The sequence below is a fragment of the Pedobacter sp. UYP1 genome (assembly GCF_040547305.1).
Classification (GTDB): Bacteria; Bacteroidota; Bacteroidia; order Sphingobacteriales; family Sphingobacteriaceae; genus Pedobacter.
Genome location: NZ_JBEPPL010000001.1, coordinates 691,553 through 749,223, shown reverse-complemented (window position 1 = coordinate 749,223; position 57,671 = coordinate 691,553). Strand labels below are relative to the sequence as shown.

45 protein-coding genes, 1 tRNA gene, 1 pseudogene and 1 riboswitch (1 of these 48 cut by a window edge) are annotated in these 57,671 nt (G+C 39.1%); of the genes and pseudogenes, 26 read left to right on the top strand and 21 right to left on the bottom strand.

Annotated features, from left to right (window positions below; all coding sequences use genetic code 11):
* The 5 genes from ABIB30_RS03295 to ABIB30_RS03275 form a co-directional block, all read left to right on the top strand.
* Positions 1-1,222: the 3' portion of a SusD/RagB family nutrient-binding outer membrane lipoprotein gene (locus ABIB30_RS03295; RefSeq protein WP_354299325.1), read on the top strand. Its footprint begins 374 nt before the window's first position; the window shows 1,222 of its 1,596 coding nt (coding positions 375-1,596); the start codon falls outside the window, past its left edge; the stop codon is at positions 1,220-1,222.
* A gap of 98 nt (positions 1,223-1,320) precedes the next feature.
* Positions 1,321-2,754 carry an alpha-L-fucosidase gene (locus ABIB30_RS03290; RefSeq protein WP_354299324.1) on the top strand — a complete coding sequence of 478 codons (1,434 nt, stop codon included), beginning with the start codon at positions 1,321-1,323 and terminating at the stop codon, positions 2,752-2,754.
* A 72-nt stretch (positions 2,755-2,826) separates the two neighbouring features.
* On the top strand, positions 2,827-5,556 hold the full coding sequence (locus ABIB30_RS03285) for a glycoside hydrolase family 3 N-terminal domain-containing protein (RefSeq protein WP_354299323.1): 2,730 nt from the start codon (positions 2,827-2,829) through the stop codon (positions 5,554-5,556).
* Positions 5,557-5,655: 99 nt separating this feature from the next.
* Positions 5,656-6,978: a chromate efflux transporter gene (gene chrA / locus ABIB30_RS03280; RefSeq protein WP_354299322.1), complete on the top strand. Its 1,323-nt coding sequence runs from the start codon at positions 5,656-5,658 to the stop codon at positions 6,976-6,978.
* 25 nt (positions 6,979-7,003) lie between these two features.
* A complete protein-coding gene (locus ABIB30_RS03275) occupies positions 7,004-7,201 on the top strand; it encodes a hypothetical protein (RefSeq protein WP_354299321.1) in 198 nt (65 codons plus the stop codon).
* Positions 7,202-7,207: 6 nt separating this feature from the next.
* On the opposite strand, the gene ABIB30_RS03270 is transcribed toward ABIB30_RS03275, so the two are convergent.
* The 3 genes from ABIB30_RS03270 to ABIB30_RS03260 all read right to left on the bottom strand — a co-directional run bounded on the left by ABIB30_RS03270 (position 7,208) and on the right by ABIB30_RS03260 (position 12,524).
* The gene (locus tag ABIB30_RS03270; RefSeq protein ID WP_354299320.1) at positions 7,208-8,134 is read right to left on the bottom strand and encodes an alpha/beta fold hydrolase; all 927 of its coding nucleotides are present in this window, start codon (positions 8,132-8,134) and stop codon (positions 7,208-7,210) included.
* A 78-nt stretch (positions 8,135-8,212) separates the two neighbouring features.
* The gene (locus tag ABIB30_RS03265) at positions 8,213-9,511 is read right to left on the bottom strand and encodes an amidohydrolase family protein (protein ID WP_354299319.1); all 1,299 of its coding nucleotides are present in this window, start codon (positions 9,509-9,511) and stop codon (positions 8,213-8,215) included.
* Between the two features lies 1 nt (position 9,512).
* Positions 9,513-12,524: an amidohydrolase family protein gene (locus ABIB30_RS03260; RefSeq protein WP_354299318.1), complete on the bottom strand. Its 3,012-nt coding sequence runs from the start codon at positions 12,522-12,524 to the stop codon at positions 9,513-9,515.
* A gap of 257 nt (positions 12,525-12,781) precedes the next feature.
* Between ABIB30_RS03260 and ABIB30_RS03255 the strand changes: the two genes are divergently transcribed.
* From ABIB30_RS03255 to ABIB30_RS03235, 5 genes and pseudogenes are all read left to right on the top strand, one after another.
* Entirely contained in the window at positions 12,782-14,050 is a 1,269-nt protein-coding gene (locus ABIB30_RS03255; protein ID WP_354299317.1) for an epoxide hydrolase family protein, read from the top strand.
* 103 nt (positions 14,051-14,153) lie between these two features.
* Positions 14,154-14,576, top strand: coding sequence for an organic hydroperoxide resistance protein (locus tag ABIB30_RS03250; RefSeq protein WP_354299316.1), 423 nt, complete (start codon positions 14,154-14,156; stop codon positions 14,574-14,576).
* Positions 14,577-14,668: 92 nt separating this feature from the next.
* Positions 14,669-15,349 carry a metal-dependent hydrolase gene (locus ABIB30_RS03245; RefSeq protein ID WP_354299315.1) on the top strand — a complete coding sequence of 227 codons (681 nt, stop codon included), beginning with the start codon at positions 14,669-14,671 and terminating at the stop codon, positions 15,347-15,349.
* Positions 15,350-15,397: 48 nt separating this feature from the next.
* Entirely contained in the window at positions 15,398-16,018 is a 621-nt protein-coding gene (locus tag ABIB30_RS03240) for a hypothetical protein (protein ID WP_354299314.1), read from the top strand.
* A gap of 97 nt (positions 16,019-16,115) precedes the next feature.
* Positions 16,116-17,537: pseudogene (locus tag ABIB30_RS03235) on the top strand (serine hydrolase).
* A 43-nt stretch (positions 17,538-17,580) separates the two neighbouring features.
* On the opposite strand, the gene ABIB30_RS03230 reads toward ABIB30_RS03235, so the two are convergent.
* The 3 genes from ABIB30_RS03230 to ABIB30_RS03220 form a co-directional block, all read right to left on the bottom strand.
* Entirely contained in the window at positions 17,581-18,858 is a 1,278-nt protein-coding gene (locus tag ABIB30_RS03230) for an adenylosuccinate synthase (RefSeq protein WP_354299313.1), read from the bottom strand.
* A gap of 79 nt (positions 18,859-18,937) precedes the next feature.
* Positions 18,938-19,501, bottom strand: coding sequence for a Crp/Fnr family transcriptional regulator (locus tag ABIB30_RS03225; RefSeq protein WP_354299312.1), 564 nt, complete (start codon positions 19,499-19,501; stop codon positions 18,938-18,940).
* Between the two features lie 177 nt (positions 19,502-19,678).
* Positions 19,679-20,767: a right-handed parallel beta-helix repeat-containing protein gene (locus tag ABIB30_RS03220; protein WP_354299311.1), complete on the bottom strand. Its 1,089-nt coding sequence runs from the start codon at positions 20,765-20,767 to the stop codon at positions 19,679-19,681.
* A gap of 193 nt (positions 20,768-20,960) precedes the next feature.
* On the opposite strand from ABIB30_RS03220, the gene ABIB30_RS03215 reads away from it, so the two are divergent.
* A complete protein-coding gene (locus tag ABIB30_RS03215) occupies positions 20,961-22,205 on the top strand; it encodes a hypothetical protein (protein WP_354299310.1) in 1,245 nt (414 codons plus the stop codon).
* A 37-nt stretch (positions 22,206-22,242) separates the two neighbouring features.
* On the opposite strand, the gene ABIB30_RS03210 is transcribed toward ABIB30_RS03215, so the two are convergent.
* Together ABIB30_RS03210 and ABIB30_RS03205 are read right to left on the bottom strand one after the other, a co-directional pair.
* The gene (locus tag ABIB30_RS03210; RefSeq protein ID WP_354299309.1) at positions 22,243-22,962 is read right to left on the bottom strand and encodes a DUF3667 domain-containing protein; all 720 of its coding nucleotides are present in this window, start codon (positions 22,960-22,962) and stop codon (positions 22,243-22,245) included.
* A 67-nt stretch (positions 22,963-23,029) separates the two neighbouring features.
* On the bottom strand, positions 23,030-23,980 hold the full coding sequence (locus tag ABIB30_RS03205; RefSeq protein WP_354299308.1) for a helix-turn-helix transcriptional regulator: 951 nt from the start codon (positions 23,978-23,980) through the stop codon (positions 23,030-23,032).
* Between the two features lie 71 nt (positions 23,981-24,051).
* Between ABIB30_RS03205 and ABIB30_RS03200 the strand changes: the two genes are divergently transcribed.
* Positions 24,052-24,699 carry a CatA-like O-acetyltransferase gene (locus ABIB30_RS03200; protein ID WP_354299307.1) on the top strand — a complete coding sequence of 216 codons (648 nt, stop codon included), beginning with the start codon at positions 24,052-24,054 and terminating at the stop codon, positions 24,697-24,699.
* 115 nt (positions 24,700-24,814) lie between these two features.
* Positions 24,815-25,681 (top strand): Rpn family recombination-promoting nuclease/putative transposase, encoded by an 867-nt coding sequence (locus ABIB30_RS03195; protein ID WP_354299306.1) that lies wholly within the window; start codon positions 24,815-24,817, stop codon positions 25,679-25,681.
* Positions 25,682-25,773: 92 nt separating this feature from the next.
* Here the strand turns inward: ABIB30_RS03195 and ABIB30_RS03190 are convergent, their stop codons facing one another.
* Positions 25,774-26,742, bottom strand: coding sequence for a quinone oxidoreductase family protein (locus tag ABIB30_RS03190; RefSeq protein WP_354299305.1), 969 nt, complete (start codon positions 26,740-26,742; stop codon positions 25,774-25,776).
* A gap of 72 nt (positions 26,743-26,814) precedes the next feature.
* Complete coding sequence (locus ABIB30_RS03185; RefSeq protein ID WP_354299304.1) at positions 26,815-27,393, bottom strand: Crp/Fnr family transcriptional regulator; 579 nt, start codon at positions 27,391-27,393, stop codon at positions 26,815-26,817.
* A gap of 104 nt (positions 27,394-27,497) precedes the next feature.
* On the opposite strand from ABIB30_RS03185, the gene ABIB30_RS03180 reads away from it, so the two are divergent.
* Positions 27,498-28,754, top strand: coding sequence for an aminotransferase class V-fold PLP-dependent enzyme (locus tag ABIB30_RS03180; protein ID WP_354299303.1), 1,257 nt, complete (start codon positions 27,498-27,500; stop codon positions 28,752-28,754).
* Positions 28,755-28,839: 85 nt separating this feature from the next.
* Here ABIB30_RS03180 and ABIB30_RS03175 read toward each other — a convergent pair whose 3' ends face one another.
* Positions 28,840-31,548 (bottom strand): TonB-dependent receptor, encoded by a 2,709-nt coding sequence (locus ABIB30_RS03175; protein WP_354299302.1) that lies wholly within the window; start codon positions 31,546-31,548, stop codon positions 28,840-28,842.
* A 279-nt stretch (positions 31,549-31,827) separates the two neighbouring features.
* A riboswitch (cobalamin riboswitch) is annotated at positions 31,828-32,021 on the top strand.
* A gap of 194 nt (positions 32,022-32,215) precedes the next feature.
* Here ABIB30_RS03175 and prpB point away from each other — a divergent pair.
* Genes prpB through ABIB30_RS03155 form a run of 4 tightly spaced genes read left to right on the top strand, consistent with a single transcriptional unit; the run spans position 32,216 to position 36,174 of the window.
* Positions 32,216-33,115 (top strand): methylisocitrate lyase, encoded by a 900-nt coding sequence (gene prpB, locus ABIB30_RS03170; protein WP_354299301.1) that lies wholly within the window; start codon positions 32,216-32,218, stop codon positions 33,113-33,115.
* Complete coding sequence (gene prpC / locus ABIB30_RS03165; RefSeq protein WP_354299300.1) at positions 33,108-34,262, top strand: bifunctional 2-methylcitrate synthase/citrate synthase; 1,155 nt, start codon at positions 33,108-33,110, stop codon at positions 34,260-34,262. Before prpB ends, prpC begins: the two co-directional genes overlap by 8 nt.
* Positions 34,263-34,290: 28 nt before the next feature.
* On the top strand, positions 34,291-35,742 hold the full coding sequence (locus ABIB30_RS03160) for a bifunctional 2-methylcitrate dehydratase/aconitate hydratase (protein WP_354299299.1): 1,452 nt from the start codon (positions 34,291-34,293) through the stop codon (positions 35,740-35,742).
* Positions 35,743-35,790: 48 nt separating this feature from the next.
* Complete coding sequence (locus tag ABIB30_RS03155; protein ID WP_354299298.1) at positions 35,791-36,174, top strand: acyl-CoA thioesterase; 384 nt, start codon at positions 35,791-35,793, stop codon at positions 36,172-36,174.
* Positions 36,175-36,215: 41 nt separating this feature from the next.
* Here the strand turns inward: ABIB30_RS03155 and ABIB30_RS03150 are convergent, their stop codons facing one another.
* Positions 36,216-36,677, bottom strand: coding sequence for an Lrp/AsnC family transcriptional regulator (locus ABIB30_RS03150; protein ID WP_183869026.1), 462 nt, complete (start codon positions 36,675-36,677; stop codon positions 36,216-36,218).
* Between the two features lie 236 nt (positions 36,678-36,913).
* Between ABIB30_RS03150 and metE the strand changes: the two genes are divergently transcribed.
* From metE to ABIB30_RS03125, 5 genes are all read left to right on the top strand, one after another.
* Positions 36,914-39,229 (top strand): 5-methyltetrahydropteroyltriglutamate--homocysteine S-methyltransferase, encoded by a 2,316-nt coding sequence (gene metE, locus ABIB30_RS03145; RefSeq protein WP_354299297.1) that lies wholly within the window; start codon positions 36,914-36,916, stop codon positions 39,227-39,229.
* A gap of 212 nt (positions 39,230-39,441) precedes the next feature.
* The gene (locus ABIB30_RS03140) at positions 39,442-39,822 is read left to right on the top strand and encodes a hypothetical protein (RefSeq protein ID WP_354299296.1); all 381 of its coding nucleotides are present in this window, start codon (positions 39,442-39,444) and stop codon (positions 39,820-39,822) included.
* Between the two features lie 149 nt (positions 39,823-39,971).
* Positions 39,972-40,292: an ArsR/SmtB family transcription factor gene (locus ABIB30_RS03135; RefSeq protein WP_354299295.1), complete on the top strand. Its 321-nt coding sequence runs from the start codon at positions 39,972-39,974 to the stop codon at positions 40,290-40,292.
* A gap of 9 nt (positions 40,293-40,301) precedes the next feature.
* Complete coding sequence (locus ABIB30_RS03130; RefSeq protein WP_354299294.1) at positions 40,302-40,799, top strand: SRPBCC family protein; 498 nt, start codon at positions 40,302-40,304, stop codon at positions 40,797-40,799.
* 1 nt (position 40,800) lies between these two features.
* On the top strand, positions 40,801-41,367 hold the full coding sequence (locus ABIB30_RS03125) for a DUF4256 domain-containing protein (protein WP_354299293.1): 567 nt from the start codon (positions 40,801-40,803) through the stop codon (positions 41,365-41,367).
* 9 nt (positions 41,368-41,376) lie between these two features.
* Here the strand turns inward: ABIB30_RS03125 and ABIB30_RS03120 are convergent, their stop codons facing one another.
* From ABIB30_RS03120 to ABIB30_RS03100, 5 genes are all read right to left on the bottom strand, one after another.
* Positions 41,377-42,276 (bottom strand): helix-turn-helix domain-containing protein, encoded by a 900-nt coding sequence (locus ABIB30_RS03120; protein ID WP_354299292.1) that lies wholly within the window; start codon positions 42,274-42,276, stop codon positions 41,377-41,379.
* Positions 42,277-42,324: 48 nt separating this feature from the next.
* The gene (locus ABIB30_RS03115) at positions 42,325-42,474 is read right to left on the bottom strand and encodes a hypothetical protein (protein WP_354299291.1); all 150 of its coding nucleotides are present in this window, start codon (positions 42,472-42,474) and stop codon (positions 42,325-42,327) included.
* Positions 42,422-42,724 (bottom strand): SDR family NAD(P)-dependent oxidoreductase, encoded by a 303-nt coding sequence (locus ABIB30_RS03110; protein WP_354299449.1) that lies wholly within the window; start codon positions 42,722-42,724, stop codon positions 42,422-42,424. Before ABIB30_RS03110 ends, ABIB30_RS03115 begins: the two co-directional genes overlap by 53 nt.
* A gap of 111 nt (positions 42,725-42,835) precedes the next feature.
* Positions 42,836-43,669, bottom strand: a complete 834-nt coding sequence (locus ABIB30_RS03105; RefSeq protein ID WP_354299290.1) for an SDR family oxidoreductase — start codon at positions 43,667-43,669, stop codon at positions 42,836-42,838.
* 4 nt (positions 43,670-43,673) lie between these two features.
* Entirely contained in the window at positions 43,674-43,976 is a 303-nt protein-coding gene (locus tag ABIB30_RS03100; RefSeq protein ID WP_354299289.1) for a putative quinol monooxygenase, read from the bottom strand.
* 318 nt (positions 43,977-44,294) lie between these two features.
* On the opposite strand from ABIB30_RS03100, the gene ABIB30_RS03095 reads away from it, so the two are divergent.
* The gene (locus ABIB30_RS03095; protein ID WP_354299288.1) at positions 44,295-46,799 is read left to right on the top strand and encodes a M1 family metallopeptidase; all 2,505 of its coding nucleotides are present in this window, start codon (positions 44,295-44,297) and stop codon (positions 46,797-46,799) included.
* Between the two features lie 64 nt (positions 46,800-46,863).
* On the opposite strand, the gene ABIB30_RS03090 is transcribed toward ABIB30_RS03095, so the two are convergent.
* The gene (locus tag ABIB30_RS03090; RefSeq protein WP_354299287.1) at positions 46,864-49,443 is read right to left on the bottom strand and encodes a TonB-dependent receptor; all 2,580 of its coding nucleotides are present in this window, start codon (positions 49,441-49,443) and stop codon (positions 46,864-46,866) included.
* 509 nt (positions 49,444-49,952) lie between these two features.
* Between ABIB30_RS03090 and ABIB30_RS03085 the strand changes: the two genes are divergently transcribed.
* On the top strand, positions 49,953-50,807 hold the full coding sequence (locus ABIB30_RS03085; protein WP_354299286.1) for an SDR family oxidoreductase: 855 nt from the start codon (positions 49,953-49,955) through the stop codon (positions 50,805-50,807).
* Between the two features lie 226 nt (positions 50,808-51,033).
* On the opposite strand, the gene ABIB30_RS03080 is transcribed toward ABIB30_RS03085, so the two are convergent.
* Entirely contained in the window at positions 51,034-52,338 is a 1,305-nt protein-coding gene (locus tag ABIB30_RS03080; RefSeq protein ID WP_354299285.1) for a glucosidase family protein, read from the bottom strand.
* Between the two features lie 6 nt (positions 52,339-52,344).
* On the bottom strand, positions 52,345-54,687 hold the full coding sequence (locus ABIB30_RS03075; RefSeq protein ID WP_354299284.1) for a glycoside hydrolase family 3 N-terminal domain-containing protein: 2,343 nt from the start codon (positions 54,685-54,687) through the stop codon (positions 52,345-52,347).
* A gap of 225 nt (positions 54,688-54,912) precedes the next feature.
* On the opposite strand from ABIB30_RS03075, the gene ABIB30_RS03070 reads away from it, so the two are divergent.
* A complete protein-coding gene (locus ABIB30_RS03070; RefSeq protein WP_354299283.1) occupies positions 54,913-57,267 on the top strand; it encodes a GH92 family glycosyl hydrolase in 2,355 nt (784 codons plus the stop codon).
* Positions 57,268-57,514: 247 nt separating this feature from the next.
* On the opposite strand, the gene ABIB30_RS03065 is transcribed toward ABIB30_RS03070, so the two are convergent.
* Positions 57,515-57,604 (bottom strand) — tRNA-Ser (locus ABIB30_RS03065).
* Positions 57,605-57,671 lie beyond the last annotated feature (67 nt).

Sequence of the window (57,671 nt, the reverse complement as noted above, 5' to 3'; positions counted from 1 at the left end):
CGAAAAAGCGACTCAGGGGGCAATCATGCAAGCTGCGAAAGTAGTTTTGATTGAGCAAGCTGCAAAGATGGTTGATTTATGGGGAGATATTCCTTATAGTGAAGCAGGTAGCCTGGAAACAAGCAGTACAATTGTGAATGCAAAATTTGATGAGCAAAAAGCGTTATATACCAGCTTTATCGCTGATCTGGCAACTGCTGGTGCTTACTTCAAAGCGAACCCGACCAATAAAGATTTTGCCAAAGCAGACATTTTGCTAAAAGGTGACGTCAATCTATGGGCACGTTATGCGAATTCTTTACGCTTAAGATTACTAATGCGTATTTCGAAAGTTGATGAAGGAACAGCCAGAACAGCAGTATTGGATATGTTGAACAATTCAGCCGCTTTCCCATTGATCGATGGTGGAAATAATCCCTCCTATAACCCAGGTTCATCTGATGTTTTGTTACAGCCTTTAACCAATAGCACCAGTGATTTAAGTGCAGCCTTTATGGAAGGCAGCTGGTATGCAACAGATTATATGTTAAACACGGTGATGTTGCCAGCCAATGATCCGCGTATTCCGGTTATTTATGATAAATACGGCAGAACTGTAAATGGTAAGTTTGTACCCAATGCAACTTACAAAGCGATGCCGGTTACAATGACTGGAGCAGATCAGGAAACTAAATTTGCGGATTATTCAGTGCTTGATTCAGCAACTTTCCTTTACAATCAGAAATTACCTGGTATTGTGATTACTGCTTCTGAGGTAAATCTTTTGAAAGCTGAAGCCTATGAAAGATGGGGGAGTTCAGCAAGTGCTCAGACTGCTTATGGAAATGCGCTAAGACAATCGGTTACTTTTTATCACTACCTGAATAACTTAAATCAGGGTGGTGGATATGTGAATGTTCCGGTTCCTGACGCTGCTGCTATTGATACCTGGGTGAATACATCTTCTGCTGCTTATACAGGTACTTCTGCAAATAAACTGGCTAATATCTATACTCAGAAATGGGTGCATTTAGGTGTACTTCAATCTACAGAAGCCTGGTCTGAATACAGAAGGACTGGTTTCCCCGTTTTAACTTTCCCTGCTGATGGTAAATTGTCTGGTTTTGATACGCCTCCAACCCGGTTAATTTATCCCGGAAAAGAAAAGATCTTAAATGCGGCAAATTATCAGACCGTTCAAGCTAAGGATACACGTAAAACCAAGATCTTCTGGCAACAGTAAGTTCCAAATAATTTAGTTAATATCTTGTCCCGGTTAGTTGTTTTAACCGGGACATTTTTATATTCAGAAGATAAATCAGTTCAATAAATTCGATCCTAATGAAGAAACAAATTATAATTGCAGCGCTGCTGATTTGTGCTGCTGGCAAATTAACAGCACAGGAAAATGGCGTTCATCAGCAATCAACCGTTTATGAAGCACCAACCGATCCACTGGTTAAAAAGAAACTCGATCAATGGCAGGATCAGAAATTTGGGATGATTATTCACTGGGGATTGTATGCTGTACCTGGTATGATAGAATCCTGGTCACTCTGCTCGGAAGATTGGATAGAACGCGACAGTACAAAGACTTATGATGAGTATAAGAAATGGTACTGGGGCTTGAGTAAAGTTTTTAACCCGGTACACTTTAATCCGGAACAATGGGCAAAAGCGGGTAAAAGCGCAGGGATGAAGTATCTTGTGTTTACGACCAAACATCATGACGGTTTCGCCATGTTTGACACGAAGGAATCTGATTTTAGTATTGCTAAAGGCCCCTTTGCAAACAATCCGAAAGCAGATGTAGCCAAATACGTATTTGATTCTTTTAGAAAAGAAGGCTTTATGATTGGTGCCTATTTTTCCAAGCCCGACTGGCACTCTGAATATTACTGGTGGTCTAAATATGCTACGCCTAACCGGAATAACAACTATGATATTCAGAAAAACCCATGGAGATGGAACAAATTTAAAGGTTTTGCCTATAATCAGCTGGAAGAACTTATGACCCGCTATGGTGGTATTGATATTTTATGGCTTGATGGAGGATGGGTAAGACCATTAGAAACTGTCAATGAAGAAGTGCGCTCCTGGGGCGCGGATATTCCAAAATGGAGCCAGGATATTGATATGACTAAAATAGCCCGGATGGCCAGAAAAGCACAACCCGGTATTTTAATGGTAGACAGAACTGTTCATGGGCCTTATGAGAATTATCAGACGCCAGAACAAAAGATTCCTGATACGCAATTGGACCATCCCTGGGAAAGCTGCATGACGCTGGGTGGAGCTTGGGGATTTGTTCCGGACGATCAATATAAACCTGCTAACGAGGTGATTCATAAACTCGTGGAAATTGTAGCTAAAGGTGGAAGTTTGCTTTTAGGGATAGGGCCCGATCCGGATGGTTCGTTACCAGCTTCGGTAGTGGCTAAATTAAATGATATTGGTCAATGGACTTCTAAAAATGGTAAGGCCATTTACAATACCCGGATTACAAAGAATTATCACAGTGGGCAAACCTGGTTTACACAAAGTAAAGACGGGAAATTAAGGTATGCAATCTATTGCAGAAATATTGGCGAAGACCCTGCAAAAGTTATTAACTGGACTGGGAATTCACCTAAAAAAGGGACGGTATTGAAGCTTGTTTCTACAGGTCAGTCTTTAAAATGGACTGTATTAAATGATAAAACCACGATAGAATTACCAGCAAATACTGGGGGAGCAGAAGCTGCCTTGTCTTTTGAATTTACACCTGCTACTTAGTCGTTATCGGAAGTGCCTTTTAAATTATAATTATGTCGGGTTCAGCTGACAGAAAAATAAATAAATTATCACATGAAATATAAAGTTGTTTTATTGCCGTTCCTGCTTTCTTTGGTTAGTTATGTTGCTGTTGCGAATGATACACTTAAAGTCGTTAAAAATAAAAGCCGGGTAAAGATGTCATCAGCCTTGCCACTGTATAAAAATCCCGGTGTCAGCATTGAAAAAAGGGTGAAGGACTTGCTCTCCAGGATGACGCCAGAAGAGAAATTCTGGCAGCTTTTTATGATTCCCGGGGATCTGGATGGAGTGGATAAAAACCGCTATAAAAACGGGATATTTGGTTTACAGGTGAGTGCAGTTTCTCAGGGCGGAGGTGGCGCCGGACAAATGTTAAGCTATAATACGAAGGAGAATGCTTTTACGCTGGCCAAAAAGATTAATGCAATACAGCGTTATTTCGTTGAAGAAAGCCGTTTGGGTATTCCTATTATAGCATTTGATGAAGCGCTTCATGGATTGGTGAGACAAGGAGCTACCGCATTTCCTCAGTCTATTGGTCTTGCAGCCAGCTTTGATACCGCTATGATGGGACAAGTTGCTGGCACAATTGCCCAGGAAACTAAAATCAGAGGAATCAGAGATATTTTAACACCCGTAGTCAATATTGCTTCAGATGTACGTTGGGGGCGCACAGAGGAAACCTATGGGGAAGATCCTTTGCTCACTTCTCAAATGGGGCTGGCTTTTGTCAGTGCGTTTGAAAAACAGAATATTATTACCACGCCTAAACATTTTGTAGCCAATGTTGGCGATGGTGGCCGGGATAGTTATCCAATTCATGCCGATGAACGTTTGCTGGAAGAAATCTATTTTCCTCCATTTAAAGCTACTATACAGCAAGGTAAAAGCCGGTCTTTGATGACTGCTTATAACAGCCTGAACGGAACCCCTGCTACTTCAAATGCTTACCTGCTCACCCAAAAGTTAAAAACAGAATGGGGCTTTAAAGGCTTCGTTATTTCTGATGCCGGAGCAGTTGGTGGTGCTAATGTTTTGCATTATACAGCATCAGGTTATAGTGATGCAACCAGACAAGCGATTATTGCAGGTCTGGATGTGATTTTTCAGACAGATTATGAACATTACAAATTGTTTATTCCTCCGTTTCTTGACGGGTCTATTCCTCAACAACGGATAGACGATGCGGTTTCGCGAGTTTTAAGAGCCAAATTTGAATTGGGACTTTTTGAGAACCCTTATGTTTCTGAAAAGGATGCTGAGAATGCATTGAATGATCAAAGTCATAAAGCTATTGCGAAGCAGGCTGCTTTGAAATCATTTGTTTTACTGAAGAATGAAAAATCTGTGTTACCTCTGCAAAATATTAAGAACATACTGGTAGTTGGAGAAGATGCTGCAGAAGCTCGTTTAGGAGGTTACAGTGGGACTGGTAATGGGAAGATCAATATAGTAGACGGTTTGAGAAAAAGAGCTGGTGAGCAGGTTAGGGTGACTTACAGTAAGGGAAGCACACGTGACCCGGTTTTATATGTACCCATAGCTAAACAATTTCTGAAAACAGATACCACTTCAGGACTTTTCGCATCGTATTTTGATAATCTTTCTTTAAATGGTAAACCTGTTTTTACACGAATAGATCAGGCTATAGACTTTATGTGGACATTGTCTGCTCCGGATAAACGTTTAGCGAAAGATCAATATGCAATCCGGTGGGACGGTACACTTCAAGCGCCGAAATCCGGAACTTATCAAATTGGATTGGAAGGTAATGATGGTTACCGCCTGTACCTGGATGGAAAACTATTAATTGATCAATGGGAGAAAATATCTTATCATACCCAGTTAGTTCCATTCTCTTTTGATCAGAACAAATCCTATGCAATCCGTGTAGAGTTTAAAGAACCTAAAGGCAATGCACATATCAAGTTAATCTGGAATTACGGCGTGGCAGATGAACGCGCTAAAGATTTAGCTGATGCGGTTCAACTTGCTGAGAATGCAGATGTTATTGTGGTAGCTGCGGGAATTAAAGAAGGAGAATTTCAGGATCGGGCCTTATTAAGCTTACCAGGTAACCAGGAACAACTGATTCAGGCGATGGAGAGGTCCGGGAAACCAGTGGTTGTTTTATTGGTTGGGGGTAGTGCAATCACGATGAACAATTGGTATAATGACGCTGCAGCAGTTTTGGCGATCTGGTATCCCGGTGAAGAAGGAGGGAATGCGGTAGCAGAAACCTTATTCGGGGACTATAATCCTGCTGGCCGCTTACCGATTACTTATCCGGTTCATGAATCACAATTGCCATTAGTATACAATCATAAACCAACAGGCAGAGGCGATGATTATAATAACCTGAGTGGTGAACCTCTTTTTCCATTTGGTTTTGGGCTGAGTTATACAAAATTTGAGTACAAAAATTTGAAGTTAAGTAAAAGAGAGATTCCAGTTAAAACAGCTATTGCTCAAATGGAATCCGTAACAGCAAGTTTCACTTTACAGAATACAGGAATTTATGATGGGGAAGAAGTGGTGCAACTTTATATCCGTGATCTGCTGAGTACTGTAGCCAGACCGGTTTTAGAATTGAAAGGTTTTGAACGCATCAGGTTGAAAGCCGGGGAGTCCAAGCAGGTTTCATTTGAGATCACACCGCAAATGTTACAAATGCTGAACGCAGAAATGAAGGCCGTAATCGAGCCCGGTGACTTTAGAATAATGATCGGATCTTCGAGCAAAGAACTCCTGTTAAAGGAGAATTTAAAGGTCATTAAATAAGCAATTAAAATCGTGTAACATCTAGGATTGATTAAGTAGTTAAGGGCCCTTTTTATCATTAAAAGGGCCCTTTTTTCGTATCTTTAAGCTTAATTATTTATGGAAGATACACGATTGGAGAAACCCGGATTTAAGGAAGCTTTAAGATTTTGGATTAAGTTAGGATGGATTAGTTTTGGCGGAACTGCAGGGCATATTGCGATCATGCATGATTTTTTAGTTGGTCAAAAAAAATGGATGAGTAACAGTCGTTTCTTTCACGCACTTAGTATTTGTATGTTGCTGCCAGGGCCAGAAGCACAGCAATTAGCCATTTACATCGGATGGCAATTACATGGGAAAAAGGGTGGGTTGGCTGCAGGGATATTATTTGTAATTCCCTCTGTACTTATCCTGTTGATTTTAAGTGTTATTTATGTGTCTTATGGAAGTCTTCCGTGGATTTATGCGATGTTCAATGGTTTAAAGCCAGCTGTGATTGCTATCATCATTATTGCTTTATTTAAGGTTGGGCAAAAGTCTCTCCGTGGACTTTTACACTATCTGATAGCCGGCCTGGCTTTCATCTGTATTTTCTTTTTCAATATTTCCCTGCTGCTGATTATTGCCGGAAGCATTGCGATTGCAATAGTTATCCAATATCTTAAGCCTGATTTATTACATGGAAAAAGTAAAATAAAAAGCGAGGAATTACAGGAAGAAAAAGGATATTATATCAACTCCTTATCGGTTGAGCCAGATCATGATTTTAAAATCAGGACCTTCATCAAACAGCTTTCTATTTTCTTGTTGTTATGGCTTATACCCATAGGCTTGTTTTACTTTATAGCTGGAGAATTCATTTTCTGGAAGCAATTAACTCTTTTCTTTACGCAAGCTGCTTTCATGACTATTGGAGGCTCGTATACTGTGTTGCCTTATGTGGCGCAATTTGCAGTAGCCAAGTTAGCATGGCTTTCCAAGATGCAAATGGTAGATGGTTTTGCATTGGCAGAAACAACGCCGGGGCCACTGATTATTGTGGTTGGTTTTGTTGGTTTTATGGCTGGATTTAATCATTTTCAAGGTTCTTTGCTGATGGGGAGTCTGGCACTGCTTGTTACTGTCTTCTATACTTTTTTACCCTGTTTTCTATTCATATTTGTTGGCGGGCCTTTAATCGGGAAATCGCATGGCAATGAAACCATTGGCGGTGTCTTAAAATTAGTTACTGCCGCTGTAGTCGGTGTGATTTTAAACCTGACGCTGTTTTTAGGTAAAGATGTGATCTTTCCTGGCGGTGTAACGTTGCAGCACCTGGATCTGATAGCACTGGCCTGGGTGGCGGTTTCTCTGTTTCTTTCACTCAAATTTGAACTGAATGTAGTTTATCTTATTCTATTAAGTTTGCTATTTGGATTGATACGTTATTATATTGGATAACGAATATCTGGATATCAATTTGATTATGACGCATTGGAAAAAACTGGAAGTTTACAGACCATTACAAGCAGAAGAGATTTCCCCATCATTCAAAAAGTTTGCACATGATATTGCAGATGAACTGCTTAAAGAGAATAATAAGCGCTATCAGCAGGAAATAGAAAAGCTCAATCAAAAATCTGTGGATTATCTGAATAGCTTTCAAAAAAAGAAGTCAAAATAACCTTGTTTATTTTATCCATTGCCGTAAAGAGCTAATGAATTCTGTCTGCTGGTCTGTATATAAATAATGGGCGCAATTTTCCAGATATTTTAACTGACCAGCACCAATCAAGTTTTGCAGGTTCTTGATTTGCGCTGTGGAGAACAGACCGTCATCTTTACCGTATAAAGCATAAATATTAACATTGTTGTACTGTAACCGCTTCAAAACTGGCATAATGCTCCTACCAGAATAATTCTCGTTTTTCCAGAAACCAAGAACAGATGCGTCCGTTTTATGTGCAGACAGGCGCTTATAAACTGTATCTGATTCCAATTGAGCATATAAACTTTTGGCTAACGCATTTTGATTTTTTGTGCTGAAAAATCCATTTCTGGAAGAATGCTTAAAACAAGATGCCCTGTATTCAAAAGAATTTGGATTCATCTTTTCAATCGCCGCTATATTATTCAGATTCGTATTGTCATTTTGAGCAAGGTAAATTACTTTTGACCGCTCCAATATATTCTTATAAGTTTCGGGCTGTGATAACAGGGCACTTACCAAAACCAAAGACCTTATGTTTTCCGGATATTTTTCAGCGTATAATGTGGCAACAATTCCGCCAAAACTAAAGCCAACCAGTGTAGCTTTTTTCAAGTTGAACTGCTTGTATATAGCATTCAAATCATTAAAAGTTTGCTGGAAAGTGTAAGGGGCATTTTTATCAATTGATAATCCTTCACCACGTCTGTCATACAGTACTACATATAAACCCTGACTGGCAAGTTTCTGCGCTGTAGTAACCTCAAAGGCTCTGGAGCTGCTGCCTGGCCCGCCATGAATAAAGATTACAGGTTTATTGTTGCTGTTTCCATATGCTTTGGTGTATAGAGATTGTCCGTTTGCAAGAAAAGCTGTTAAGAAAAAAATGAAGAATAAGGTATATTTCACAAACGAAATTACAAAAAATGCTGCCCAATCTGAGCAGCATTTTTTGTTAAATTCAGTATTCAACTCATTGGCTGATTGTTATTTTTCGGCCGCATATTTATCACTGAATTTTTTATCCAGTTGCTTATGCAGGTTATCCAGGTTAATATCTCTTCCCTGGATAAAAGCCTGTTCTACTTTGTTTGTTTTCATATCCAGCGCATCGCCTGCAGAAATAAAGAAAGTTGCATCTTTGCCAACTTCAATACTTCCGGTAGTTTGATCTGTTCCCATAGCTTTTGCTGCGTTCAAAGTGATTGTCGCCAGTGCTTTCTCTTTATCCAAACCCCATGCTGTAACCGTTCCTGCCATAAAAGGCAAGTTGCGCTGCTGCCAGTAACCATCAATGCTTAAAACAACATTTAAACCAGCATTTGCCAGAATAGCTGCGTTTTTATAAGGCATATTCACATCATCATCATTGTTATTTGGTAAAGCATGTGGTTGTTTAACCACTACCGTAATGTTGTTCGCCTTTAAGAAATCGATGCTTAAATAAGCCTCATCTGCGCCCGTAATTACTGGTGTGATGCCGAATTTCTTTGCGAAATTAACCGCAGCAATAATATCCTTTTGACTTTCTGCCGCGATAAACAACTTTTCCTTACCTGTGAAAACTGGTTTCATCGCTTCAAAACGCGTATTGATCACTTCAGGCTTACCCATTTCAGCATAAGCTTTTGCTTCAGCAAAGAAAGAAGTTAATTGATTAATCGCAGCTTGTGTACGTTCTGCTAACACTTCTGGTGTAGTCTGCTGAGGGCGACCGTAACCTCTGAAGCGGGGAGTAGTTGGCCAGCTCATATGCATGGCATCGTCCTTCCGCAGCGCAGCATCTTCCCAATTCCAGGCATCTAATTGCACAACTGAAGAACTGCCTGAAATTATTCCGCCTTGTGGCGTCGGTTGTGCCATCAATATACCATTGCTGCGTAAGGTTGCAGGTACTTTTGAGTCTGTATTGTACGCTACAATAGAGCGGATATGTGAATTGTAATCACCGATCTCTGCAAAATCAAGTGTTGCTTTTACAGCTTCAATCTCTGTTAACCCTAAATTTGTTGTTGCTGCAATAAAACCTGGATAAATATGCTTTCCACTGGCATTAATGCGCATGACATCACCTTGTGGAACTTGTCCGCTGGCAGCAACTGCTATAATTTTTCCATTCCCAAAAAGGAGTGTCCCGTTTTCAATAACTGTACCATTTCCAACATGTATCGTTGCTCCGGTGATCGCTATGGTTTTACTTTGTTTTTTTGCTGGAGATATGTTGGCCTGTGCAAAACACATCAGGCTTGATGCCGATAAAGCCAGGCTAAATAGATATGTTTTCATCTTAGTGTGCATGTTCTGATTCATTTAATTCTGCTGAATAGTTTTCTAAAGTCTCGCAATTGTAAAGGCGTGGCGCAATTCCCTGGGCACGTTGTGTGCCAGAACCGCTGCTTTTGCTCTCTAACATCTTTTGAATTAAACGTGCTTTTTCAGTTTGCTGAGTTTTAATAACCAATGCATCCTTTTCTATATCCCAATAAGCAACACCATCTACAAAAGTCTTTTCAGCTTTTGCATAAATAGAAAGTGGATTGTCTGACCAGATCACTACATCAGCATCCTTACCAGCTTTTAAACTTCCAACCTGACCATCAATATGAAGCATTTTTGCAGGATTTAAGGTTACAAACTTAAAAGCCTCCTCTTCAGGAACATTTCCATATAAAACAGCCTTGCCAGCTTCCTGATTTAAATGTCTTGCCATTTCTGCATCATCAGAATTGAAAGCCGTTGTAATCCCTACATTGTGCATGATCTTTCCATTGTAAGGAATAGCCTCTGCTACTTCGTTTTTATAAGCCCACCAATCAGAAAAAGTAGAACCAGCAATACCATGCGCTTTCATTTTGTCGGCAACTTTATAACCTTCTAAAATATGTGTGAAAGTATTGATCTTGAAGCCCAGGCTATCTGCAACATGGATCAGCATATTGATTTCACTCTGTACATAAGAGTGGCAAGTAATGAAACGTTTATTTTTCAAAATTTCTACGATTGCATCTAATTCCAGATCACGGCGAACGTTATTTCCTTTTACTGCGATTGCTTTTTCATACTCTTTTCCACGGGTAAATTCGTCTACAAACGTCTGTTCAACGCCCATACGTGTTACCGGGAAACGGGCACCAGTACCAAAATTACTCTGCTTTACGTTTTCACCCAGCGCAAACTTGATAAATCCATCAGCACCGGCAAACTTTAATTCTTCAGGCGCTTTGCCCCAACGTAACTTAATCAACTGAGACTGCCCGCCAATTGGATTTGCAGAGCCGTGTAAAATATGTGAAGTCGTTACGCCTCCTGCAAGCTGGCGGTAAATATTTACATCTTCCGAATTGATGATATCTGCAATACGGACCTCTGCAGAAACAGACTGGGCACCTTCGTTAATACCACCAGAACCTGCAATATGCGAATGTTCATCAATAATACCTGCAGTTACATGTTTGCCTGTGGCGTCGACAACCCGTGCATCGCCAGCATTCAGATTTTTACCTACTGCTTTGATTTTTCCATTTTCCAGCAATACATCTGCGTTTTGCAGGATGCCTTCTTTTTCATTTGTCCAAACTGTAGCATTTTTAATCAGCACGTTTTCTGCTTTTGGCAATTCTGTATTTCCGAAAGCGCCAAAGGGATAAATTACAGAGCCCATTGCTAAAATAGATTTTGGCTCTTCCTTTTTAGGTGTTTCTTTGGCTGCTTCTTTGTAAGTTGCTGTAAATCTGCCAGCAGTTCCATCCGGAAGTACTGCCTCGCCTTTAAATACAAGGGGAGAAGCAACAGTTAAAAACCCACTTAAGCGGATATTGCCTGCTGGATTCTTTTTTAAATTGAAGTTGATACTTACCCAATCGCCATTTCTTGCAAAAGCAGCGCTGGCTTTAACGCTATCTACACCAACCCTCTCAATTGCTGCGACAGAACCACCTGATGCTCCGGTGATTTTTAACGTTAAGGCACCTAAACCGTCAATGTTTAAATTATAATTTCCACGGATGTCTGTGACGTCTATTTTGTTGATAATAAAGCGTTTTCCCTGTACCCAGTTTTCAAAAATGATATTCTCTTTTTTAAACAAGTTATCAGACGAAATCAGGAAGTTGGCGACTTTACCTTTTTCCAGTGAACCTACTTTATCACTGATCCCTAAAAGGGAAGCTGGAATTTCGGTGATGGACTGTAAGGCTTGTTTCTCGGTCAGGCCTTTTTCAATTGCAAGGCGGATATTCGCCCAGAAATCACGTGTGTTTTCTAAACCGAATGCAGTCAATGCGAATTTAATCCCTGCTTTTTCTAAGGCAGCTGGATTTGCCGGGGCCATTTCCCAGGCTTTCATCTGTGTTAAAGTTAGGTTTCTTGCTTCTGAAGGATCTTCCACATCATAGGCTTTTGGAAAATTCAAAGGGATAATTAGGCTTGCCCCGGTTGATTTAACTTCCTGGATACGCTGATATTCATCACCAGTAGATTTAATGATATATTGTTTGCCAAATTCTTTTCCAATTTTATCGGCGCGAAGAATGTTAGCCCAGCCATCAACCTCAAAAAGCTGTGGAATATTTTGTTGTTTACCAAATTCTTCCAGCGAAATATTATATTCTTCTTTTTGCTTACCATACCACTGTGAATCGTAATAAGTTTGACGCAATAAGGCAATTGAACCCATTAACGAGGTCGGATAATCGTTTGAAGATGTTCCTTTGCTGAATGAATAGTTTGCTGCAGTCTGATCTTTCAGAAATACATTATTATCAGCGCCATCATTTAAAGTCACTGCTGCAGAAATTCCTCGTGCAATTCCATCACGGTTAATCACGTTTACACTTCCGAAACCAGCTTTCCTCAAGTCATCTGCTTTTTTGCTGTCTACAGAGAAAATGTTTTTCACCTGTGTTTCAGGTCTGATAGCTTCGTTCCATCCATAAGCTCCTTTTTTAGTAGAAACGAAAATGGATTGACGTGCTCCACGGGGTTGCACAGTGGCTTCAGGTAAGCCATAGCCGGTAAATGCATCGACTAAGGAAGGATAAATGAATTTTCCTTTCAGGTCAATAATCACGTAGCCTTTAGGGACAGCAAGGCCAGATCCGACAGCTTGTATCGTTTGACCTTTTACTAATAGGGTAGCGTTTGTAAGGGTTTGGCTGGAGTTGACCACTATTGTTGCATTGGTAAATGCAAACTGGCCTGGTCTGGTGTCGAAAGAGCCATTAACAGGATAAGTGGTTTGCTGTGCAAACAGAATTGCAGCGTAAAATACCAGCACAACGGCGAGTAAAAGTTTCTTCATAATAGGTTAAGGGGTTAATTTATTTAAAAATAATATAATTTAATAATCAACTCACTTAATCACTCAATTTTTACAATTGAACAGGTCTGTAAATCTTGTTTTTCAGGTTCAGAAATTCCAGGTTCAAATATTTCAAGTTCAAAAATGACTATTTCAAGATCAACATCGTCCAGATCAGGTATTTGCTGATTGATTTTGGGGCAATGCCGGGATACTTTTGAATTAGAAATTAAAACAACAAGCTAAAAAATAGAACGATGAAAAAGAATCAACGCTACCTTGCCAATACCATCATTATCGGGGCTCTTGTCCTTTTGACTGCTCCCATATTTGCGCAGACTGTACCGGTTTCAAAGTCCGCAGCTCAGATCCGTCATTTCCATATCAATGTTCCTCAGGCAGCAGTCGCCGACCTCCGCAAGCGTATTGCAGCGACGAGATGGCCAGCTAAAGAAACGGTAAAGGATCAGACTCAGGGTGTGCAATTAGAAAAGATACAGAAACTCGTAAAGTACTGGGGAACAGCTTATGACTGGCGTAAAGCGGAAGCTAAACTTAATGCACTGCCACAGTTTATAACCACTATCGATGGATTGGACATCCAGTTCGTACACATCAAATCTAAACATAAAAATGCGATGCCGCTGATTATTACGCATGGCTGGCCGGGTTCCATCTTTGAACTGCTTAAAATTGTTGGGCCGCTTACGGACCCTACTTCTTATGGGGGGCGCGCAGAAGATGCTTTTGATCTGGTGCTTCCTTCCATGCCAGGTTATGGTTTTTCTGGCAAACCTCAGGGAACTGGATGGGATGCTGATCATATTGCCACTGCCTGGGACGTACTGATGAAGCGTCTGGGTTATCAGCATTATGTTGCTCAGGGTGGAGACTGGGGTTCAGTAGTTGCAGATAAAATGGCACATCAAAAGCCAGAGGGTTTACTTGGTATTCATGTGAATATGCCCGCAACTGTACCAGCAGATGTAGCGAAAGCGCTTAACAATGGAGAACCGGCTCCAGCAGGACTGTCTGTTAAAGAAAAAGCAGCATTTGAATCACTGAATTACTTATACAAAAAAGGCGGAGGTTATGCTGCCATGATGGTTACCCGTCCGCAGACTTTAGGTTATGGGCTATCGGATTCACCAGTTGGTCTGGCTTCCTTTTTCTACGACAAATTAAATGAATGGACTTTTAGTGGGGGTGATGCAGAGAAGGTATTGACTAAAGATGAAATACTGGATGACATTTCGCTGTACTGGTTGACAAATACTGCAGTTTCTTCTGCTCAACTTTACTGGGAGAATAATGCAAACAACTTCAATGCGGTAGATATTTCGATTCCTGCAGCTGTAACCGTTTTTCCAGGAGAGATTTACCAGGCGCCAAAAAGCTGGACGGAACGTAGTTACCACAACCTGATTTATTTCAATGAGGTTGGTAAGGGTGGCCATTTTGCCTCCTGGGAAGAGCCACAGCTTTTTGCAGAAGAGCTTCGTGCAGCATTCAAATCATTACGTTAATTAATTATCACAGCAGACAGCTCATTAATTATTACAACAGACAGCTTATTAATTATTACAACAGACTGATCATTTAGAAAATAAACGCTTTAAAATAGAAATTATGGAAAGTCACGCGATAGAAAAAGTTCTTTATACAGCTAAAACACACACTACAGGTGGTAGAGATGGTGCCGCTCAAAGTTCTGACGGAAGCCTTGATGTTAAACTTTCAATTCCTGGCAGTTCAGGGGGCGGTACGAATCCTGAACAATTGTTAGCCGCCGGCTGGTCTGCCTGTTTTATCGGAGCCATGAAAATTGCAGCGGCTAAAATGAAGATCATTCTTCCTGAAGAGGCCGCAATCGATACTGAGGTTGATCTGGGTACAGCAGGAAATGAATATTTTCTTCGGGCACGTTTGAATGTAAGCCTGCCCGGTTTGGAACCGGAAGTTGCAAGAGCACTTTCAGATGCAGCACACCAGACTTGTCCGTATTCCAAAGCTACACGCGGCAATATTGATGTAGTTATTAATATAGTCTAAAATACTGAAGACCTGTCTGTTTACCGGGCAGGTCTTTTACTTTGTACAATGATAACTGTAAATTAACATTTGTTATTATAAAAAATCAAAAGATGAAAATTACTTATTATGGCCATTCTTGTTTCTCCGTGTTGGCAGGAGGTAAACACCTTTTATTTGATCCCTTTATTTCCGGAAATGAACTAGCAAAAGATATCAATATTGATGCTATTAAAGCCGATTATATTTTTGTATCCCACGGACACTTTGATCATATGCTGGATGTGGTAACAATAGCAAACCGTACAGGAGCAATGGTTTTTGGCATTTGGGAAGTGTATGAATATTTTAAAAAGCAAGGTTTGAAGAACTTACATCCGATTAACCCTGGCGGAAAAGCCAGTTTTGATTTTGGGACGGTAAAAGCTGTGATCTCACAACATTCCAGCAGTTTCCCCGATGGAAGTTATGCGGGAGTAGCCTGTGGCTTTGTTTTAAAAACTACAGATGGTAACTTTTATTACAGTGGTGACACTGCACTTACCCTGGACATGACGTTAATTCCTGGATGGGCTGAGCTGGATTTTGCGGTTTTTCCAATAGGGGATGTGCTGACTATGGGAGTGGAAGATGCAATTCAAGCAGCAGCATTTGTTAAAGCGAACAAGGTTGTAGGTGTACACTATGATACCTTTGGATTAATTAAAATCGATAAAGAAGAGGCAATTCAGGAATTCGGGAAAGCTGAGCTGAAACTGTATTTACCGGATATAGGCGAAAGTATCGATATATAGGCTTACTTTAAGGAGATGATATTACGATATTAGCACCAGGAGCCATTTATGAAAATTTCCAGAGACGATCCGTTTGACCTGAATCTTTGTATCAGAGGGTTAGGAGTTTTAACCACTTACATGCATTCTGATATTTATGAATATATCTATTATTTTACCTTTAAAAAGGTGATGAAATCTTATGCAAAGGATTTCAAAGATGCATGGGAACAATATTTGGATGAAGATGAATTTTTTGAAAAGATAGAAGATCCTTTTGTTCAGAATGCGCTTAAAACTCAGTTCAAGCTCATGGAGTTTAAATTGGAACTGATCCGGAGATTTGGGTTTACGGAAACTGAAGATCTGGAAGATGCTGACATTATCATACAGGCACAGCGATTTAAACCTTATGTCCTGATTTATAAAAAGGCTAAAAGTTATAAAAAATTGAAGCTTTATTATGAACGGACATTAGAGGGCATTATCGCGTGTTTGTATAGTTATGCTACTGCAATCACTGTGCAACGTTATAAAATTCCGCTGGTATTTAAAAGACAGTTTAATTCAGCTGATCAGAGCTGGTCGCGGCTGCTGAATACGGATGATAATAATGTGGAACTTTTGAAGCAAGTGATTAGTGGATTAAAAGAAGATTTGGTTCAGTTGAGGTCAGTATTGAAAAAATAGAAAGCTGATCATTCTTTGTGAGTAATAGGGGTATTGATTTTTCGTTCGTTTAAGTTATAAGTGTTAACTATATATTGTTGATTATATAATTTAAATTATGAAACTTACAAATTTTAAGGTGGTGTTTATATTGCTGTGCCTTACACCTTTAATGACATTTGCGCAAAGTAGCGGACAAAGAAAAAGTGATCTGGTAGTGCTACTGATCAAGAAATATATTACTGAAAAGACTCCGGAAAAGATTTATGCGCTGGGCAGTAGAAATTATAAAGCTTCAATTAGTCAGGAAAAATTGACTGATTTTATTGTGAAAAACGCTTATATTCTAGGGAAAATAAAGGAATCTTCTTTCATCAGTGCTAAAAAAAATGAAAGTAAATATAAGCTGGGATTTGAGGGTGGAAATATAGCGCTTTCTTTCTCGCTTGATCAAAATAATAAATTAAACAAACTCTCTTTTTTACCTTTTGTACCTGTCATCACCAGAAAGACTGCACTGGCTCCTTCTTCCAATCCTTTGAAATCAAAACTGGACAAAGAAGCCGATACGCTGGCAAGGAATTATATTCAAAATTCAAATACTGTAGGCTTGAGCATTGGTATTTTGAGAGATGGAGAGATTTATACTTATGGATATGGTACTACACAAAAAAACAATGGGATGGTTCCAGATGCAAATACCATTTTTGAAATAGGGTCCATTAGCAAGACGTTTACTGCTCAATTATTGGCGTACTATGTGAATGCTGGAAAAATCAGTTTAACGGATCCGATTACGAAATATCTGCCGGATTCTGTGGCTGAAAATTCTGAGCTTCAGCAAATAAAGATTGTAAATTTAAGTAACCATACCGCTGGATTAGTCCGGTTGCCGGACAATTTGCTCAGTAAAAATACAGAAGTAACAAATCCTTATAAAAATTATACTAAAGATTTATTATTCAGCTACTTGAAGTCCTGTAAATTGGCATCTGTTCCGGGAGAAGTTTATAGCTATTCAAATATGGGCACCGGGCTTCTGGGGGTGATTTTAGAGCAGATCAGCGGTAAAACATATGCGCAGCTGTTGAAAGAAATCATCACCGATCCCTTAAAAATGAACAGCACATTTCAGCACCTGACCCCTGAATCGGCAAAACGCTTTACGAAAGTATATAATAACGAGACGAAGGAAGTTAAAGCCTGAGATTTCGATGCGCTTGTTGGTGCAGGAGGTCTTCGCTCTACTGTCAATGATATGTTGATTTATGCGGATAATAATATTGGAAGTAAAAACCCGGATTTGGCAAAAGCATTTGAACTTACCCATCGGGTTACTTTTTCAAAAGAGCCTATGGTTGGTTTGGGCTGGCACATCATGAAGCTGGCATCGGATACTTATTACTGGCATAATGGTGGAACCGGTGGAAGCAGAAGTTTTATCATCATCAATATCGATAAAAAGACTGCTGTCGTTGTCCTTTCTAATTCGGAGGCCGAAACTGATAACGTAGGCGTAGGGATTATAGAGAAATTATAGTGATTTAAATAGCCGGTGAGGAAACTCACCGGCTATTTTCAGGTTAATTTAAAATCAAGGTCTGTTTTCTATCCGGGCCTACGGAAAGGTATTTGATAGGTACATCTAACTGCTCTTCCAGAAAACTTATATAAGTTTTCAGCTTTGCAGGAATTTGGTCTATTGACGTTATACCAGTTATATCTTCTTTCCAGCCTTCAATTTCCTGTAAAACAGGTATAGGTATAATAGAACTTATATCATAAGGCATATAATCAATGACTTCTCGCTGGTAACGATAGTGGGTACAGGCATAAAGTTGCTCAAATCCACTTAGTACATCTGCTTTAGTCATTACGAGCTGCGTAACCCCGTTAATCATAATGGCATATTTTAATGCAGGCAGATCAATCCACCCGGTACGTCTGGATCTTCCGGTGATGGCACCAAACTCGTGACCTTTAGCACGTAACGCTTCACCTGTTTCATTTTCGAGCTCCGTAGGGAAGGGGCCACTGCCTACTCTTGTGCAATAAGCTTTGAAAACGCCAATCACTTCACCAATCTGGTTAGGCGCAATGCCCAGACCTGTGCAGGCACCAGCAGTAGTGGTATTTGAAGAAGTAACAAATGGATAAGAACCAAAGTCAATATCCAGCATGGTACCCTGTGCACCTTCAGCCAATACCTTTTTACCTTGTTTTACATAATCATTAACTACGTGTTCTGAATCCACTAATGGAAATTGGCAAATCAAATCGAGTGCTTCGAAAAATTCGTTTTCCTGTACACTGAAGTCAATGACTTCACCGTATAAGGATTGCAGCATGGCTTTGTGTTTGCTAACCAGTTTTTCATACCGCTGCTTAAAGTCTGGTAAAGTGAAATCACCGATACGTAAACCATTACGGCCGGTTTTATCCATATATGCAGGACCAATGCCTTTTTGTGTAGAACCAATTTTGCTATTGCCCAGTCTTTTTTCAGAGGCAGCATCCAGCAGCCGGTGGGTAGGTAAGATCAGATGTGCTTTTTTTGCAATTATCAGCTTTTTCTTTGCGAATAAATCATGCCCGGCTTCTTTTAAATTATCCAGTTCTCTTTTTAAAGCGATCGGATCGATAACCACACCATTTCCAATCAGGTTCATCGTGTTTTCAAAGAATATGCCCGAAGGGATTGTATTCAGTACAAACTTTTTGCCTTCAAATTCCAGGGTATGACCAGCATTCGGGCCTCCTTGAAAACGGGCAATCAAATCATAGTCCGAACTTAAAACATCCACAATTTTTCCTTTACCTTCGTCGCCCCATTGGAGGCCTAATAAAACATCAACAGCCATTATCTATTTATTTTTGTTGAAGCAAAGTTGGGGATAACAGGGGAGGTGTCAATTGCCAAATGGCAAAAAAACAAATTAGTTATTTTTTCCTGATCCGGCTCAAAGAGGATGCTGTAATTCCTAAATAGGAAGCCAGCATGGAAAGCGGAACGCGGTTTGCCAGCCCGGGATAATGGTCAAGAAAATGCAAATAGCGTGTTTGAGCGTCCTGAACCAGCATATTACTACTTGCTCTCATCTTGTTTTCCATCACATAAGAAGTGATTTTTGAAAACAGATCGCTCCAGCCCGTAATGGTATTGGAAAGCTCTTCGAAACCTGTTTTGGAAAAGACCAGCAAGGTAGAATCCGTTACTGCTTCAATATATTCTGCTGTAGGGATTTCGTCACGAAAGCTATTGATATCGGCTATAAAACGGTTTTCATAAACAAAATAACGGGTATAACCTTCACCAGCTTTATCATAATAACAGACTCTGAATACCCCATCGGTGATGTACCCTATTTTATCTGCTACCTGGCCAGCTTGTGAAAAGTATGCTCCTTTTTTTATTGTTTTTGGTTTTACTTTGGATTGAATCATTGCAATCTGCTCCTGACTGAGGCGCCCAAACTGAAGGAGGTAGTTAATTAATTCTTCCATATCCAAAGTTAATCAGTCTGGGTTAAAGAAGAATTGCCATTTGACAAAAAAAGCGTGGCGATAGGTGGGATTTAGCATACTTTTATAAGTTGTTACAATTTTATAACTTTCCGTAAAAAAAGTATTCCCCTGACAATACACTATCGGGAAAACAAATAGTTGTTATGAAATTTCAGATCAATCCGGGGAACTAACCATTAAAATCCCCGCTGAAGTATTTCTTCCATCTGAGTCCTTTGATAAATTTAAATAGTCATGAGGAATCCCATCAGCATTTGTCTCTGCCAATTTTATTTTCCCGGTTTTCCTGATATTGATTTCCTTAATGTTGTTATTGTTCACTGGAACAGCAATAGGAACTTGTTTGTTTTTTGCAGGAGCATATGCGCCTAAGTAGTTATCATTCAGTATAAAACAGGAATTACTAAATATATATCCAGGCTGCTTATTTTCCGGATGAACCATTACATATTTACAATTCGTAATTACATTATTTTTAAAAGTAAAAGGAGTACCAAAACCTGTAGACCAAATAGCGGATTCATAAGAGCCCGTGATAATGGAATGTGTTAAAGAGAAATTATTGACAGTTCCGCTCAGTATAATAGCTGTTTTATTACCAGAAAATATACAATGATCAATATGAATACCGGAACCACTTAACCACAGTGCCCCCTCAATAGGTGTATTTTCCTTCTTACCAATGAAATAGCATTGTGAGATATTTAAATCACTTAATTTTGTATCAGCTCTTTTTATTGGATAATAAGCTGTAACATTTGAATTGGAATTGCCGATGAATTTTAAGCCTTTAAAATTTACATTATGTTTTTGAACCAGAAAACCAATAGCGTATCTGGCAGTTTCCACCTGAGAATTACTGGATAATGATAGGATTAATGGCATCTTAAATTGCTCCCAATTGTATTGATCTGGCATGATCATCGCTTCAATAGTGTAAGCTACAGTATCCATAGTTTGTCTTGCTGTTCTTATGCTCAACTCATGTGTGAGCAGGTAGGCTCCCGGTGCAACTTTAAGACATACAGGTTCCAGTCCACTAAAATTATTCGTTTTATTTATGGCTTCTTCTAAACTAGCCAAAGGATGATCAATTGTCCCCTCAGCTCCGGCTTTTCCTTTCAATACATCTATATAGAGCGTTTGTGCCTTCAGGCTAGTTGTAATGTTGATGATTAAGAATAAAAACATGAGTTTTATTGCTTTAGTGTAACCAAATGTTGTGTTAGATTTAATTGCTTTCATGCTGCAAGTTTAGTGCGATTGAAAGTTTTGCCCTATTCATTTCCTGTTCAAGTTTTTTCATTTATTATCATGTTGATCCATAGGTAGTTATTTGTGGTTGTTGCTAGTGTTAAAATGCGAGATTAAAAGCATTTTTATTTATGTTTGAACTCTCGATTTGCTACCTCATTATTAAAAACACAATTATTCAGCGATGGAAATTCCAGCTATCCAAAAACTATTAAATCTAATCGAACAGCAATTAAATTGGGGAGAGGTTTCGGGTTGGCATAGCAAAGACTTTGAAAAATTAAATCTTCTTATTCAGGATAAAACAAAAGTCTCATTAAGTGCAAGTACACTAAGGAGATTATGGGGGAAGGTCGATTATTCACATCGGCCAAGCGGCACCACACTCGATACACTGGCTCAGTTTGCTGGTTATGAAAGCTGGCGTGATTTTACAAAACAACTGGAAATACCGGTGGTTGAAAAGATAGTTGTAAAACCATTTAAAAAGAGAATGAGAACTTCCTTATGGGGGACAGTTGCCTTAGTACTAATTACAGGAGTAATGCTATTTTTATTATTCAGCTATTTAAAAAGTACGGATGCAGCTATAACCAACTATTCCTTTAACAGCAGGCTGATCACACGCGATGTCCCTAATTCTGTTGTCTTTACTTATAATGCGGAATCTGCACTAACCGATTCCGTATTTTTTCAACAATCATGGGACAATAATAAAAGATCAGTACTGGATAAAAGAAACCATCAGTATACCTCTATTTACTATCGTCCGGGCTTTTATCTGGCTAAATTGGTTGTTGGACAAAAAGTAGTGAAGGAACACCCAATCCTGATTTCTACCAACGGGTGGCTTGGAATGATTGCTAAAAAACCAATACCTGTCTATTTGAACCAAAAAGAATTTGAAGCTAACGCTGAACTTAGAATTACTCCTGCAACAATTAAATCTAAAGGTGTTATGCTGAATCCAGATCCGCCTAGAGTGGAATTTTATAATGTAGGTAATTTTAAGCCAGCTCCTTTAACTGATTTCTCCTTCAGTGCTGAGGTAAGAAATGATTATCAGGAAGGGGCGGCTAAATGCGGACTGGTGAAAATAATTTTAATTACAGATGAAATGCCTGTAGAGATTGCGCTTTCAACCCCTGGTTGTATTGCCAGCCTTAATTTGTTTGATGGTTTGAGTATGATCTCCGGTAAATCAAATGACTTATCTGGTTTTGGTGCCGATTTATCTAAATGGGTAAAGGTTTCCTGTCTGAGCAGAGATAAAAAGATTCTGTATTTTGTTAATTCTAAACTGGTTTATGAATCAAAATTGCCTGAAGTAAAAAGAAATATCCTGGGTATTGGTTTTAAATTTCAAGGTGCTGGTGCTGCTAAAAATGTAAAATTGAATTCAGGAAAGACTACAGATTTTTCATTATAGAATTGATTGCATAGTAAAAGGGCTAAATCCTGATAGTTTAATGTTTGATAAACAAGTTAATCAAAAGTCCCAAAAGAATCACTGAAACGGAAAATGTCAGTAATCCTAATGTATAGGAAACCATTGCTTTTAAATAGTTTGTCCATTTCCGTTTGTCAAAAAATTGCCCGATTGCCCAGGTACAATATACCATACTTATAATTCCGGAAATCTTCATTAAACTTATTTTGGTCAGACCCTCTAAAATCGCAAAAATAGAAAAGATCAGCATGCTGGTTCCCATGACAAAACACAATAGGATCAATATTTCAAAAAAGTTGTAATCCTGTTTTCTGAAAAATAGTTTAAGCCAGCAGGCTATAAATACACCCATGATGATATTTCCGTAACCGTAATGGTTTTGAACCCATTTGAAAATTAAGGTTGCTGTTGGATTTGTAGTGTCATTGAAACTAATGTACTCTTCTTCAAGATGAAAAAAATGAGTAATTAACGTATAAATCAAGGAGGCAATTATGATAAATATAATTGGTTTTACAAGTTTGTTCCTGTCTTTTACGATAAATTCTCTTACGTTTTGTCCGGGTCTGATCAGCAACTCTTTGATGGTGAATAAAATACCTCTTTCAAAATGTAAAACGTGTTCAATCTCGTGTGTAATGTAATGAGCGTCAATTCTTTTTATAATTGCAGGCTGTCCGCAATTGGAACAATATTTTCCCGTTAATTCATGATTACAGCTAACACAAGGAGTCATTTGTTTTTAGTTTGATGAGCGTTTTTACCTGGCAGTTTATTTTTCTGCCTCACTAAATGTATTAAAATTATTTATTGATCTTTCCAGGTGAGCAATTAAAATATAATTTAAATGCTCTGACAAATGAGGTATCAGATTCATAACCAATATGAAATGCGACTTCTCTTACGGTATATCCACCAGCTATCAACATTTTATAAGCGTGTTCTAAGCGCAGCTTTTGGATGTAGCCAAAAACAGTGATTCCAAATTCTCTTTTGAAACCGATTTTCAGTTTAAACTCGTTGAGTATGAACATCCGGCTTATACCTTCCAAAGTGTGTTTGGATAGATAGTTTATATCTAAAAAGGATTTTACACTCTGGATACGGTCATATTCTGCATGACTTAAATCTTTCCGAACAGGTTGATCAGAAAATTTAGCAAATGATAAAAGGGAAAGTTCTTTAATTTTTGATCTGATGTAAGGAATTCTTAAAGTATCTGCAATGGGAGGTTCCTGAATAAGTTTAATGGCATCCATTTGCCAGTAATCGGTAATTCTGGCCTGAGCAGATAATTGAGATAGGTTTGAGCGTTGTGCGGAGTATAGATTATGAGTAGTGAAATCCTGGCATTCCGCTACTATCTCATCAAAATAAGCTGGTTTAAAAGCAACGCATAAATATTCATATTCACCTTTTTCCGGGTACACGAATGTACTTATGGGATCTACATAATTTACTAAATTGAAATTACCGCTGCCGGGTGAACTTTTAAAATCTGCAACATGAGCAGAGGAATGACCTGATAACTGAAAATGTAAACTGACATGTGTAGTATCGTGTAAGTTATTGATCTGAACTGGGGTGTAGATGTTTGATTTGAAATGCAAAATATCAAAAGACTCTTCTCTGAAAGTTTTGGTACGTACGTCAAGTTTATTTTCAATACTTACGGTTGCTTCTTTTGTAATGAATTTTTCGCTAAATTCTCTTTTTATTAAATCCGTAAAATCACTTCCCTCCAAATGATACATTATCCGTTTGTGTCAATTATAAATCCGTTATTGTACATTCCAAATAGCCTTGAAGTTCCAATTTTGAACTCATGGAAATTTTAACGAAAGATAATAAATCTAAAATAGATTTAGCGAATTGGAAAAGGAAGGATCACTATAATTTCTTCAGGAAGTTTGATCAGCCATTTTTTGGAATCAGTACGGAGCTCAACTGTACTCTGGCTTATCAGTATTGTAAGACGTATCATACCAATTTTTTTATGTTTTATCTTTATAAAGCTCATTTAGCTGTCAATCATATACCAGAATTCCGATATCGGATTGAAGATAACGAGGTATTTGAATACCATCAAGTGTCGGGTTCGGTTACCGTTTTAAGAAAGGATGAAACGTTTGGGTTTGCCTATTTTGATCATCGGCGCGATTTCAGCGATTTTATGCCAGCTACGCGAAATTCAATTGAGCTGGAAAAGAATTCATCGGGACTAGATCCGAAAGCAGGATCAAATGGAGTGATTCACTATTCTGTATTGCCGCTGATTAAATTCAGCGGGATGCAGCATGCACAAATCTTAGGCACAAAAGATAGTGTACCTAAGATTGCATTTGGCAAATTAGATTTTCGCGACGGCCAGGTCTTTTTACCACTTTCCATTCATGTGCACCATGCTTTATGTGATGGCTTACATCTAAGCAGATTTATCGAATACTTTCAAAAGCAGCTGGAATTGAATTAGATTGCTGAAGTTTTTTGGGTTGTGATTATTTTATTGAACTATTTATTCACAATAAAGATATTTATTACCTTTTAAGTATAAATCAGGAGTAGCTTGCAATAAATCATTAAGAATTATGTCAGCTAGTACAAATAAATACATTGATCCATTATCAGATTTTGGATTCAAACATCTTTTTGGCAGTGAACCTAACAAAGAGATTATGATTGCCTTTTTAAACGCACTTTTTGAGGGAGAAAAACACATTACCGATATTGTTTACAACCCAACTGAACTGGGCGGGGATGATAGGGAGCATAAAAAGGCCTGCTTCGATTTGTTGTGTACCGGAGACCATGGCGAGCAGTTTATCGTAGAAATGCAGCGGGCAGCGCATACTAATTTTGAAGATCGCTGCATTTTTTACCTGAGCCGGCTGATTCATCAGCAAAAGCTAAAGAGCCGGCGTAACTGGGAAGTTAAACTAAAAGAAGTTTTCCTGGTTGCAATTCTGGATTTTAACATGAAGAATTGCCTGAGTGGCCATTATTTGCAAAGTATTTCATTGGTCAATACGGGCACAGGTGAAGTATTCCACAATGGACTGGGATTTAAGTTTTTGGAACTGCCTAAATTTGGAAAGAAAGAAGATGAACTGGAAACTGAGCTGGACAAATGGGTTTACCTGCTTAAACACATGCATAACCTGGATCAGATTCCTAAATATCTGGATAAACGTGTTTTTGAAAAAATATTTAATATCGCTGAAATGGACAGACTATCACCAGAACAACAATTTGTATACGACTCGATTTTACAAAGAGAAGAAGACGATCAACACCGGCTTGGATATGCAGAATGGAAAGGAAAGGAAGAAGGAAAAGAAGAAGGGAAACATGAAACTGCGCTCGCCATCGCCAGAAAAATGAAAGAAGAAAAGTTTGATATTGATAAAATTGCGGGGTTTACTGCGCTCTCTATCGAAGAAATAGAATGGCTTTAAACACAAACCAATGACTGTAACCTCAATCAAATTTTTTCGTTAATTTGATTGAGGTTACAGTCATTGGTTCTTAAGGTACATTCAAGGAGGCCTTAAATACTTACTACAAGTCTTTTTCCGTCAGTGATTTGTCTATTCCAGATTTTTTCAATGTCCTGAATTGGAACTGTAGTCACCGCTATTGTTAATTGGTGAGCTGCTGCAAGGTGAAACATTTCCGGAAGTATCTCCCGAAAAAGCAGGCTGACTTCTTCTTTTGTCCAGCTCCCCAAACCGGAACCGGATAGCTGGAGGTCAATACTACGCAGTATTTGTGAAGATAAGGTGATCGTATCTCCCGACATTGAGCCTATAGATACATAACGGGTGCGGGCGGAGAAAGTTCCTGTTCCTTTTAAGGAGGAGAGAATCAGTTCTGCGGAATGTCCCCAAAGGTAATCGATAACTACATGGATAGGGGTTATGGTATGTATTTCTTTGAGTTGGTTAACAAAAGAAGCATCGTCCTGATTCAGAGTGATAAGCTGATCTGCTCCCAATGCCGGTAAAGTCTTCAGGATTTCTTCATTTCTGCCGGTTACAATTATCTTTCCTGCACCGTAATGTTTAGCTAACTGAATAGCCATTTTACCGGTAAAACCAGTAGCTCCATTGATTAAAACTGTTTCCCCGGGTTGTAATCGGGCGCGGAAACGCAGTGCCAAAGCCGATCCCATAGCTGCATTTGGTAATGCAGCAGCGGTAGCATCGTCTAATCCGTCGGGTACAGACGAAGACCATTCTTTTAAAAACACAGCTTGTTCTGCCATTGTACCAGATGTACCAACACCATAAATACGTTGTCCGTTTGGCAAAATACCAACTCCGTCGGTACCTACTACTTGTATTTTAGCTGTTTTTTCTGAAGAATAATGCTTGCCACTGGCTTTTAATTTGTCCAGATTTTTGATGGATACAGCTTTTACCTGTACTAAAATTTCATGATCGTGCTGAACCACTGGTTCAGGAATTTCTGCATATTGAGGTATTTCCCCTGCCTGATAGATTATTGCTGCTTTCATTGGTTATCAATTTATACAACAAATTTACGGTCGTATAGCCCAGGCCGCGATAACATTTGTTATCAAGTGAAATCAGGCATTTTTTCTGTTCAGCTGGCTTTTAATGCGGCTGAGGTGAACGGAACTTACACCTAAATAAGAGGCGATGTAATGTTGAGGTACCCGCTGAATGATCATCGGCTTTTCCTGCATCAATGTCTGGTATCGTTTTAACGGAGAATCTCTGAGAAAGGAAAAGAAGTGGTTCATGTAGTGAAACATCCGTTCGAAAAGATTATTGATAAATTCGTCCCTTAGTGCTGATACATTTTCCAGTTCCGGCAATATTTTTTCCAGATCTTGTTTACTAATATACCAGAGTACACACGTTTCGATAGTTTCTATGTTAAGCAAACTTGGTATTTCCTTTTTTAAGCTCTCTATGGAAGCCACCGTCTCATTTTCGAAAAAGAATTGTGTGGTGAGATCTTTGCCATCATTATTAAACCAGACACGGATACAGCCTTTTTCAATAAAGAATATTTTTTTTGCAATCTCGCCCTCTTTGAGCAAGGTCGTTTTTGCCGGGACTTCCAGTTTTTTGAGACAACCCGAAAATCCGGCAAACTGACTATCGCTCATCCGGAATTTTCTCTTTAATTGTTCAAGCATAGACTGATTTTTTTGCTGAATATGCGGAATTTCTTTCAAACAAAATATTAACTTAATATCCAGGCCACACCAATAAGTTTTATTTGCAGCTTAATTCAAAAAAAATGGATAGAAGAGAACTCCTGAAAACTATGGGCATCCTGTCAGGTTCATTATTAATAAGTGATTATGTAGCTGCACAGGAAAATGCAACTTCCACCTTAATGGAAAATGGAAAAGATCAGTTATCCATTCAGGAATTCCAGAAATATTATCAAACAGACCGTTCATTTACCAACCTGGAGAATGGTTTTTTTGGTGTGATGTCCGAACCTGTTCTCCATAAATTTATTGAAAATACCAGGACTGTTAACAGCAGACTATCAGGTTTTGCCAGGTTAGAATTTCCAAAGCTTTATCGGGACGCTTTGATTTTGACCGGAACCTATCTGAAATTACCTTCAAACTCATTCATCTTTACCAGGAATGCCACAGAAGCGCTTAATGTTGCTATTCAGGGTTATCCTTTAGCAGCAGGTGATGAGGTAGTCCTGAGCCAGTTTGATTATGACAGTATGGTGGAGACGTGGGAAATGCTGCAGAAAACCAAAAAGATTAAACTGGTCTACCTGGAAATCCCTGCACATCCTGAGTCTGCCGCGCAAATTGTTGAGCTGTATAAAAATGCCGTAACCAGCAGAACCAAAATTGTTCATCTCACCCATATCAATCATTTTACCGGGTTGATTCTTCCTATCAAGGAAATAACGGATGCTTTAAAGCCTTCTGGTGTCAAAACTATCCTGGATGCGGCGCATTCGTTTGCACATATAGATTATTCAATCACCGAGCTTGGAGCAGATATAGTTGCGATTAATCTTCACAAATGGTTTGGATCACCTGTAGGTACTGGGTTACTTTATGTGAAGCCAGAGCTGATTAGTGCGATGAACCCTTTATTTGGTGATGTGAAGCAAAAAGAAAACAGTATTTATAAATTGGCGCATTTTGGGACTACACCATTTGCCAATATTATGACTATAGGTGCTGCAATGGCATTTCAGCAGCAGATTGCGCCTGCGGTCAAACAAAATTATCTGCATGGATTAAAGAAAACCTGGATAGATGGCGTACAGCATTTATCAGCAGTAGAAGTTCTGACACCGGTTAGTCCGGAATGGTCTTGTGCAATCGGAGCTTTCCGGATGAGAAATATGGATGCTAAAAAAGTTGTTGATCAGTTATGGACTGCGCATAAAATTTTAGGTGTGGTACGTAACCTGAAAGGAGGGGACTGTATCAGGATCACTCCTCAGATCTATAACACAACTGCAGATTCAGAACGTTTGGTCAAAGCACTGACGGTACTTAACAATTCATAGGACAGCAAAGCAGACCTGTATTTCATAAAAAAGGATGCATTCTATTTCAGATGCATCCTTTTTTATGAAATGAAGCGGGTTTTAACTAGAAGCTATAACCCAGTTTAGCATAGTAATAAGCTCCTGTAGTACCTAATTGACTGTTGTTCCCATTGTAATATTTGAAGTTTCCATTGAAATTCAGGCTTGGATCATTTAATGGCGGCATTTTATCAAAGATATTATTCGCACCTATTCCAAATCTTACCTTGTTCCTGAATTGATAAGAAACTTCAGCATCTAAAGTAACCAGCGCAGGCATCGTATTTAAACCTATCACTTTTTGAGGAATTGGATATTGGTTCGACAATTCTCCGGCTCTGTAAACCCGCAATGAACTCGTAAATCCTTTCAGGTTATGTACAATAGACATCGTGAAATTATTCTGTTTAGTTGCGGTTGCAGCAATACGTTCAGGATTAAAAATATTCTCATTTAAGGAAGCTAAAACTGCTGAGTTATGTACGCCAACAATTTTAAGCAGGTTGTAATTATAGGAAACAAGGAAAGTAAAATGTCCTAAATTATTGGCATGTAATTCATATTGAGCAACAATGTCTATACCTTGGGTACGGGTATCAATTGCATTGGCAAAATACCTTGCAGACTGGATACCAACGATATTATAAGCATCAAATAATTTCTTGATCAAAGGATTACTTGTTGTGAAAAAACTGGTTCTTACAATTCTGTCGTTGACTCTTACCGCATAAAGATCTGCTGTTATAAATAGGTTCTTTACAGGCAAAGCAGTTAATCCAGCGCTCACATTGTATGATTTTTCAGGCTTTAAAGGTTGTGCACCTAAAGCAATGGCAGCAGGGGAGTTGATCGGTAAAGTACTGTTCTCTCTGGAAACGATCTGACCGACAGCCGGATCGAGTGTGTAATTGGTTTGTGTTTGCGAGAAATACGATTGTTGTAGCGAAGGTGCTCTGAACCCTGTATTGGCTGCACCACGAATCGCATACCCTTTGATGAATTCATAACGGGCAGAAATTTTCCCATTGATTGTAGAGCCAAAATCACTGTAATATTCATAACGCGTTGCAGCACTTACGGTAAAAGATTTAGTAAAATCTGCTGTTAATTCAGCATAGGCTGCGCTGGTATTTCTACTTTGAGCTACCTCATTACTTGGACGGTATCCTACATAACCCTGTGAACCTACCGGTGCTCTCTTTCCTGCATTCGGGCCATCAAGAATCGGAACACCTCCATCAATATACGAAGCTTCTTCACCAGCTTTAATCGAATAGTTCTCTACTCTGAATTCGGCGCCATAAGCTAAGGAATAAACCTTGTTCTGTCCGAGTGCTTTTACAAAATCCAGATTGGCAGCATATTGGTTAAAATGGTGTGTACCCAGGTAAAAATCTGCAGGGCTTTTAGTACCTAAAGAAGGGTTGTCTGAATTCAACAGGTTAAACTGTACCGAGTTTCCACCCAGAGAAACACTGGCATCCATCATCCCCAATGATTTAAAGTCTTGTTTGTAGCCACCCGCAAAAGAGTAATCTGTGGTTACTATTTTACCCCTGGCTAAAAAGCCGTCTGGATAGATAGAACGCACCGTACCATCATCACTTGGTAATCTGAAACGGTTACTTCCATTTAAAGTATTGTTATAATTTACACCTCCAAATGCATAGATTTTGCCTTCATTTTTTAAAGGCTGTGAATAATTGATCATTGTTCCCAACACCTTTTTCTGCGGGTCTCCCTCAATCATAGTCACTTTTGGATCGGCAGCGTATGCGGCATTTTTTGCATCGCCCACGGGGTCTGAATAAGTCACATTACCGGCTGCATTTTTAATAGTTCCAAAATACTGCTTTCTTAAATCAGCACCAGCCCTGACGGTTTTTTCTGCATATAATCCTTGTACAGCGACATTAAGTACACCATTATTTTTTAAAGCGAAGCCTTTGTCTATTCCAACCTTTGAATTGAAACCATCTCCTCTGGAAGTAATTCCGCTTTGGACATCAACACTGCCCCCGGTATCTTTCTTCAGAATGATATTGATGACACCGGCAATCGCATCTGATCCATAAATAGCCGCTGCACCATCTTTTAATACTTCGATAGATTCAATAGCCGATACTGGAACCGCATTTAAATCGACACCAGTATTGTCAGCAATCAGAAAAGCACTGATATGTCTTCTTTTTCCATTGACTAACACTAGCATCTGATCGGTTCCCATACCACGCATGGTACTAGGCCTGATCGTTTCTGACCCATCACCTCTTACAATACGATTCTGGGTAAATGAAGGAACAAGCATTTGTATCAATTCAGCGGTGTTGGTATAACCAGAAGTTTTAATCTCCTGAGAAGAGATGAGCTGAACAGGGACTGGCGATTTGATGATACTTCTGCTTTTTCCTCTGTTACCAACTGAAATACTAACTTCATTCAAGTTAGATGAGTTATCGGTCATCATCACTGTGATTACAGTGTCTTTACTCAATTTAATCGTTTTAGTTAACTTAATAAGGCCAACACTTGAAATTTCCAGCTGGTATACTCCGGTCTTCAAACCTGTGAGTACAAACGAGCCATCCGAAGCAGATTTGGCCATTTTGTGCACAGGGTTCAGGGTAATTGTAGCACCTTCTATCAAGCGACTGCTTTCTTGAGTATCGATCTTACCTCTTAGGGTTAGCTGTGCTTTTAAAGTGCTTGCTGACAGGGTGAACAGAATAAGTAAACCAAACAATTTTTTAAAGCTGGTGGACATAATTTTCATATAAATATTCTCTTTTTTGACAAAGATGTTCTGCGTATATGAAGTTGATGTTATGACATCTTTACGCTAGTCTACATTGATCAAAGAGATAGTCTTGCAGGTTGTAGCGGCAAGACTAATTCATGCCTTTTGAAAATGCTTCAATTGTGTTTAAATGATGTTTGTGTGCTTTAAAAAAACGTAACAGATAAGTTATATGAAATTAAAGCGAGCAATTTAACGGTGTTAAGCTAATTTTATTTGGTTTTATTTTCTACATTGCAAAACTGTTCTTTGCATATTACATCAAACGGAAATGGTAATACTTCATTGTAGATTAATAGGGAATCGTGTGTAAATCACGAACTGTCGCGCAACTGTAAGTAACAAAAAAAAGGTTTTCATCCAAAAATATCCACTGTTCTACCGATAGAATGGGAAGGATGATGAAAATTGTTACAAGTCAGGAGACCTGCCTGTTCCGAATGGACAATGCTTTCGCGATTCGAAGCTTTTAGTCTGAAAGGTGTTTATTCTTACCTGGAAAAATACGTCCCTGATATTCATGTGTTTGTATTGCCGCGTATTTTTATAATCCGTCTTTTCTTAAAATCTTCCTGTCAGCAGCATTGTATTAAAAATCTAAGAACATTTTTAACCGAAGCTAATTTTTCAAAAAAAACTGACGATGCAAACAAACGACCCTAAAACCCCCGGTCAAAAATTCCGGGAGGCTTTAAAAACAGAAAGTCCCCTTCAAATTGTGGGAGCGATCAATGCTAATCATGCTTTATTAGCACAAAAAGCAGGATTCAATGCAATTTATCTTTCAGGTGGAGGCGTAGCTGCCGGCTCATTAGGAATTCCAGATTTGGGAATTACTACGCTGGAAGATGTACTAATTGACATCGGGCGGATCACCAATGTATGCGATTTGCCGCTGATGGTCGATGTGGATACAGGTTTTGGCCCATCTGCATTTAATGTGGCCCGTACTGTGAAATCACTGATCAAAGCTGGTGCTGCTGCGCTTCATATCGAAGATCAGGTAGGAGCGAAACGTTGTGGCCACCGCCCAGGTAAAGAAGTGGTGAGTAAAGCAGAAATGGTAGATCGTTTGAAAGCTGCTGTAGATGCCAGAACTGATGAACATTTTGTGATTGGCGCCAGAACGGATGCTTTTGCAATAGAGGGGCTGGAAAAAACATTGGAAAGAGCTGTTGCCTATAAAGAAGCAGGAGCAGATTTCATTTTCGCAGAGGCCGTACCAGATCTCTCTTATTATCAAAAATTTGTAGATGCTACAGGAATTCCTGTCCTGGCCAATATTACTGAGTTTGGGATGATCCGGATGTATACTGTTGACGAACTTAAAAATGCAGGTGTAGGTTTGATATTATATCCATTATCTGCTTTTCGCGCAGCCAATAAAGCTGCTGAAAATGTCTATCAGCACATCCGGAAAGATGGTACACAAAAGAATGTGCTGGATACTATGCAAACCAGAGAAGAACTTTATCAAAGTATAGGATACCACAATTACGAGCAAAAATTAGATAATCTTTTTAAAGCACAGAAAAATGATTGATAACCAGGAGACGCCAACGTTCAAACCGAAGAAAAGTGTAGCACTTTCGGGCGTTGTAGCAGGGAATACTGCTTTATGCAGCGTAGGGAAAAATGGGAATGATTTACATTACCGGGGTTATAATATTCTGGACTTAGCAGAAAAAGCCGAATTTGAGGAAGTAGCTTACCTGCTTATTTACGGTTCTTTACCTACTAAACCACAATTGACAAATTACAAGACTAAGTTAAGGTCACTTCGGGGACTGCCTAATTCGGTTAAGAACATTTTACAGCAGATACCTGCGGCTGCGCATCCAATGGATGTAATGCGCTCCACGGTATCAGCAATTGGCAGCATACAGCCTGAAAAGGATGATCATAATATTGCCGGAACCAGAGATATTGCCGATAAGCTGCTGGCTTGTTTCAGTTCTGCACTTTTATATTGGTATCATTATGCACATAATGGGAAAATTATAGAAGTGGAAACGGATGATGATTCAATTGGTGGACATTTCTTACATCTTTTACATGGCCGTAAACCTTCAGCGTCGTGGGTAGATGCGATGCAGATCTCACTTAACTTATATGCAGAACACGAGTTTAATGCTTCTACGTTTACCAGCCGGGTAATTGCGGGAACAGGTTCTGATATTTATTCGGCTATCACAGGGGCAATAGGTGCATTGCGCGGGCCTAAACATGGTGGCGCGAATGAAGTTGCTTTTGATATACAGAGCCGCTATAATTCGCCAGATGAGGCTGAAGAAGATATTCGCAAGCGTGTAGCTAACAAAGAAGTGATTATTGGATTTGGCCATCCAGTTTACACCATTTCAGATCCAAGAAATGTAGTGATTAAAAAAGTAGCAAAGGAGCTCTCGGAAGAAGCAGGCGATATGCTGCTTTATAATGTTGCTGAGCGTTTGGAAACCCTCATGTGGGAGGAGAAAAAGATGTTCCCTAATCTGGACTGGTTTTCAGCAGTTTCTTATCATTTAATGGGGGTACCCACTTTAATGTTCACTCCGCTTTTTGTGATTTCAAGAGTAACAGGATGGAGTGCACATATCATTGAGCAAAGACAAGATGGGAAAATCATCAGACCAAGTGCCAATTATACAGGCCCGGAAAACAGAGAATTTGTTTCCGTTGAAAATCGTTAAAAATAATCGTTAATAAATCAAATAAAAAATGTCATCACACATCTCAAATGAAAGACCACAAACTGATCAGGTATTAGTTGATATTGTGGATTATGTATTGAATTACGAAATAAAAAATGAACTGGCCTGGAAAACAGCACACTATTGCTTGCTGGATACTTTAGGATGCGGTTTGGAAGCTTTAACTTATCCTGCTTGTACTAAATTATTAGGCCCTGTTGTGCAGGGTACTATTGTTCCCAATGGTGCTAAAGTTCCGGGAACACAGTTTCAATTAGACCCGATTCAGGCAGCATTTAATATTGGTACTATTATTCGCTGGCTGGATTTTAATGATACCTGGCTGGCAGCAGAATGGGGACATCCTTCTGATAATCTGGGCGGTATTCTGGCCACTGCTGATTGGCTTTCCAGAACATCTGTTGCCAATGGAAAACCGGCATTGTTGATGAAAGATGTACTGGAAGGTATGATCAAAGCACATGAAATTCAAGGTATACTGGCTTTGGAAAACTCCTTTAATAAAGTTGGTTTAGACCATGTTATTTTAGTAAAAGTAGCTTCTACAGCTGTTGTGGGTAAATTAATCGGGCTTACGCGTGATGAATTAATTAATGCCGTTTCATTGGCTTTTGTGGATGGACAAGCTTTAAGAACCTATCGTCATTCTCCAAATACCGGAAGCCGTAAATCGTGGGCTGCGGGTGATGCGACTTCAAGAGCTGTGCGTTTGGCATTAATTGCAAAAACAGGGGAGATGGGTTATCCATCTGTATTGACTGCTAAAACATGGGGTTTTTATGATGTATTATTCAAAGGAAACGAGTTCAAATTTCAACGTGATTACGGTTCTTACGTGATGGAAAATGTCTTGTTCAAAATTTCTTTCCCTGCAGAATTTCACTCGCAAACTGCTGTTGAGGCTGCAATGACGATTCATTGGAAATTAAAGGCAGCTGGTAAAACAACAGATGATATTAAAAAGATAACTATTCGTACGCATGAGGCAGCTATTCGTATCATTGATAAGAAGGGGCCATTGAATAATCCTGCAGACCGGGACCATTGTATTCAATATATGGTTGCCGTACCGTTGATTTATGGAAGATTAACTGCTGCTGACTACGAAGATAACATTGCCGTTGATTCAAGAATTGATTTGTTGCGTGCACAGATGGAATGTGTGGAAGATGTACAATTTACTACAGATTATCATGATCCATCAAAACGCTCCATTGCCAATGCATTGCTTGTGGAATTAAACGATGGAACTGCATTGGAAGAAGTTGTGGTTGAATATCCAATTGGTCATCAACGCAGAAGAGCGGAAGGAATTCCAGAGTTATTGAAAAAATTCAAGATTAATCTGGCACGGAAATTCCCGGAAAGACAGCAACAAGCTGTTTTACATGCTGCATTAGATTACAACAGATTGGTGAACACTCCGGTAGATGAATTTATGGATTTACTCGTGATTTAATATGTTGAAAAATATTATGGGAATGATTAAGTGGATAATGGGTTAATAATGACAACAGAAGAAAAAATCGATCAATCGGAAACACATGTTTTTAAAGTGGTATTTCCTGATACGACCAATCATCACAATACGATGTTCGGCGGAAGAATATTAATGATGATGACCGAAACGGCTTTTATGACAGCGACCCGGTTTTGCAGGAAGAGTTTTGTACTGGTGAGCAGTGGTCAGATAGATTTTAAAAAACCTATCCCTGCTGGTTCTATGGTTGAATTGGTAGGCAGGGTGGAACGTATTGGCAATACAAGTATTGTGATACAAGTAGAGGTCTATTTAGAAAAAATGAGGGAAGAATTCAGGGAAAAAGTTGTCGGCGGTGCTTTTACTTTAGTCGCCATTGACGAGGACAATAAGCCTGTTTTAATCCGGTAAATTCTTAATTAACCCGGCGGTTTTCAAAGCCGGGTTAATTTCTAAAAACTAATATTGTACGAGTTTTTAATTTCTGCCATTGCAAAAGTACTATGGGTGCTTCCTATACTTTTAACGGAGCCTAATTTGTTAAAAACAAAATCCTGGTAATGTTTCATATCCCTGGCATAAACCTTTAAGATAAAGTCGAAATCCCCGGAAATATTATAACATTCCACAACTTCATCGATCTTTAAGATGTCTTCTACAAACTGATGGCCTATTTTTCTATCATGTTGTTTAAGCTTGATATTGCAAAAAACTATAAATCCCTGGTTAAATTTTTCGGGATCAAGTATAGCAATATACTTCTTAATATATCCGTTGCTTTCTAACCTTTTCACTCGCTCAAAAACAGGAGATGGTGATAAACTTACTTTTGCAGCAAGCTCTTTTATCGTGTAATTTGAATTGTTACCTAATATCTTCAGCAGTAATAAATCTGTGTCATCTAATTCATCCATAGAATAATTTTCGTTAGTGATGTCAAAAATAAAGACTTAAAAGCATAATATGCTCCTAATAGTTCATAAAAAAGTTATTTATCCTTATTTATAGTGTTTAATGTAGTTTTAAAATCTTCATATATACATTTGTGTGGAATTAAAAACTGATTTGTAGCGAATAAAGCGCCGGATATTAAGCAATAACCGGGAGTTTTTTTACAATGATTATTAACCATTTAAAAAGTTGAATAAAGATGCAAACGCACAACCTTGGCTATCCACGAATTGGTAGCAACAGAGAACTAAAAAAAGCCTGTGAACAATATTGGTCAGGCAAAATTACCTTAGCGGATTTATTAAGTAAAGGAAAAAATATATCCGGGCACAACTGGAAATTACAGCAGGAAGCCGGAATAGATCTGATCCCTTCTAACGATTTTTCGTATTATGATCAGATCCTGGATATGTCCTTAACAGTTGGTGCTATCCCAAAACGCTATAACCAGGTGGCGCTAAAATCCAATAATGAAATGGATTTGTATTTTGCTATGGCAAGAGGATATCAGAAAGAAGGATTGGACATTACAGCGATGGAAATGACAAAATGGTTAGATACAAATTACCATTACATCGTTCCTGAATTTTATAAAAATCAGGAGTTCAAGTTATTCTCTAATAAAATCGTTAACGAGTTTGTAAGTGCAAAGCGTTTAGGCATCAATAGTAAGCCTGTAATTATCGGACCGGTTTCTTACCTTTTACTGGGTAAAGAAAAGGAAGAGGGCTTTGATAAATTGGATTTAGTGAAGCGTTTACTTCCGGTTTATGTGGAGATTTTAACGGAATTAAAAGCACATGGGGCTGAATGGATACAGTTTGATGAACCATTTCTGGCTTTAGATATTAATGCGCAAGCAAAAGAAGCTTATCAGTATGTTTATGCGGAGTTGAAAAAGAAATTTCCACTACTGAAAATCCTGGTAGCTACTTATTTTGAGGGTTTAAAAGACAACTTGGTTTTAGCAGCATCATTGCCTGTTCATGCCTTACATATTGATTTGGTACGTAATCCTGAGCAATTAGAAGAGGTGCTGAATGCTATTCCTGAGCAATTGATCTTATCTCTGGGTGTAGTTGATGGAAGAAATGTTTGGAAAAATGATTTTGAGCAGTCTTTGTCAATCATCAAAAAAGCAGTGGATCAATTAGGAAGTGATCGCGTATTGATTGCGCCTTCATGCTCTTTGTTACATTCACCTTGTGATCTGGATTTAGAAACCAATGATCAGACTTTAACTCCTGAGATTAAACAATGGTTGGCTTTTGCTAAACAAAAGATTGATGAAGTAGTGACGTTGAAAGCATTGGCATCTGAAAATCCTGATGCAATTGCATTGGAAAAATTGGAAGAAAACAAAAAAGCTATTTCCAATCGCAGAACGTCGAAACTGATTCATAACGAGCAAATCAAACAGCGTGTTCGTGCAATTACGGCTAAGGATGCTGAGCGTACAAATCCTTTTCCTACCCGAAAAAAAACACAGCAGGAAATTTTACAATTACCCCTTTTCCCAACGACAACTATAGGTTCATTTCCACAGACTCCTGAGGTTAGAAGCTGGAGAGCGCGGTTCAAGAAAGGCGAAATTACTCCGGCAGAATATGATACTTTATTGAAAAAAGAGACAGAAGAAACAATTCGCTGGCAAGAAGAAGTAGGAATTGATGTACTGGTTCATGGGGAGTTTGAACGCAATGACATGGTAGAATATTTTGGCGAACAGCTGGATGGTTTCACCTTTACAAAAAATGGCTGGGTACAGAGTTATGGTAGCCGTTGCGTTAAGCCTCCCATCATTTATGGTGATGTGCACAGGCCAGATGCAATGACTGTTTATTGGACAGAGTTTGCACAATCATTGACTAAGAGTTTGGTCAAAGGTATGCTAACCGGCCCTGTTACGATTTTGCAATGGTCTTTTGTCCGCAATGATCAGCCTCGTTCTGTTACTTGTAATCAAATCGCATTAGCGATTCGCGATGAGGTCGTAGACCTTGAAAAAGCGGGAATCAAAGTTATTCAGATTGATGAGCCTGCTATCCGCGAAGGTTTGCCTTTGAGAAAAGCAGCCTGGCAAGCTTATTTGCAATGGGCAGTCAATGCATTTAAAATCTCAGCAAGCGGTGTAAAGGATGGAACACAGATTCATACACATATGTGCTATTCTGAGTTTAATGATATCATTCAGAACATTGCTGATATGGATGCAGATGTGATTACCATTGAATGCTCTCGTTCACAAATGGAATTGTTAGATGCTTTTGCAGATTTCAAATATCCAAATGATATCGGGCCTGGTGTTTATGATATCCATTCTCCAAGAGTACCTTCAAAAGAAGAAATGGTAGCGCTTTTAGAAAAAGCGAAGGCCGTAATTCCAGCTGAGCAACTTTGGGTAAATCCTGATTGCGGATTAAAAACCCGCCATTGGCCAGAAACCAAAAGTGCTTTGATTGCAATGGTAGCAGCGGCTAAAGAGTTAAGTGCAAAGGAATACGTGTTAAATTAGGTGTAAGTAGCTTAACTTTAGTGTTATACTTCAAAAAACACGGATTGAAATTTTTAATCCGTGTTTTTTTTAACGGAGTGAATTGAAAGTAACTGGACGTTCAGAATACTTTATTTGGGAAACGTTCTCGAAGGATGTAACTTGGGTTGTGGCAGCAGGGTGGAAGTCCTGGGAAATATTGATGAAGATAAAGTCGGATACAGCAACGTAGAATGAAAAACAAACTTAGAAAAATCGTCATTGACAATTCGAAATATTTATATGTGGTTACGGATAAATATCACTCAGAAAATGAAACTAATACACTCACACTTAAAGTGTTTTTAGAAGGTTATAAACAAAGTCCACTAGTTATAGACTTTTTAACGTTTGATAATTATTACATGGGACAGGTCTTAAAATCAGGTGTGTCTTTAAAGAACAAAAACACAGATGTAATGGAGATCATCAATATAAATAAACCACGATTTATACGTAAATTAATTTTACAGGCTTTAAAAAATGGCTGGACCGGAGTAATTAAAATTGATAAACAAAACGGGCTTGATTATTTAATTCAATTAGGATATGATACAGAAGTATTAATCCCATGAGAAATACCAGGTTGATCTGTAAAACCCGCTATACAATTTGTAGCGGTTTTTTTTGTTAATGTAAGTTCCGATTTAATGAATAAAAAAATACATCAAAATCTTGTGTAGTTAAATAGCTACGTTTATATTTGTAGTCAAATAGCTACGTAATGAATTTGAGACGAGACGTATTTCAAGCAATAGCAGATCCGACCAGACGGGCGATCCTGTTATTAGTTGCTTCACAATCTTTAACGGCGGGGGCAATAGCGGCAAATTTTAATACTGCAAGACCAACTGTTTCTAAACATTTGCAAATACTTACTGAATGTGAACTGCTGGAACAAAAACAAACGGGCAGAGAGATTTACTATCAGACGAATGCGGAAAAGATGAAGGAGATAGCTGATTTTATTGAACCATTCCGCCAAATGTGGGATGACAGGTTTAACAAATTGGAAAGTATCATGAAAAATTATCAACCAAAATAATAGCATCGTATGGAACAAAAAACAAAAGTTAATGCCGAAGAGGGCAAACAGGAAGTAACTATTGCAAGAGAATTTGATCTTCCGCTTGAATTACTTTTCAAAGCGTTTGCAGAGTCTGAAATTGTTGCACAATGGATGGGAACGAAAGTGTTAAAAATGGAAAGCCAGAAGCATGGCAGTTATCAATTTGAAACTAGCGATTCACAAGGAAATGTAGTGTTCCGGGCCAATGGAGTTATCCATGAGTTTATCCCAAATCAAAAAATCATCCGGACATTTGAAATGGAAAACACACCTTTTGGCGTCCAGTTGGAATTTGTAGAGTTTGAAAGACTAACTGACCAGACAAGTCAATTGCGTATGCGCGTGATTTATGAATCGCTGGCACAAAGGAATCAAGTTTTGCAGCTGCCTTTTATTCAGGGAATTAATATGGCTCATAATAGGTTACAGAATATCGTTTGGAAATTAAAAAATAATTTAAATTCATCTATAAATCAGTATTAACATGGACAGTTATAAAGAAGAGTGCTCAGCAGAGGAACAAAAAAATTTCTTTGCAGTATTAAAAGTGCGTTTCGAGAAGAATACAAGCCGCCATAAGGATTTAGAATGGGCTGGGGTCCAGGAGAAATTAGAAGCTCATCCTAAAAAAGTTCAGTCTTTAATGGCAATGGAAAAAACTGGCGGTGAACCAGATGTTGTCGGTCATGATCAAAAGACAGGGGAGTACATTTTCTATGACTGTTCACCAGAAAGTCCTAAAGGGCGCAGAAGTCTTTGTTACGATCTTGAAGCACATACATCAAGGAAAGAATTTAAACCTGAAAATAATGTTATTGATGTGGCAGCTGATATGGGTATTGAACTTTTAAGTGAAGAAGAATACCGGGGTTTACAACAAATAGGGAATTTTGATACCAAAACGTCGAGCTGGATAAAAACACCCGCCAATATCAGAAAATTGGGTGGAGCTGTTTTTTGTGACCGGCGTTATGATACCGTGTTTGTTTATCACAATGGAGCGGAATCTTATTATGCGGCGCGTGGTTTCCGTGCTTCATTAAAGGTGTGAGAATTTTTGTCATTTCAGCATTCTGAAGTTGGAAGGGATTTGTTGTGTATGCTTTTTGAAGAAATGACTAAAACTAGAAGGGTCTTCAAAACCAAGACTATAGCTGATTTGTGCAATATTCCATCCTGAGTGCTTCAGCATTGAAATTGCTTCGGTAGTAATCCTGTCAGAAATGTGATTGGTAGTAGTTTTGCCTGTAACGGATTTCACTGCCCGGTTCAGATAGTTGACATGAACTCCTAATTTATCTGCATAAGCTGCTGCTGATCGCATTTCAAATTCTTCTGATGGAGATTCAATCGGAAACTGCCTGTCCAGCAATTCACTGAAAATGGCGGTAATTCTTGCTTTTGCATCAACAAACTGATAAACTTTATCTAAAGGGAACATTTTCATCGCCAGGTGTATCAGCTCGTTTAAATGGGTTCTGATTACATCATGTTTATATTCATAGTCGGTTAACAAGTCTGCTTGCATTTTTTTAAAAATGCTATCAACAGATTTCTCCTGTGTTTTATTTAGCATGAATACCGGTTTGGCTCCATTAGCGAATAAAGTCATTTCGCGAATCCCATTTTTATAGTAATCATTATAATAAGATTCCCGAAAAATTAAATATCCGCCAAAGTTGCTTTCTTCAAGCATCTCCAAAGTGTAGGGTACATCAGGATTAAAAAAGACTAAAGCGGTTCCATTTACTTCAAGGCTCTTATCGCCATAATGGAGCAAAACGCGACCTTTAAAAAGTGATACTTTATAAAAATCGCGTCGCCGATAGCTTATTTTGGCATCAGTTGAACATTCTTCATGAGTTACGATCGCAAATTGGGTTTTACCTTTATTTGCAGATTGATCATAGAACGTAAACTTTTCCCTGTAAAAACTTTCTAATGTTTCAATTTTCTTCATTACCTAAATCTATGCATTTTCAGAAGATTTAAACAATTTACCTGCTATCTACCCCGTTACACTATTTAAGAACTCCAGTGCATCCTGCGTTGATTTTTGTGATCTTTCGAACACTTCTTTGGTCAGGCCTGCGTGGAGCTCATACTCATTGCCTTCGATACCTGCTATAAGTGCAGAAATAATATTTGAAGCAGGCATTTTTATAGTCTGCTTTAACTGCCTTTGAAAATGGCGTGTCAACTAGCGGGGCCATGAGTTCGAATATTTTAATAGAAGACTGACTACGTTCTAAAACCAATCTGAGGCCTAGAATGTATGAATGCAGTGCTGCCTTAATCGCACTATAAGTAGGATGCATCAAATCGGGAACAAACGCAACAGCAGAAGTCGTTATAACCATCGCTGATTCCGGATGTGCAGCAAGAACAGGGGCAAGCTCATGCGTCAGTAAAACTGCTGAGTTAAAATATTGCCCAACTGGCTAAACTGTTTCGCTGCCTCTAGACCCATTCCAGTTCCGCCACCTTTAATTAATATCGTGTTTTTAGTCGTCTTCATCTTATTTATATTCTTTATTTAATATTTCTGGAATAAATAATTTCCTCATGTAGTCCACATAATCCTGATCACTTTTATTTTGCCTTGCACCAAAATATAAATGCGTATCTGTTCCGGCCATATAGCGTAATTGATCTTTATTGTCAGAAGCTGCCGTGTAAATGACTTCAGCAATTTCTGCTGTTTTTGAACTCATCGTGTCGTTTTTGTTCCAATTATTAAGCGCAATTTTATCGAATTCTTCATAGGCAGTTATGCGCTCATCCCCTGCCATACTTACTGCACTAAAGAAATTGCTTTCTGTTGATCCCGGTTCAATAATTTTGACTGAAATATTTTGTGAAAGCAACTCATAAGCCAGTGATTCAGAGAATCCTTCTATAGCAAATTTAGTAGCGTGATAAAGGCTGCAAGTTGGAAAAGTTACTCTTCCGCCCTGTGAGGTAATATTTATGATCAAGCCTGATTGTCTTGCTCTGAAATGTGGGAGAATAGCTTTAATGACATCCATTACGCCAAATACATTCACGCTGAATTGCTGCATAATCTGTGCTGAGGTTGATTTCTCAAACGCACCCAGTACGCCAAAACCCGCATTGTTTACCACAGCATCAATATTTCCGAATTTTTCAATTCCAGAAGCTATGGCAGCTGCAATACTTTCCTTATCTTGAACATCCAGCTTTGTTAAAAAGATGTTTTCGATAGCAGATAGTTCTTCTTCCTTTTCTGGTGAGCGCATGGTTGCGATTACATTCCAGCCTGCTGCTGCGAATTTTTTTGCAGTTGCTTTACCAATCCCTGAGGATGTTCCTGTGATTAAGATCGTTTTCATGATATCATTTTTTGAAGTTAAATTTTTCTATAAGTTGGATTGATTCGAAAGGTTCAGCCGTAAATGTCAGGGCTTGTTCAACGTACTTGTTTGTCTTTACAGCATCCAGATGTCCTTCGAAACTTATTTGTGATTCCCATGTTTCAATGATGTATGATACCGGGGGATTTGCACTGTCGCTATAAATTTCATAGCTAATGCAGCCAGTTTCAGATGTTGTATTTTTCCTGAGTTCTGAAAAAACAGACTCAAGAGATTCTGCGTTATTTTTATCTCTGGCTTTGAATAATGTTAAATATGTAATCATAAAGATGTTATTTAATACCACAAAGTTATGGCGCGAGATAAGCTGGATAGTGTTCGTTTCAAACCAATACTTGTTCAATTCAAACCTTAGCTGATTTCTCCTCCTCTTTTCTATAATTTGTCTTCGTCCAGGAATTTGTTTACGACTACAATATTTACTCGATATGTTTAATCAGTTTGGACGGTAATCAGTTTCATTAAAATTAAGAGAATATACACTTGGTTTTGTAACTGAAAAAATAGCTTTTTTGAGTAGTAAAGTCTTTGTAGTTGCTGTTTGCACCACCTACATTTGCGGCGATTTTTCAACAAAACACACATGAAAATTAACCACAAAAAATATCTGAAGGTTATACCTGGTATTCTCTTTTTTATTGGGGCAGTAGCTACAGATTATGCGATTGCTCAAAAGAAAGCAGAAGATCCTTTCCTGAAAATTTACCGGCAGACTCCCGTTAAAATCAACGACCTTATCCATACCAAACTGGAGGTTAGTTTCGATTATAAGAAACGCTATCTGTATGGTAAAGAATGGATCACACTCAAGCCTCATTCTTATTCAACCGATAGCTTAAGATTGGATGCAAAAGGAATGGACATTAAAACAATTGCCGTGGTTAAAAACGGAAAAAATATTCCTTTGAGATACACTTACGATCAGCTCTCGTTAGCTATAAATCTGGATAAAGTATATCAGAATACTGAGCATTATACAGTTTTCATTGAATATACAGCTAAACCGGATGAGCCAAAGCCAGGAAAGGATCTTGCTAATTCTGAATCGAAAGGACTATATTTTATAAATCCAGATAGCACAGAAAAAGACAAGCCTGTGCAAATATGGACAGATGGTGAACCTGAGAATTCTTCTGCATGGTTTCCGACAATAGATAAACCTGGTCAAAAAACGACAGACGAAATTAGTATGACAGTACCAGCAAAGTATGTTACTTTATCTAATGGCAGGCTGGCATCACAGCAAAAGAATGCAGATGGTACAAGAACAGATACCTGGAAAATGGAGTTACCCCATTCTCCTTATTTATTCATGATGGCTGTGGGTGATTTTAAAATTTATCATGATAAATGGAAGGATAAAGAGGTGAATTACTACCTGGAACCTAAGTATGCGCCTTTTGCTAAGGATATATTTGGGGATACGCCTGAAATGATGGTTTTTTTTTCTAAAACACTAGGTGTTGATTATCCATGGAATAAATATGCACAGATCGTTGTACGTGACTATATCAGCGGTGCCATGGAAAACACAACGGCAACCCTGCATGGTACTTATATTCAGGGTACTACGCGCGAGCTTGCAGACCGTTATTATGATGCAGGAAGAAGCACTATTGCTCATGAACTGTTTCATCAATGGTTTGGTGATTATGTAACTGCAGAAAGCTGGAGTAACATTACAGTTGGTGAATCATTTGCAAATTTTGGAGAAGTCCTTTGGGCAGAACATAAATATGGACAGGATGTTGCTGATGACCATAACAACGCAGATTTAGAAGTTTACCTGGATAATCCTGAATATGCAGAAAGAAATCTGGTCCGTTTTCATTACCATAAAACCGAAGACGTTTTTGATCCTGTAAGTTACCAGAAAGGCGGTCGTATTCTGAATATGCTGCGTCAATATCTGGGTGCACCAGCTTTCTTTAAAGGCTTGAATAACTATCTTAAAACAAATGCATTTAAGACAGGGGAGGCCCACCAACTCAGATTGGCAATGGAAGAAGCCAGCGGCAAGGACCTGAACTGGTTCTTTAACCAATGGTATTACGGTGCAGGGCATCCTTTACTGGATATCAGCTATAAGTGGGATGAGAAAACTCATACACAAACTATCTATCTGGCCCAGACTCAGCAAGGCAAAGCTTTTATGCTACCTATGTCTGTTGATATCTATGCGGGTGGAAAAAAGGAACGCCATACCATCTGGATGAATACGAAGTCTGATACATTGAACTATCAGCTTTCTGATAAACCACAATTGGTTAACGTTGATGCAGACAAGAATACGCTGAATCAAAAAACTGACCATAAAACCCTGGAAGAATTCTTGTTTCAATATCAAAATGCCCCATTGTATATGGACAGATATGAAGCTATCAATGCTGCTGCAACGCATCAAAAAGAAGCAGCTGCACAAAAGTTACTACTTCTTGCGCTGCAGGATAAATACTATGGCCTGCGGCTGAAAGCTATTCAAAGTATAGATCCTGAGAACAAGAGTTTAAATGAAGCTGCTCTTGCTGTCATCCTTAAATTAGCTAAAAGTGATGAAAATAACCTGGTTAAAGCGGCCGCAATCCAGACAATTGGTGCTTCTAAGATCGCACCGCAGCAATTGCAGCTTTTTAAAGATGAATTAAAGAATCAGTCATATGCTATCATGGGCGCTTCATTAAGTGCATTAGCTGATGTAGATCATGCAGAAGGTATAAAAATGGCTAAAGCATATGAGCAAGGAAGTACTGATCGTTTAGTCTCAGCAGTTATAAGTGTCTACGGTAAATATGGACAGGATACTGAATGGCCTTTTGTATACAAAAACTTTCAAGAGGCAAATTCCCGCGCTAAAATTTTTGTAATGCGTGATTTTACCAGTATGCTTGCACGATTGAAAACCCCTGAATTTACACAACAAGGTGTTACAGTTGTTAAAGACTTTGGAATAAGGCTGAAAGAATATGGATTTGGTGCTAAGGCAATTGAAGATCTGAACCGTGTTAAACAAGCACGTAAGCAGATGAATGATGATGCGTCAGTTAAATTCATTGAAGGAGCTATCAAAGAGATCAATGATGTCAAATAATGAATAACAAAAAGCCGTCTTCTCTTTTTACTGAGGAGACGGCTTTTTTATAACCTGGAGGTTATTATAAATTGTAACGTAAGGTTACCCCATAAGTTCTTGGATCACCAAGAACACCAGCATATAAGCCAGAGTTACCTGCAGCAGCCTGTAATTGTTCATAATAACTTTTATTCGCGATATTTCTTGCCCAAATAAATACGGAGAATTTATCTGACTTAAATCCTAATCTACCATTCAACAAGGAATAACCTTCAACATTTAATACCCTTGAAGGCGTTGGATTTGAAGAATATTCTGAACGGTAACTCGCATCGGCAGCAATAAAATATCTACCTGTTGTAGTGGCCAGTTTGCCTGGATTGCTGAACTCTGCTCCACCAGAAACATTCCATTTAGATATTCCTGGTAATCTGCCTCCTGAGGCATCTTTAAATGCTACCTGCGTAGCTACACCGTTAACAAGTTCCGTATGCCCGGTTTCCTCTAATGGCAGGGGTGCATTTGTAAATTTCACATATTTGCCATCAAGATAAGCAAGAGCGGCATTTAAGGTTAGGAATCTTCCTATTTGATAAGTTCCATCAACTTCCAGACCTTTTACCCTAACTTTTTCTGCGTTGGCAAGATAACCTCTGTTGACCCCTAATTGAGGTGATTGTACATTCGTTTGGTAATCTTTGATGTCTGTATTAAAAGCGCTTACATTTACGATGGCCCCTTTAACAGGTTTGGTTTTAATACCTAACTCATAATGTTGAACATATTCTGGCTTTACAACGGCCACAGACAAATCTGCTTCTCCGGTAGCGGTAGTTGGTAAGCCACCTACGTTAACACCAACTGGTTTATAAGCGGTAGAAAAAGTTCCATAAGCATTTAACTTAGTGGTAGGACGGTATGAAACGGTGATATTACCAGACAAATTATTATTGTCTACATTGGTATTGAACTGCTGATTGGCATAAACGGCTGTTTTTAATGCAAGTAAAGCAGGATCAGATGTTTGCAGACCTCCGTAAGTTGTCCTGTCATACTCTACATCTTTTTTATCATAAGTATATCTTAATCCTGGTAAAATATGCAGGTGATTCACAAGCTCCCAATCAACCTGTGCGAATACAGCAGCACTCAATGATTTGATAGTTGAATTAGTTTTGATACCGTAGCCATCTAACAAACCTGGTGTTGAATATAATGCTTGTGCACCAGTATTACTTGTTTGTACAAATCTCCACTGGTCTTTACCTACTTCTTCTGTTTGACCCAGCCCTTTTAAATTTTGACCAAGGAAATATACACCAATTACACCACTTACTTTTTCAGATAGGTTACCGGCGTATCTGACTTCCTGCGAATATTGATCATGGCGGGATGTTCCCTGAGATTTAGTCAATGCAGATAATTCAGAGAAATCCCTGTCGTTTGTAGGATTCCAGTTCCAGAATCTCCAGGCTGTAGTTGAAGTAAGCGTTCCATTGCCTATCTTATAATCGACATTTACGGATAAACCACCAATTGACTGATCATGTTTCCATGGCGTATTGGTATTGATTGTTCTGGATTTAGGATCTACTACAGGTTGTTGGTAGCCTAAGTCAGAAACAATTTTAGCGTATTGGCGATAAGGACTTCTTTCTGTGGCAGTAACTCCTGCAATTACCAGCGGGTAACCTGCGGGATGCTGAATGCTCGCATCACCACTAAACAAGACTTGTAGTTTATCTGAAGGGGTATAGTAGAGCTGACCTTTAAAACCAAGATTGTTCTGGCCGCTATACCTGCGTTCTTCTTTAGTATTGAAAATTGTACCATCTCTTTGAGTTCCTGAGATGGATAGTCTTGCTGCGAGATTTTTTCCAACTCCTCCGGTAACCGATGTTTTGGCCTGCATAAAATTATAGTTTCCAAAACTCAATTCAACTTTTCCGCTTGGTGTCTGAGTTGGCTTGGCTGTCGTGATGTTAAATGCACCTGCAGTTGTGTTTTTACCAAATAATGTTCCTTGTGGGCCACGTAGTATTTCTATTTGTTCAATGTCAAGAAAATCAGTAGAAGTCGCTGCCGGGCGCGCCTGGTAAACTCCATCTACATAAAATCCTACTCCAGGATCAATACCATCATTGGTTAAGCCAAATGTTGAACCTAGCCCTCTGATATTAAGTGTCGTATTTCTCGCATTTGAAGCATATAATTGTACCGAAGGAACGAGTTCTTTCAAACGATTAACGTTAAAAGCTCCTGCATTTTCTGCAGCTTGACCTCCGATAACAGTAATTGCAATAGGCACATCCTGTAGTACTTCTGAACGTCTTCTTGAAGTCACAACGATTTCATCCAGTAGTGCACTTTCAATCAGCACTAATTCGAAAGGTGTATCCTGAAGCTTTAAAATCTGAAAATCCTGAGACTTGTAACCGACTGAGCTGACACGCAGGTAAAATGGAAGTTCCTGCTTTGAATCGATACTGAACTTACCGTCTGCGTCTGCAGTTGCAGAAATCTTGGTACCTCTGATCAGTACTGTAGCATGCGGTACTGGAACGCCGTTACTACTTTTTATAACGCCGGTTATCGCACTTTGGGCAAAGACAAAATTTGCCGTTAGCAGGAGTGAAAGGATGAGGAGTAAATGTTTCTTCATAATGTTAATATTCAATGGTTTTGGGTGATTATTGCATAGCAAAGCCACATGGATGTTTTTAGCATCCGGCCAGGTTTCAAAATATGATGTTTGCAGGTGTTTTTAGTTATGCTCAGTGATTACTGAACAGAATCAACAGCAACAGTTCGATAGAAAGAGGGTTCCTCCTTTAGCTGTTTTTCTTTTCATTTTTATAAAATGTAAGTCTGTTTTCATTTGGTTCTAATTGTAAAGATTATTTTGATTGTACGAATATAGGATTCTTTTTTCTTTAAAAAGATTAAATCTATGGATTTTGTAGTTTTTATTTGAGAAGAGTGGATAAAACCTGCAATATTATGGTTTATAGTGTATTAAAGCATATATCGGTCAGAGATAATTAATTCAGTTTGCATATTGTTTTTGATTTTTAGGTCATTAAGAATTTTGATTTTCACATTGACCTGTCCTGTAAAAAATGCTAAAACAATCATGCAAACATGATGTTATCCTGAAAAAGAAATAAAATTATGGCTAAGATATTAATAACAGGAGCGGGTTCGGGATTTGCAAGAGAAGCGGCCTTACGTTTAGCTGAAAAAGGAAATACAGTAATTGCAACAGTTGAAATTGTAGCTCAGATTGCTGGCTTGAAAAAAGAAGCAGAAGATAGAGGTATAGATTTGCAAGTGGAGAAGTTAGATGTTACCAATTCTGATGATCATACAAAAGCATGGAAATGGGACATTGATGTCTTGCTGAATAATGCGGGAATTTCAGAAGGCGGGTCTACTGTAGACATTCCATTAGAACGGGTTCGCCGTCAATTTGAAGTCAATGTTTTTGGTCCGCTTGCTTTGACACAAGGCTTCGCTAAGAAGTTCATCAAAAATAAGAAAGGGAAGATTGTATTTCTTTCTTCTGTAGCCGGGTTATCAGCAGATCCTTTTACTGGTGCTTATGCTGCGTCTAAACATTCAATTGAGGCTTTCGCAGAAGCACTGAATAAAGAGGTCAGCGAATATGGTGTTCAGGTAGCCACTATAAATCCAGGGCCATATTTGACAGGTTTTAACGACAGGATGTTTGAAACATGGAAAGAATGGAAAGATGACGGGACTACCAAAATATTCGATTATAGTAAGCTATCTTTTCCTCATGAACAATATGATCCAGAGGCTATTGTAGATTTAATTGTCAAGGTTTTAAGTAATGAAATAGATAATTACCGTAATCTTTTACCTGAAACTTTTGAAGATCAAATCAAAGAGAAACAAAAATTAATATGGTCTAAAAAGCAAAATAGTACAACTGGTAAACGTGATGAACTTGTGCAAAAAGCGTACGAGATTGAGCCAGGTACTCCGGTTGAAGGGGAAAAATAGATTTCCTTTTTGATTATAAAACAGCTCAACATTTACATAGGTAAATGCTGAGCTGTTTTTAGTAGCTGATTTTTTGAGATTTCATTCGTTTCCCTGGAGTTCTACAGATCGTGGTTTAATAATTTTCTTACCTTTTACGATCAGATGGGTGAGTGGCAATGCAATATAATCTGTTGATTTTTTCCAGGATGATAACTTTGCAATAACAATTTAATCATTAAAGTGTTTACTTTTGATTGGCTGCCGCCCAGTCCTTAAATTGACCTATAGCTTTGCTCAATACCCCAGCAGATCCTTTAAATTTACCAGACCCATCAGGTACATTGCCTTTACCATACCATTCATAAAAACCTTTGTTCTTTACTACACGATCTATCATAGGACGAACTTCTTCATACGCCTCTTTTACGAAGCCATTTGCAATAAGCTGCTGGATCATTCTTGCACCAAACCAAGTCCAGTCACCGCCATTTTGATAGTTGTAAGGCTTGGACATCCCTCCCTTAAAAAAGTCATCAGGATAGGTAGGGTATAAGGTCAGCCCGATACTCGGCATTCCAGAATGCTTTACGTTTTCTACCATTTTCTTATTGACTGCGGCAATTTCATCTTTGGATAGTAATCCTGCTTCGATTGCAACAGCAGTACCACCATGATAGAAGATTGTATTTTCGTCGAAGCCGGCCGGGATTGGGGACTTGCCAGGATAAATATGTGGGATGAATTTCTGATTTTTGGTGTCCCAAAGGTGTTCTCTTACCTGCTTATAAACATCTTTTTTTAATTGAGTCCATTGCTCCACTTTATGCCTGTCTGGTACAACATCTACTAAATATTGCAACGCAATAATGAACATCGCATTATCATAGACATCGATAGCTTCGTTAGAGAGTTCGTTCCAATCACAACCAAAAGTATCGTGTGGCTGAACATCGCCCCAATCTGCCGTCATCGCTCCCCAAAGTAAACCGTATTTTTTATTGTAACGTTCGCGCATTAAATAATCAATCATTTTCTCTATCCTGACCAGCACAGTTAAATTGCCCACTTTTTCATTGAGCAGGCCAACATCCCCGGTCTTCTTAATATATTTTCCCACCAACTGGATCAGTGATGTTTCCTGATCAGTTTCAACAGTGTTTTTAAATCCTGCATGCCCCGGGGCTGCAGTGGAATAATATGGAGTATCATCATTCCAGGTAAAGTCCTTTTTTAGCACATAGCCATCTACCATCTCATTGTTCTTTTGCTGGAGTGCGAAGAACAGGAGGATTGCTCCACGGACATCTGCTTTGGAACTTATATCCAAAGAAGTTTCAATCAATGTATTAAAATCGCGTGCCCAGATTTGGGAGTAACCACTTCCAGCATTGAAACCTTCTCTAATGACGTCCCTGGCCATATTGTCAACGATGGTCAATGAAGAATCTGCAAGAATTCTGGCGGCTAATTCCTGATTTTGAGCCTTTCCTTTCGTAATACACGCGGTTAACAAAAATGCACAGAGGATATAAACAGTATATTTTTTCATGTCTGATTAAATGTCTAGTTCTTTCTGTAATTGGATTTTATCAGAGGATGATCCGATCATGATGGTGAATGTGCTGCGGGATTCAAATACTTTTTTCATCTCCATATTAATGACCGACAAGTCATCAGCTGTTACTACAAATTCTACGTGTTTTGATGCGCCCGCTTTGAGTTTAACGCGTTCAAAATGTTTCAATTGCCTGATAGGCTGAGCGGTTGAAGCAAACTGGTTTTTCAAGTAAAGCTGGACTACTTCATCTCCATCGTATGGGCCAGTATTCTGTAAAGTGAAGGATATCAGATAAGTTCCTTTGGTAGTTTGTTTGCTGATATTCAGCTCATGATAAGTGAAGGTCGTATAGCTTTTTCCGTAACCAAAAGCATAACGTGGAGTCGCCTCTTCTTCAACATAACGATGATCAAGCGGGCTTTTTCTGTTGTAGTGAACAGGAATTTGTCCGACACTTCTGGGTACGGAAACCGGAAGTCTGCCAGCGGGATTATAATCTCCAAATAAGATATCTGCAACTGCTGAACCGCCTTGCTGGCCAGGATACCAGGCACAAAGCAGTGCATCTGCATTTTCCGCAGCCCAGTTCATATTCAGTGGTCTTCCTTGGATGTAGATGACAATAAGGGGTTTGCCTGTCTTTTTTAGTGCCTTTAATAAATCCATTTGTTTACCTAAAAGGTCTAGTGTTGAACGGTCGAATCCTTCACCACTCTCCATATCTCCGATGGTTTTATCTGTTGCAATTGCGGCTCCTGTTTTAGCGTATTCTGTCTTGAAATCCCGGGCGCTTGATCCACCTACTACTGCAATAACCACATCAGCTTCTTGTGCGGCAGCGATGGCCTCTGGAATGGTGTTTTCTGTAGTGTCACGAATGGCACATCCTTTAACATAGCTCACTTGCGCAGCAGATAGTTTAGCACGAAGCCCCTGTAAGATGGTGATCACATTTCCCTCGGCTTGTGGAGCTGTGTAATCACCTAACATATTGTATACATTGTCAGCATTAGGGCCTGCCACAGCAACCTTGATTCCCTTTTTTAAGGGTAGAATGTTGTTTTTGTTTTCCAGTAAGATAATAGATTCCTTGGCAACCTGCCGGGAAAGCAAGATTTGTTCTTGCGTTTTAATCTCCTTTTTGGCTTTTTGAGGGTTCACAAATGGATGTTCAAATAACCCCATTTCGAACTTTAAACGGAGTACTCTGGATACTGCAGTATCAATAAAACGTTCTTCAATTGTTCCTTTTTCAACAGCTGTGATCAGGTTGGGATAAGCGTTTCCTCCCAGATCCGCATCTAAACCAGCTTTGATTGCCAATACAGCAGCTTCAGTGTAATCCCGCGCAATTCGGTGGCTTCCTTTTATACCTTCTATACTTCCTAAATCAGATACCGTAAAACCTTTAAATCCCCATTCTTTAATTAAAATATCAGTCAATAAGAAACTATTGGAACTACAAGGAATACCATCTATAGAATTATAGGCTGCCATAATTGATTTAGCTCCTGCATTTACAGCTGACTGAAAAGGAGGAAGATAATACTCCCGCAGTTCCCGCTCACCAACGCTGGCAGCTGCTCCATTATGCCCTCCTTCAGGAATTGCGTAGGCTACAAAATGTTTAAGTGTGGCTATTGTGCTATAAGGATCAGAAAGCTTTCCTCCCCCTAAGCCTTTGATAATGGAAGCAGCGAGTGTACCTGTTAGTACAGGGTCTTCACCATAGCTTTCTTCCACGCGAGACCAGCGAGGATCGCGTGATAAATCCAATACAGGGCCATAGCTGATATGGGCTCCTTGCAAACGCACTTCTTTGGATACACATGCCGACATCATTTCTAATAACGATGGGTTCCAGGTAGAAGCTTGACCAATACCGGTTGGAAATACAGTGGTACCAATTGCCATATGGCCATGAGGTGCTTCTTCTGCCAGAAATATCGGAATACCAAGACGCGTATTTTTCAGCATATATCGCTGTAGTTCATTTGCGGCCTCTGCTGCCATCTCAGGGTTAAGACCATTTTTCAGAGTTTTTTGTGTCCATGGATCTGCTCTGAATGTTGCCCAGAGCATCCCAATCTGTTTTTCGGCAACGATGTCTTTGAATTTTTGAGATACTTTAACCTTATTGCCTTGTCGTTCGTACATTTCCCATCCCAGCGGACTTAAAAGTTGACCAACTTTCTCTTTGAGCGTCATTCTTTTGATTAAGTCCTGAGTTCTTAGTGCTATAGATTGACTGGCATCCTTGTAGAGCGGTTGTTGGCAATAGGAACTAACAGGTAAAGAAAGAAAAGTACAGCAGGCCAATATGGTAAGTCTATTCGTCATGTTGATTTCTAAATATATGTACATACAAGTATAGCAAAATTTAAATATTACCTTGGGGTAATTAAATTATTTATTAGGAGATAAGGTGGGTTGTTGGGTTTAGTTGGTTGTTTGAATGTGTTTTGGATTATTGAAGATTTAAAATATATTTGATAATTATGTATGTACATTTGAATTGATCGTATTTTGTATATGTAGTTTTTTAATAAACCAAAACCTTAAACCATGATGAAAAGGATTGTTTTCCTCTTGTTAATTAGTATTCAGGCAACCTTGCTTTTTGCACAGAAAGAGGATGGGCCAGTTCAATATGTGAGGCCAAATATCGGGTCTGCGCATAGCAGGTATTTTTTCTATACTCCAGCAGCAGTTCCTTTTGGTATGGCGAAATTAGCCCCAAGCACGAATGGGAGTGAAGGCAATCCTTCAGGATGGGAAGCGGTAGGATATGACGATCGCCATGGTTCTATAGAGGGTTTTGCAAATTTCCATGAGTTTCAAATTGGTGGGATAGTATTTGCGCCAACGGTAGGGAAGCTGAAAACATTTCCTGGTAAAAAGGCTGAGAAAAATTCGGGATACAGGTCTTCTTTTGAAAAGTCTGACGAATATGCTACCGCTGGATATTATCGGGTGATTTTAAAGGATTATCAGATTAAAGCAGAGCTTACTGCAACAGAGAGGGTTGGTTTTCATCAGTATACTTTTCCGGAAACAGATAGTGCCAATGTTATCTTTGATATTGGCAACAAGATGGGAGAGAGCGGGCCGGTGCTCGATGCAAAAGTAACTTATGATCATGGTCGTGTATGGGGTTATGTGGTGACCAAACCTGTATATGTTCAAAAGTATCAGGAATCAGCAAATGTGACCATGTATTTTTATGCAGTGCTGGATAAAATACCGGCCTCTTATGGTGCATTCAGGGATAGTACACAGTTCAAAGGGCTCAAGACGATGCAGGGAAAGGGAGCGGGAATATATTTGAAATATAAAACAAAGAAGGGTGAGCAAATCGGAATAAAAACAGGTCTTTCTTATACTTCTATAGACAATGCAAAACTTAATCTGACCAGGGAAGCTTCAGGATTAACTTTCGCAAGGGCAAAGGCTAATGCTATTCGAAATTGGAATAAGGCATTGGGCAGGATTGAAGTAAAGGGTGGGTTGGAAAAAGATCGTATCAAGTTTTATACCGGACTCTTTCACGCGCTTTTAGGCAGAGGCCTGGCAAGTGATGTGAATGGCGCTTATCCTAAAAATGATGGAGCTGTCGGGCATATCCCATTATTGAACAATGGTATTCCGAAGTATCATCATTACAATACGGATGCCATTTGGGGTGCTTTCTGGAACTTGACTCAACTCTGGGCCATTGCTTATCCGGAATATTATAACGATTGGGTACAAAGTCAATTGTTGGTTTATAAGGATGCAGGCTGGCTAGGCGATGGTATTGCCACTAGTAAATACGTATCTGGTGTCGGCACGAATTTTACAGGACTGGCGATTGCAGCAGCTTATAATGCAGGAATCCGGAATTATGATGTTTCTCTTGCGTATGAAGCGGTAAGAAAAAATGAATTGGAAGCTAAAGGCCGGATTCCCGGAGCCGGGAAGTTGGACGTTGGTGTTTTTGTGAAGAAGGGTTATTCACCGTATGTAAAAGATCAGACTGGTAGCCCGGAGTTGAATACGCAAGGCTCTCCTTTTGGGGCCTCTCATACTTTAGAATACTCTTTTTCTGCCTCTGCAGCGGCAACTTTTGCTAAGTCTCTTCATCGAACAAAGGATTATGAGCAGTTGAATAAACTCTCTGAGGGTTGGAAGTTGCTATATGATCCGGTAACAAAATTCATCAGACCTAAGGATAGTGAGGGTAGATTTTTAGATCAGTTTGATCCTTTCGAGCCCTGGAAAGGTTTTCAGGAGGGCAATGCCTGGCAGTATACATTTTATGTGCCTCAGGCACCAGAGCAATTAGTGAATTTGATTGGTAAGGAAACTTTCAGTAGTCGACTGGATAGTATTTTTACTGTTTCGCAGAAAAATTCTTTTGGCGGGGGAACGCAGATTGATGCTTTCGCAGGGATCCAGGGTTTGTATAATCATGGGAATCAGCCAAATTTACATGTTTCCTGGTTGTTCCATTATGCAGGAAGGCCGGATCTGAGTCAGAAATGGGTGAGGGCAATTTGTAATGAGTTTTATGGGACTGATGGTATACATGGTTATGGATATGGTCAGGATGAGGATCAAGGGCAATTGGGTGCGTGGTATGTATTGGCTTCGATGGGACTTTTTGATGTAAAGGGTTTGACAGGTCCTGATCCTTCTTTTTTAGTAGGGACGCCGTTGTTTGAAAGTGTGAGGATTAAACTTCCTGAAGGGGTGAGGAAGAATGAGTTTCTGATTAAGGTTAGGCAACAGGATCCAGGTAATATTTATATTCAGAGTGGTAAGTTCAATGGTGTGAAGTTGAAGGGTTTGTCGATTAGGTTTGAGGATTTGGTGAAGGGTGGGGTGCTGGAATTGGAGGTTGGTAGGGAAGCGAGACGGGGTTTATTCCCTACATTTTAAATGGACAGTGGGGTAAGCAGAATTGTTGATAAAATTCAGGTCTCCTATGGTACTAGATAGCCCTGGGGTTTATTCTCCAATGTGGATTAGCTCGTTGCTCTCGCTGATCCCTTTTGGGGGAGGCCTCAATCAAAAATGCTTTTCGCTGCGCTCAATGGCAATTTTTTGTTTTTAATCTGGCTTTTGAGCTGAAGGGCTCAAGCCGGTTTAAAACAAAAAATGCCACCCTGCGGGCAGCATTTTTGTTTGGCGGAGAGTGGGGGATTCGAACCCGCGGACCCTTTGACAAGTCAACAGTTTTCAAGACTGCCGCAATCGACCACTCTGCCAACTCTCCGCGACAAAAGTACAAATAATGTGCATTTCTGCAAATGTTAATCTGCTTTATGTGTTTAAATGCCTCA

What these genes read in the sequence shown, in the direction of transcription:
- ABIB30_RS03290 (WP_354299324.1), top strand. Translation starts at nt 1,321, where the DNA reads ATGAAGAAACAAATTATAATTGCAGCGCTGCTGATTTGTGCTGCTGGC.
- ABIB30_RS03285 (WP_354299323.1), top strand. Translation starts at nt 2,827, where the DNA reads ATGAAATATAAAGTTGTTTTATTGCCGTTCCTGCTTTCTTTGGTTAGT.
- chrA (WP_354299322.1), top strand. Translation starts at nt 5,656, where the DNA reads ATGGAAGATACACGATTGGAGAAACCCGGATTTAAGGAAGCTTTAAGA.
- ABIB30_RS03275 (WP_354299321.1), top strand. Translation starts at nt 7,004, where the DNA reads ATGACGCATTGGAAAAAACTGGAAGTTTACAGACCATTACAAGCAGAA.
- ABIB30_RS03265 (WP_354299319.1), bottom strand. Translation starts at nt 9,511, where the DNA reads ATGAAAACATATCTATTTAGCCTGGCTTTATCGGCATCAAGCCTGATG.
- ABIB30_RS03260 (WP_354299318.1), bottom strand. Translation starts at nt 12,524, where the DNA reads ATGAAGAAACTTTTACTCGCCGTTGTGCTGGTATTTTACGCTGCAATT.
- ABIB30_RS03255 (WP_354299317.1), top strand. Translation starts at nt 12,782, where the DNA reads ATGAAAAAGAATCAACGCTACCTTGCCAATACCATCATTATCGGGGCT.
- ABIB30_RS03250 (WP_354299316.1), top strand. Translation starts at nt 14,154, where the DNA reads ATGGAAAGTCACGCGATAGAAAAAGTTCTTTATACAGCTAAAACACAC.
- ABIB30_RS03245 (WP_354299315.1), top strand. Translation starts at nt 14,669, where the DNA reads ATGAAAATTACTTATTATGGCCATTCTTGTTTCTCCGTGTTGGCAGGA.
- ABIB30_RS03240 (WP_354299314.1), top strand. Translation starts at nt 15,398, where the DNA reads ATGAAAATTTCCAGAGACGATCCGTTTGACCTGAATCTTTGTATCAGA.
- ABIB30_RS03230 (WP_354299313.1), bottom strand. Translation starts at nt 18,858, where the DNA reads ATGGCTGTTGATGTTTTATTAGGCCTCCAATGGGGCGACGAAGGTAAA.
- ABIB30_RS03225 (WP_354299312.1), bottom strand. Translation starts at nt 19,501, where the DNA reads ATGGAAGAATTAATTAACTACCTCCTTCAGTTTGGGCGCCTCAGTCAG.
- ABIB30_RS03220 (WP_354299311.1), bottom strand. Translation starts at nt 20,767, where the DNA reads ATGAAAGCAATTAAATCTAACACAACATTTGGTTACACTAAAGCAATA.
- ABIB30_RS03215 (WP_354299310.1), top strand. Translation starts at nt 20,961, where the DNA reads ATGGAAATTCCAGCTATCCAAAAACTATTAAATCTAATCGAACAGCAA.
- ABIB30_RS03210 (WP_354299309.1), bottom strand. Translation starts at nt 22,962, where the DNA reads ATGACTCCTTGTGTTAGCTGTAATCATGAATTAACGGGAAAATATTGT.
- ABIB30_RS03205 (WP_354299308.1), bottom strand. Translation starts at nt 23,980, where the DNA reads ATGTATCATTTGGAGGGAAGTGATTTTACGGATTTAATAAAAAGAGAA.
- ABIB30_RS03200 (WP_354299307.1), top strand. Translation starts at nt 24,052, where the DNA reads ATGGAAATTTTAACGAAAGATAATAAATCTAAAATAGATTTAGCGAAT.
- ABIB30_RS03195 (WP_354299306.1), top strand. Translation starts at nt 24,815, where the DNA reads ATGTCAGCTAGTACAAATAAATACATTGATCCATTATCAGATTTTGGA.
- ABIB30_RS03190 (WP_354299305.1), bottom strand. Translation starts at nt 26,742, where the DNA reads ATGAAAGCAGCAATAATCTATCAGGCAGGGGAAATACCTCAATATGCA.
- ABIB30_RS03185 (WP_354299304.1), bottom strand. Translation starts at nt 27,393, where the DNA reads ATGCTTGAACAATTAAAGAGAAAATTCCGGATGAGCGATAGTCAGTTT.
- ABIB30_RS03180 (WP_354299303.1), top strand. Translation starts at nt 27,498, where the DNA reads ATGGATAGAAGAGAACTCCTGAAAACTATGGGCATCCTGTCAGGTTCA.
- ABIB30_RS03175 (WP_354299302.1), bottom strand. Translation starts at nt 31,548, where the DNA reads ATGAAAATTATGTCCACCAGCTTTAAAAAATTGTTTGGTTTACTTATT.
- prpB (WP_354299301.1), top strand. Translation starts at nt 32,216, where the DNA reads ATGCAAACAAACGACCCTAAAACCCCCGGTCAAAAATTCCGGGAGGCT.
- prpC (WP_354299300.1), top strand. Translation starts at nt 33,108, where the DNA reads ATGATTGATAACCAGGAGACGCCAACGTTCAAACCGAAGAAAAGTGTA.
- ABIB30_RS03160 (WP_354299299.1), top strand. Translation starts at nt 34,291, where the DNA reads ATGTCATCACACATCTCAAATGAAAGACCACAAACTGATCAGGTATTA.
- ABIB30_RS03155 (WP_354299298.1), top strand. Translation starts at nt 35,791, where the DNA reads ATGACAACAGAAGAAAAAATCGATCAATCGGAAACACATGTTTTTAAA.
- ABIB30_RS03150 (WP_183869026.1), bottom strand. Translation starts at nt 36,677, where the DNA reads ATGGATGAATTAGATGACACAGATTTATTACTGCTGAAGATATTAGGT.
- metE (WP_354299297.1), top strand. Translation starts at nt 36,914, where the DNA reads ATGCAAACGCACAACCTTGGCTATCCACGAATTGGTAGCAACAGAGAA.
- ABIB30_RS03140 (WP_354299296.1), top strand. Translation starts at nt 39,442, where the DNA reads ATGAAAAACAAACTTAGAAAAATCGTCATTGACAATTCGAAATATTTA.
- ABIB30_RS03135 (WP_354299295.1), top strand. Translation starts at nt 39,972, where the DNA reads ATGAATTTGAGACGAGACGTATTTCAAGCAATAGCAGATCCGACCAGA.
- ABIB30_RS03130 (WP_354299294.1), top strand. Translation starts at nt 40,302, where the DNA reads ATGGAACAAAAAACAAAAGTTAATGCCGAAGAGGGCAAACAGGAAGTA.
- ABIB30_RS03125 (WP_354299293.1), top strand. Translation starts at nt 40,801, where the DNA reads ATGGACAGTTATAAAGAAGAGTGCTCAGCAGAGGAACAAAAAAATTTC.
- ABIB30_RS03120 (WP_354299292.1), bottom strand. Translation starts at nt 42,276, where the DNA reads ATGAAGAAAATTGAAACATTAGAAAGTTTTTACAGGGAAAAGTTTACG.
- ABIB30_RS03115 (WP_354299291.1), bottom strand. Translation starts at nt 42,474, where the DNA reads ATGCCTGCTTCAAATATTATTTCTGCACTTATAGCAGGTATCGAAGGC.
- ABIB30_RS03105 (WP_354299290.1), bottom strand. Translation starts at nt 43,669, where the DNA reads ATGAAAACGATCTTAATCACAGGAACATCCTCAGGGATTGGTAAAGCA.
- ABIB30_RS03100 (WP_354299289.1), bottom strand. Translation starts at nt 43,976, where the DNA reads ATGATTACATATTTAACATTATTCAAAGCCAGAGATAAAAATAACGCA.
- ABIB30_RS03095 (WP_354299288.1), top strand. Translation starts at nt 44,295, where the DNA reads ATGAAAATTAACCACAAAAAATATCTGAAGGTTATACCTGGTATTCTC.
- ABIB30_RS03090 (WP_354299287.1), bottom strand. Translation starts at nt 49,443, where the DNA reads ATGAAGAAACATTTACTCCTCATCCTTTCACTCCTGCTAACGGCAAAT.
- ABIB30_RS03085 (WP_354299286.1), top strand. Translation starts at nt 49,953, where the DNA reads ATGGCTAAGATATTAATAACAGGAGCGGGTTCGGGATTTGCAAGAGAA.
- ABIB30_RS03080 (WP_354299285.1), bottom strand. Translation starts at nt 52,338, where the DNA reads ATGAAAAAATATACTGTTTATATCCTCTGTGCATTTTTGTTAACCGCG.
- ABIB30_RS03075 (WP_354299284.1), bottom strand. Translation starts at nt 54,687, where the DNA reads ATGACGAATAGACTTACCATATTGGCCTGCTGTACTTTTCTTTCTTTA.
- ABIB30_RS03070 (WP_354299283.1), top strand. Translation starts at nt 54,913, where the DNA reads ATGATGAAAAGGATTGTTTTCCTCTTGTTAATTAGTATTCAGGCAACC.